At 64.5% G+C, this 57,671-nt stretch carries 51 protein-coding genes, 1 tRNA gene and 1 other RNA gene (2 of these 53 cut by a window edge); 21 read left to right on the top strand and 32 right to left on the bottom strand.

Annotation, left to right across the window (positions count from 1 at the left end):
- Positions 1-84, bottom strand: partial view of an oxygen-dependent tRNA uridine(34) hydroxylase TrhO gene (gene trhO, locus AC1D75_RS10310; RefSeq protein ID WP_495515134.1) — the start only. Its footprint begins 774 nt before the window's first position; only the first 84 of its 858 coding nucleotides appear in the window; it begins with the start codon at positions 82-84; the stop codon falls past the left edge of the window.
- A gap of 18 nt (positions 85-102) precedes the next feature.
- Here trhO and AC1D75_RS10305 point away from each other — a divergent pair, with 18 nt between their 5' ends.
- Positions 103-816 carry a hypothetical protein gene (locus tag AC1D75_RS10305; protein ID WP_495515133.1) on the top strand — a complete coding sequence of 238 codons (714 nt, stop codon included), beginning with the start codon at positions 103-105 and terminating at the stop codon, positions 814-816.
- A gap of 80 nt (positions 817-896) precedes the next feature.
- Positions 897-1,460, top strand: a complete 564-nt coding sequence (locus AC1D75_RS10300; protein ID WP_495515132.1) for a DUF4190 domain-containing protein — start codon at positions 897-899, stop codon at positions 1,458-1,460.
- A gap of 3 nt (positions 1,461-1,463) precedes the next feature.
- Here the strand turns inward: AC1D75_RS10300 and AC1D75_RS10295 are convergent, their stop codons facing one another.
- The 9 genes from AC1D75_RS10295 to AC1D75_RS10255 all read right to left on the bottom strand — a co-directional run bounded on the left by AC1D75_RS10295 (position 1,464) and on the right by AC1D75_RS10255 (position 11,849).
- Positions 1,464-1,838 (bottom strand): hypothetical protein, encoded by a 375-nt coding sequence (locus AC1D75_RS10295; RefSeq protein WP_495516039.1) that lies wholly within the window; start codon positions 1,836-1,838, stop codon positions 1,464-1,466.
- 68 nt (positions 1,839-1,906) lie between these two features.
- Positions 1,907-2,542 (bottom strand): LON peptidase substrate-binding domain-containing protein, encoded by a 636-nt coding sequence (locus AC1D75_RS10290; RefSeq protein ID WP_495515131.1) that lies wholly within the window; start codon positions 2,540-2,542, stop codon positions 1,907-1,909.
- A gap of 64 nt (positions 2,543-2,606) precedes the next feature.
- Positions 2,607-3,467 carry an SDR family NAD(P)-dependent oxidoreductase gene (locus AC1D75_RS10285; protein WP_495515130.1) on the bottom strand — a complete coding sequence of 287 codons (861 nt, stop codon included), beginning with the start codon at positions 3,465-3,467 and terminating at the stop codon, positions 2,607-2,609.
- Between the two features lie 55 nt (positions 3,468-3,522).
- Positions 3,523-4,086, bottom strand: a complete 564-nt coding sequence (locus tag AC1D75_RS10280) for a type 1 glutamine amidotransferase domain-containing protein (RefSeq protein WP_495515129.1) — start codon at positions 4,084-4,086, stop codon at positions 3,523-3,525.
- 53 nt (positions 4,087-4,139) lie between these two features.
- Positions 4,140-5,231: an NAD(P)H-dependent amine dehydrogenase family protein gene (locus AC1D75_RS10275; protein ID WP_495515128.1), complete on the bottom strand. Its 1,092-nt coding sequence runs from the start codon at positions 5,229-5,231 to the stop codon at positions 4,140-4,142.
- Positions 5,232-5,605: 374 nt separating this feature from the next.
- Positions 5,606-7,177, bottom strand: coding sequence for a GMC family oxidoreductase (locus AC1D75_RS10270; protein ID WP_495515127.1), 1,572 nt, complete (start codon positions 7,175-7,177; stop codon positions 5,606-5,608).
- Positions 7,174-8,682 (bottom strand): aldehyde dehydrogenase family protein, encoded by a 1,509-nt coding sequence (locus tag AC1D75_RS10265; RefSeq protein WP_495515126.1) that lies wholly within the window; start codon positions 8,680-8,682, stop codon positions 7,174-7,176. The genes AC1D75_RS10270 and AC1D75_RS10265 overlap by 4 nt, the downstream gene beginning before the upstream one ends.
- A complete protein-coding gene (betT, locus tag AC1D75_RS10260; RefSeq protein WP_495515125.1) occupies positions 8,679-10,856 on the bottom strand; it encodes a choline BCCT transporter BetT in 2,178 nt (725 codons plus the stop codon). Before betT ends, AC1D75_RS10265 begins: the two co-directional genes overlap by 4 nt.
- Positions 10,857-11,081: 225 nt before the next feature.
- Positions 11,082-11,849 carry an SDR family NAD(P)-dependent oxidoreductase gene (locus tag AC1D75_RS10255; protein ID WP_495516038.1) on the bottom strand — a complete coding sequence of 256 codons (768 nt, stop codon included), beginning with the start codon at positions 11,847-11,849 and terminating at the stop codon, positions 11,082-11,084.
- Between the two features lie 171 nt (positions 11,850-12,020).
- Between AC1D75_RS10255 and AC1D75_RS10250 the strand changes: the two genes are divergently transcribed.
- The 5 genes from AC1D75_RS10250 to AC1D75_RS10230 all read left to right on the top strand — a co-directional run bounded on the left by AC1D75_RS10250 (position 12,021) and on the right by AC1D75_RS10230 (position 19,919).
- Positions 12,021-12,560, top strand: coding sequence for a VOC family protein (locus AC1D75_RS10250; RefSeq protein WP_495515124.1), 540 nt, complete (start codon positions 12,021-12,023; stop codon positions 12,558-12,560).
- Between the two features lie 96 nt (positions 12,561-12,656).
- A complete protein-coding gene (gene benA / locus AC1D75_RS10245; protein WP_495515123.1) occupies positions 12,657-14,042 on the top strand; it encodes a benzoate 1,2-dioxygenase large subunit in 1,386 nt (461 codons plus the stop codon).
- A complete protein-coding gene (gene benB / locus AC1D75_RS10240; RefSeq protein WP_495515122.1) occupies positions 14,039-14,554 on the top strand; it encodes a benzoate 1,2-dioxygenase small subunit in 516 nt (171 codons plus the stop codon). The genes benA and benB overlap by 4 nt, the downstream gene beginning before the upstream one ends.
- A gap of 11 nt (positions 14,555-14,565) precedes the next feature.
- Positions 14,566-17,220: a benzoate 1,2-dioxygenase electron transfer component BenC gene (gene benC / locus AC1D75_RS10235; protein ID WP_495515121.1), complete on the top strand. Its 2,655-nt coding sequence runs from the start codon at positions 14,566-14,568 to the stop codon at positions 17,218-17,220.
- A 41-nt stretch (positions 17,221-17,261) separates the two neighbouring features.
- Complete coding sequence (locus AC1D75_RS10230; RefSeq protein ID WP_495515120.1) at positions 17,262-19,919, top strand: helix-turn-helix transcriptional regulator; 2,658 nt, start codon at positions 17,262-17,264, stop codon at positions 19,917-19,919.
- 3 nt (positions 19,920-19,922) lie between these two features.
- On the opposite strand, the gene AC1D75_RS10225 is transcribed toward AC1D75_RS10230, so the two are convergent.
- The 3 genes from AC1D75_RS10225 to pcaD all read right to left on the bottom strand — a co-directional run bounded on the left by AC1D75_RS10225 (position 19,923) and on the right by pcaD (position 22,325).
- A complete protein-coding gene (locus tag AC1D75_RS10225; RefSeq protein ID WP_495516037.1) occupies positions 19,923-20,702 on the bottom strand; it encodes an IclR family transcriptional regulator domain-containing protein in 780 nt (259 codons plus the stop codon).
- A gap of 97 nt (positions 20,703-20,799) precedes the next feature.
- Positions 20,800-21,579, bottom strand: a complete 780-nt coding sequence (locus AC1D75_RS10220) for an IclR family transcriptional regulator domain-containing protein (RefSeq protein WP_495515119.1) — start codon at positions 21,577-21,579, stop codon at positions 20,800-20,802.
- Positions 21,576-22,325, bottom strand: a complete 750-nt coding sequence (gene pcaD, locus AC1D75_RS10215) for a 3-oxoadipate enol-lactonase (protein ID WP_495515118.1) — start codon at positions 22,323-22,325, stop codon at positions 21,576-21,578. Before pcaD ends, AC1D75_RS10220 begins: the two co-directional genes overlap by 4 nt.
- 91 nt (positions 22,326-22,416) lie before the next feature.
- Between pcaD and AC1D75_RS10210 the strand changes: the two genes are divergently transcribed.
- The 3 genes from AC1D75_RS10210 (at position 22,417) to AC1D75_RS10200 (ending at position 24,920) form a co-directional block, all read left to right on the top strand.
- On the top strand, positions 22,417-23,166 hold the full coding sequence (locus AC1D75_RS10210) for a CoA transferase subunit A (RefSeq protein ID WP_482135271.1): 750 nt from the start codon (positions 22,417-22,419) through the stop codon (positions 23,164-23,166).
- Entirely contained in the window at positions 23,163-23,810 is a 648-nt protein-coding gene (locus AC1D75_RS10205; RefSeq protein WP_495515117.1) for a CoA transferase subunit B, read from the top strand. The genes AC1D75_RS10210 and AC1D75_RS10205 overlap by 4 nt, the downstream gene beginning before the upstream one ends.
- A 138-nt stretch (positions 23,811-23,948) precedes the next feature.
- Positions 23,949-24,920, top strand: a complete 972-nt coding sequence (locus AC1D75_RS10200; protein WP_495515116.1) for a hypothetical protein — start codon at positions 23,949-23,951, stop codon at positions 24,918-24,920.
- 81 nt (positions 24,921-25,001) lie between these two features.
- Here AC1D75_RS10200 and catC read toward each other — a convergent pair whose 3' ends face one another.
- The 5 genes from catC to AC1D75_RS10175 form a co-directional block, all read right to left on the bottom strand.
- On the bottom strand, positions 25,002-25,283 hold the full coding sequence (catC, locus tag AC1D75_RS10195; RefSeq protein WP_495515115.1) for a muconolactone Delta-isomerase: 282 nt from the start codon (positions 25,281-25,283) through the stop codon (positions 25,002-25,004).
- Positions 25,284-25,311: 28 nt separating this feature from the next.
- Positions 25,312-26,433, bottom strand: coding sequence for a muconate/chloromuconate family cycloisomerase (locus AC1D75_RS10190; RefSeq protein ID WP_495515114.1), 1,122 nt, complete (start codon positions 26,431-26,433; stop codon positions 25,312-25,314).
- A gap of 6 nt (positions 26,434-26,439) precedes the next feature.
- Positions 26,440-27,294 (bottom strand): catechol 1,2-dioxygenase, encoded by an 855-nt coding sequence (gene catA, locus AC1D75_RS10185; RefSeq protein ID WP_495515113.1) that lies wholly within the window; start codon positions 27,292-27,294, stop codon positions 26,440-26,442.
- Positions 27,295-27,517: 223 nt separating this feature from the next.
- On the bottom strand, positions 27,518-29,077 hold the full coding sequence (locus tag AC1D75_RS10180; protein ID WP_495515112.1) for an adenylate/guanylate cyclase domain-containing protein: 1,560 nt from the start codon (positions 29,075-29,077) through the stop codon (positions 27,518-27,520).
- A 164-nt stretch (positions 29,078-29,241) separates the two neighbouring features.
- Complete coding sequence (locus AC1D75_RS10175) at positions 29,242-29,826, bottom strand: TetR/AcrR family transcriptional regulator (RefSeq protein WP_495515111.1); 585 nt, start codon at positions 29,824-29,826, stop codon at positions 29,242-29,244.
- 108 nt (positions 29,827-29,934) lie between these two features.
- Here AC1D75_RS10175 and AC1D75_RS10170 point away from each other — a divergent pair, with 108 nt between their 5' ends.
- The 5 genes from AC1D75_RS10170 (at position 29,935) to AC1D75_RS10150 (ending at position 35,444) form a co-directional block, all read left to right on the top strand.
- Positions 29,935-31,710 carry an acyl-CoA dehydrogenase gene (locus tag AC1D75_RS10170; protein WP_495515110.1) on the top strand — a complete coding sequence of 592 codons (1,776 nt, stop codon included), beginning with the start codon at positions 29,935-29,937 and terminating at the stop codon, positions 31,708-31,710.
- Positions 31,711-31,775: 65 nt separating this feature from the next.
- Positions 31,776-32,561, top strand: a complete 786-nt coding sequence (locus AC1D75_RS10165; protein ID WP_495515109.1) for an SGNH/GDSL hydrolase family protein — start codon at positions 31,776-31,778, stop codon at positions 32,559-32,561.
- Positions 32,562-32,905: 344 nt separating this feature from the next.
- Positions 32,906-33,754 (top strand): SGNH/GDSL hydrolase family protein, encoded by an 849-nt coding sequence (locus AC1D75_RS10160; RefSeq protein WP_495515108.1) that lies wholly within the window; start codon positions 32,906-32,908, stop codon positions 33,752-33,754.
- A 131-nt stretch (positions 33,755-33,885) separates the two neighbouring features.
- Entirely contained in the window at positions 33,886-34,941 is a 1,056-nt protein-coding gene (locus tag AC1D75_RS10155; protein ID WP_495515107.1) for a zinc-dependent alcohol dehydrogenase family protein, read from the top strand.
- A 110-nt stretch (positions 34,942-35,051) separates the two neighbouring features.
- The gene (locus AC1D75_RS10150) at positions 35,052-35,444 is read left to right on the top strand and encodes a cupin domain-containing protein (protein WP_495515106.1); all 393 of its coding nucleotides are present in this window, start codon (positions 35,052-35,054) and stop codon (positions 35,442-35,444) included.
- A gap of 12 nt (positions 35,445-35,456) precedes the next feature.
- Here AC1D75_RS10150 and AC1D75_RS10145 read toward each other — a convergent pair whose 3' ends face one another.
- The 3 genes from AC1D75_RS10145 to AC1D75_RS10135 form a co-directional block, all read right to left on the bottom strand.
- Complete coding sequence (locus AC1D75_RS10145; protein WP_495515105.1) at positions 35,457-37,451, bottom strand: hypothetical protein; 1,995 nt, start codon at positions 37,449-37,451, stop codon at positions 35,457-35,459.
- A 201-nt stretch (positions 37,452-37,652) separates the two neighbouring features.
- Positions 37,653-37,725, bottom strand: a tRNA-Ala gene (locus AC1D75_RS10140).
- Between the two features lie 123 nt (positions 37,726-37,848).
- The gene (locus AC1D75_RS10135; protein WP_495515104.1) at positions 37,849-38,634 is read right to left on the bottom strand and encodes a DsbA family protein; all 786 of its coding nucleotides are present in this window, start codon (positions 38,632-38,634) and stop codon (positions 37,849-37,851) included.
- Positions 38,635-38,673: 39 nt separating this feature from the next.
- Here AC1D75_RS10135 and AC1D75_RS10130 point away from each other — a divergent pair, with 39 nt between their 5' ends.
- Complete coding sequence (locus AC1D75_RS10130) at positions 38,674-39,477, top strand: VIT1/CCC1 transporter family protein (RefSeq protein WP_495515103.1); 804 nt, start codon at positions 38,674-38,676, stop codon at positions 39,475-39,477.
- Positions 39,478-39,492: 15 nt separating this feature from the next.
- Here the strand turns inward: AC1D75_RS10130 and pgm are convergent, their stop codons facing one another.
- Entirely contained in the window at positions 39,493-41,133 is a 1,641-nt protein-coding gene (pgm, locus tag AC1D75_RS10125) for a phosphoglucomutase (alpha-D-glucose-1,6-bisphosphate-dependent) (protein ID WP_495515102.1), read from the bottom strand.
- Between the two features lie 214 nt (positions 41,134-41,347).
- Between pgm and AC1D75_RS10120 the strand changes: the two genes are divergently transcribed.
- Complete coding sequence (locus AC1D75_RS10120; RefSeq protein WP_495515101.1) at positions 41,348-42,535, top strand: lipase family protein; 1,188 nt, start codon at positions 41,348-41,350, stop codon at positions 42,533-42,535.
- Positions 42,535-43,113, top strand: a complete 579-nt coding sequence (locus tag AC1D75_RS10115) for an alpha/beta hydrolase (protein WP_495516036.1) — start codon at positions 42,535-42,537, stop codon at positions 43,111-43,113. The genes AC1D75_RS10120 and AC1D75_RS10115 overlap by 1 nt, the downstream gene beginning before the upstream one ends.
- A gap of 101 nt (positions 43,114-43,214) precedes the next feature.
- Here the strand turns inward: AC1D75_RS10115 and AC1D75_RS10110 are convergent, their stop codons facing one another.
- The 3 genes from AC1D75_RS10110 to AC1D75_RS10100 all read right to left on the bottom strand — a co-directional run bounded on the left by AC1D75_RS10110 (position 43,215) and on the right by AC1D75_RS10100 (position 46,419).
- Entirely contained in the window at positions 43,215-44,060 is an 846-nt protein-coding gene (locus AC1D75_RS10110) for an aldo/keto reductase (RefSeq protein ID WP_495515100.1), read from the bottom strand.
- 85 nt (positions 44,061-44,145) lie between these two features.
- Positions 44,146-44,513, bottom strand: a transfer-messenger RNA (tmRNA) gene (ssrA, locus tag AC1D75_RS10105).
- A gap of 208 nt (positions 44,514-44,721) precedes the next feature.
- A complete protein-coding gene (locus AC1D75_RS10100) occupies positions 44,722-46,419 on the bottom strand; it encodes a cutinase family protein (RefSeq protein ID WP_495515099.1) in 1,698 nt (565 codons plus the stop codon).
- Positions 46,420-46,853: 434 nt separating this feature from the next.
- Here AC1D75_RS10100 and AC1D75_RS10095 point away from each other — a divergent pair, with 434 nt between their 5' ends.
- Positions 46,854-50,756 carry a WD40 repeat domain-containing protein gene (locus AC1D75_RS10095; RefSeq protein ID WP_495515098.1) on the top strand — a complete coding sequence of 1,301 codons (3,903 nt, stop codon included), beginning with the start codon at positions 46,854-46,856 and terminating at the stop codon, positions 50,754-50,756.
- Positions 50,757-50,789: 33 nt separating this feature from the next.
- Here AC1D75_RS10095 and smpB read toward each other — a convergent pair whose 3' ends face one another.
- From smpB to AC1D75_RS10060, 7 genes are all read right to left on the bottom strand, one after another.
- On the bottom strand, positions 50,790-51,263 hold the full coding sequence (gene smpB / locus AC1D75_RS10090; RefSeq protein ID WP_495515097.1) for an SsrA-binding protein SmpB: 474 nt from the start codon (positions 51,261-51,263) through the stop codon (positions 50,790-50,792).
- A gap of 99 nt (positions 51,264-51,362) precedes the next feature.
- The gene (gene ftsX, locus AC1D75_RS10085) at positions 51,363-52,268 is read right to left on the bottom strand and encodes a permease-like cell division protein FtsX (RefSeq protein ID WP_495515096.1); all 906 of its coding nucleotides are present in this window, start codon (positions 52,266-52,268) and stop codon (positions 51,363-51,365) included.
- A 106-nt stretch (positions 52,269-52,374) separates the two neighbouring features.
- Positions 52,375-53,064 carry a cell division ATP-binding protein FtsE gene (gene ftsE / locus AC1D75_RS10080; RefSeq protein WP_495515095.1) on the bottom strand — a complete coding sequence of 230 codons (690 nt, stop codon included), beginning with the start codon at positions 53,062-53,064 and terminating at the stop codon, positions 52,375-52,377.
- An 82-nt stretch (positions 53,065-53,146) separates the two neighbouring features.
- Positions 53,147-53,644: an Rv3103c transmembrane domain-containing protein gene (locus AC1D75_RS10075; RefSeq protein WP_495515094.1), complete on the bottom strand. Its 498-nt coding sequence runs from the start codon at positions 53,642-53,644 to the stop codon at positions 53,147-53,149.
- Positions 53,641-54,579, bottom strand: a complete 939-nt coding sequence (locus AC1D75_RS10070) for a mechanosensitive ion channel family protein (RefSeq protein ID WP_495515093.1) — start codon at positions 54,577-54,579, stop codon at positions 53,641-53,643. The genes AC1D75_RS10075 and AC1D75_RS10070 overlap by 4 nt, the downstream gene beginning before the upstream one ends.
- 78 nt (positions 54,580-54,657) lie before the next feature.
- Positions 54,658-55,776: a peptide chain release factor 2 gene (gene prfB / locus AC1D75_RS10065; RefSeq protein WP_495515092.1), complete on the bottom strand. Its 1,119-nt coding sequence runs from the start codon at positions 55,774-55,776 to the stop codon at positions 54,658-54,660.
- A 49-nt stretch (positions 55,777-55,825) separates the two neighbouring features.
- Positions 55,826-56,233 (bottom strand): hypothetical protein, encoded by a 408-nt coding sequence (locus AC1D75_RS10060; RefSeq protein ID WP_495515091.1) that lies wholly within the window; start codon positions 56,231-56,233, stop codon positions 55,826-55,828.
- 64 nt (positions 56,234-56,297) lie between these two features.
- On the opposite strand from AC1D75_RS10060, the gene hisN reads away from it, so the two are divergent.
- Both hisN and AC1D75_RS10050 read left to right on the top strand, forming a co-directional pair.
- Entirely contained in the window at positions 56,298-57,107 is an 810-nt protein-coding gene (gene hisN, locus AC1D75_RS10055; RefSeq protein WP_495516035.1) for a histidinol-phosphatase, read from the top strand.
- 26 nt (positions 57,108-57,133) lie between these two features.
- A protein-coding gene (locus tag AC1D75_RS10050; protein ID WP_495515090.1) for an MBL fold metallo-hydrolase crosses the window boundary here: on the top strand, positions 57,134-57,671 show its 5' portion. Its footprint extends 125 nt past the window's final position; only the first 538 of its 663 coding nucleotides appear in the window; it begins with the start codon at positions 57,134-57,136; the stop codon falls past the right edge of the window.

Below are 57,671 nucleotides of genomic sequence, written 5' to 3'. Positions count from 1 at the left end.
TAATGTGTGCTGCCAAAGCCGTATTGCCTCGGGGTCGGCGATCGGCGTGAAGACATAAAAAAGCACAATCTTGGGTGTCGACACACAGGTAAGGGTACTGACATGGGGAAATCAACGATCGGGATGGTGCTGGTGTGCGCCGCGGCGATCGTCACCCTCGGGGGATGTTTGGCCGAGGACGGGCCGAGTACCAAGGAGCTACCGCCCACCGACGAGTTGTCCACCGAGCGGCCGACGTCCACCAGCACCACGACCTCTCGCGGTACGTCGACCACCACCACCCGATCCGGCGCCCTGACGATCGGCGAGGTGATCAGCATCGCACCACGGGTCGACAACACCGATTTCCACGAGGCGGCCCCCGCCGCGGGTGAGGCGGTGCAGGACACCTCCGAGTTCCATTTCAGTACCACCGACGGCGAAGTCCACTGCTCGACCGTGGACCGCGACGCCGCCACCCTGGCGTGTGACGTGGCGGGCGAGGACGCGCGGCCCGAACCCAACTCGACTCCGGCGGCCTGCACCTGGGAAGGCGGCTACGTGGTCCTGACAGAGACGTCCACCCAGGGCACCTGCACCGACACACCGTGGGTATGGGTCCGCAGCGAACCGCTGCTGTCCGGTTCGACGATCTCGGTCGGGAACTTCCAATGTCTGGCAACCCCCACCGGGTTGTACTGCCTGAATACCAGGTCAGACAACGGTTTTGCCGTCCGGGACGGTGCATATCGGGCAATTTCCGGGGCCGATCCGGCACCTGCGGCGCTGACCGAGATCCCGGCGCCTGGCGAGCCGATCGCCACCCCGGCCGGTTGAGAAGAAACGGCTATAGACTTCAACGCATCACATGTGGCCTCGGCCGGAGGCGAAGTTGACGTCCGTGAAAGGTGAAGGTCATGACCTATCCCCCGCCGTACGACCCGAACAACGACCCGCTGCGCAAGCGCGACGACAGTTCCGATACCCAAGGCAGTACCCCGACCCCGGGTGACGAATACCAACAGCCCGGCTACCAGCAACCCGGGTATCAACAACCGGGATACCAGGCCCCCGGGTACCAGCGGCCGAACTACTCCCCTCCCAATTACGAGCAACCGGGCATCGGTTATCAACAGCCGGGTTATCAACAGCCGGGTTATCAACAGCCGGGGTACCAGCAGCCCGGCTACCCTGTCCCCGGTGGCTACGGGTATCCCGTCAATCGGGAGACCAACTCGAACGCCATAATCGCGCTTGTCTGCGGTATTGCCGCCTTCGTGATCTGCGGGCTCGGCGCCATCCCGGCGATCATTTTCGGCAACAAGGCAATTGACGAGATCAATGCATCGGGCGGCACCCAGGACGGCCTGGGGATGGCCCAGGCCGGACGCATCATCGGATGGGTCGCGGTCGCGCTGTGGACGATCGGCATCGCACTGTTCGTGATCCTGCTGATCGCGGCCGGGGCGTCGTCGAACTGATCGTCAGGACAGCAGCAGCACACCGCAGGCGATCAGTGCGGCGAACTTGACCACCTCGAAACCGATGTAGACCAGGTGCGCTCGCGAACCCGCACCGCTCTCGTCACCGGCCAGCACGCGATCCGAACGACGGGCCAGCGCCGGCCGCACACCCACGATCTGGACGACCAGCGCGCCGATGGCAACAGCGGCCGCCGCCACGGTGGCCGTTGTCGGTGATCCGATGATGAGCCCGGCCACCAGGGCGGCGGCAAGCACCGCCTCGGCAATGTTCAACGCGCGGAACACGAGTCGGCCGATGCCCAGTCCGATGCGCAGCGTCACCTCCGGCGCCCGGAACTTCAGGGGCGCCTCGATGAACGAGATCGCGAACACCATGCCGATCCACACGAATACCGCTGCTGTCGCCAAACCCACGTCGCAATCCCCCAACTCGTTTCCGCTGACTAATCCTCTGGCAGACCAGAGAATTCGATGACCGCTATCAGATCGTCGATGGCCTGACACAACTCGATGATCCGCTCCACCGTGCCCGGCGCCGACAGAACCTTCAACCGGTCCGCAGGCCCCAGACCCAGGCGGACCGCGGTGTCGTAGACCTTGGCATCGACCGGTCCATCGCCGCTCAGCGGCTCGACCAACCGATCTTCGACAACGATTCCGCGCACGCGGGACAGCACCGACGACAGTCCGTCGAGTCTCTCCCGAAGGGGCTCCAGATCTGCCGGATACGCGATGGGATCGGTGCTCGGCCACATCGTGATGTCTGCCATCGGATAAGGGTTGTCGGGCAGCCACGATCGGACCCGGAATCGGTCGGTACCGACGCACGTGAGGTGATAGCGCCCATCGGGTTGGGCGGTGCATTCTTCGATCTGTGCAAGTGTCCCGACGTCGACTCGTTCTTCACCGCCACCGACCTCACTGCCGCGCGAGATCAGCACGACACCAAAGCTGTTCGTTCCGTCGATCGCCGTGCAGTCGGCCACCATCTGCCGGTATCGGTGCTCGAATACCTGCAGACTCAGCGTTTCGCCGGGCAGCAACGCGATTCCCAGCGGGAACATCGGGTGTGCGGTCATCTCTCAAGCATGCCTGGCGAACTCGCCCCGGCACAGCCCGACCGGCCGATCTGGTCAGAAGTGCTCATGTCAGGCCACGGCCCAGCAGCCGGTCCGTTCCGGCGGCACGAATCGCCGATACCCGCTGCAACACCCGCGCATACCGCGGCATCACCTCGACGGGTTGATGACGGACGGCATGGGTGATCCACGATGCAGCCTCGTCCGCCGTCAGCGCGGGCAGCCCGTCGTATTCGGCGGTGGGTGCGATCATCGGGGTCCGGATGAGGGGGAAATAGACCGTGGTGACCGCGATTCCGTCACCGGCGAGTTCTGTTCCGATGCTCCTGCCGACGATGCTCAGAGCCGCTTTCGACCCTGCGTAGGCCGAGAACTTCGGCATCGATCCGGCGGGCACGCCCCACGTCGAGATGTTGATGATGTGCCCGCTCCCACGCACTTTCATGCCGGGCAGGAATCCCAGCATCAGGCCCACCGGACCGAAGTAGTTGACCGCCATGGTGCGGCGATAGTCGTGCAGCCGGTCCACCGAGTCGATGGCGGTACGCCGGATGGACCGTCCGGCGTTGTTGACCAACACATCTGGCGTCCCGTGTTCCTCGAGGATCTCATCGACGAGCCGCCGGACGTCCGCCTCGTCGGCCAGGTCCGCGGGATGGCAATGCGCAACACCGCCGTCGGCCACGATGCGGTCCCGAACGGCTTTCAATCCCTCCGCGCCGCGCGCAACCAGGATCAGTTCGGCGCCCTGTTTGCCCAGTGCCAGTGCGGCGGCCTCACCAACTCCTGACGACGCACCCGTGATCACGATCGCGGAATCACGGATCGGCGCGGATGTTCCGGCCATGAAGGTGGCGCCGAGCGAATGCGGACGGGCGAGGCCGAAGCGGGCCAGGTGCGCGCCGAGGCGCCGGGCTGTCGTCATGACTGCCCACCCTTACACACCCGCGGCGACGATCGGACAGAGGTCGAACCGAGGGTCAGGACTTGGCGGCCGCGAACTCCCGCACCAGGGCGTCATCGAATGCCGGTAGGTCGTCGGGATTGCGGCTCGTGATCAGCACGTTGGGCCCTGCGGTGCAGACCATGACCTCGCGGTCGACCCACTGGCCTCCGGCGTTGGTGATGTCGGTACGCACGCTCGGGTACGACGTCAGGGTGCGCCCACCGAGTACGCCGGCCTCCACCAGCGTCCACGGTGCGTGACAGATCGCGGCCACCGGTTTGCCCTCGGTGAAGAACGACGCGATGAACTGCACCGCGTCGGGGTCGGTTCGCAGGTTGTCCGGGTTGGCGACACCACCGGGCAACACCAGGGCATCGAAATCGGCCGATGGAACCTCCGAGACCACGGCGTCGACCGCAAACGTGTCGGCCTTGTCGAGGTGGTTGTAGGCCTGGATCTTGCCGGCCTCCGTTGACACCAGATGCGGCGTGCCACCGGCGCTGCGAACCGCTTCCCAGGGCTGTGTCAGCTCCACCTGTTCGGCACCTTCGGGTGCCACGAGAAACGCGATCTGCTGTCCGTCGAGTTCGTGTGCCATGTTCTTTCACCTACCCGCGCCGGTGACGCCGCAAACCATCCGACGCCCTGTGGTCAGCGCACGGCGGCCGGCGCCGAGGCGGGCCGCACCAGCCCGCGCGGACGGACGATGCCGAGTTCGAGATGCGTGATCACTCCGGGTTGCGCATCGCAGACATCGGGGATGGCGTTGGCGCCGATATAGCCCGTCCACGGCAGAGCACCGTTGCCGTCCTCATCGTTGACGCGGACGCCGCGGGACAGGCTCAGGTCCAGGCCGGGTTCGCCCTCGATGACCACCCGGTAGTTGGTGTCGTCCCCGCAATCGAAACGAGGTTCGATGTCGTCGCCCATGACCCAGAATCCGTGGAACGTGATCAGCGGCGCGCCGTCGGCCCACGCTGTCCATTCGTAGTGCTGGCCGGCAACTGTTCCGGCCTCGACAACGCCACCGGGATACGCGATGTCCTTGGTGGCGGTGGCCAACTCCAGCGTCGTGGTGATGTCGGTGATCGTCGCGCCCAGGGTCTGGGCGATCATCTCCATCGACTGCGCATAGATGTGATGGGTGTCGGGAGAGCGGCTCGGGTTGGCGAGCACCTCGTCGGGAGCGCGCCCGAAGCCAAGGGCCGGAATGTAGTTGGAGGGATGTGCGAGGAAGTCCGCGGTCTCGTACACGTGGATTCGGTCGATCCGGCTCATCAGGCGTAGCAAGGTCAGTGGCAGAAGATCGCTCGCGAATCCCGGATGCAGGCCGGACCCATGGAATGAGGTGCCGCCGGCTCGGCAGGCGGCCTCGACCGTGTCGAGGAACTCACTCGTGCGCTCTGTGCGGAAGAACGGGCCCATCGGGGTGACGACGTTCTTGCCGGATCGCAGCAGCCGACAGACCATGTCGAGGTCCGGCAGCGTTCCGCGGGGTGCAAAGTGCACACAATCGGCGTCCAACGCGACGATGGCATCGACGTCGTCCGTGGCGATCACACCGGTAGCCGGCAGATCCGCGAGTTCACCGGCATCCTTCCCGACCTTGTCGGGGTCGGTGACAACGACTCCGACCAGTTCGAACGCAGGATTTTCCACGAAATGTCGTATCGCCTGGCGGCCGACCTTTCCGGTGGCCCACTGGATCACGCGGTAGACGGGCTCTGCATGCGACGTCGTCATGGGACTCCTGAGTGTGTGTCGGGTCACTCAACGTAACACGACCAAGAGTGCACTTCTCGTAATCGAGAACGGAGTTCCGCACCGCAAGATCCCGATGATCAGCACGTTTCGGCACCGGTTCGGCAGCGGCGCCCCGAACCACTGGACGTGACAGGAGTCACAGTTTTACGGTGGGGTATGGCTACCAAGACATACAGAAAGCAGGTCGTCCACCACTGCCCCACCTGCGGCCGGCACATGGAGGTCGAGGTGCACGAGTTCCGCACGTTCGGGGGCGATATCCACAAAACGAAATCAGACCCGGCATGCACCAACACGGAGTGCCCCGAGCACAAGCCTCCGGGCTGAGCTGAGATCACCCCGGCCCACCGGGACTAGGTCCGGACGGCGCGAATCAGGTCCGCGCAACGCTCACCGACCATCATCACGGTGATGTTGGGGTTCACGGTGGTGTGTTCGGGGAAGACCGAGGCGTCAGCCACCCGCAGACCCTGGACGCCTTTGACGCGGAGTTCGGGATCGAGGGGCGAGTCGATGTCGTCGATGGCGCCCATCCGGACACTGCCCGCCAGGTGATAGACGGTGTTGTGCGTACGGCGGATGTAGTCGGCGAGATCCTCGTCTGACTGGACGTCGATGCCCGGGAACAGCTCGGTCCCCGCCCACGGCTCCATCGCCGGTTGCGCAACGATCTCGCGGGCGCGTCGGATCCCGGCGATCATGATTCGCATGTCGTAGCCGTCGGGGTCGGTGAAGTAGCGCGGATCGACCAGCGGCTTGTCCCGAAAATCGCGGGTCCGTAGCCGGATCGATCCACGCGAGTGGGCATGTGTCACATTCGGGGTGAGTACGAAGACGTTTTCCGACGTCGGATACCCCTGCCGAACGGTGTGCATGTCGAAGGGCACAGATCCGTAATGCATCATCAGGTCCGGACGATCGAGACCATCGTCGATGGTGTCGAAGATGCCGATTTCCCACCACTGCGTCGACTCGGTTGGCATGGGCTGCTTCGCCTCCCAAGAGATCACACCTTCGGGGTGATCCTGCAGATGCGATCCGACACCTGGTGAGTCGACCAGCACATCGATGTCGAACTCCCGCAGGTGATCTGCCGGACCGATTCCCGACAGCATCAACAACTTCGGTGAATCCACGGCACCGGCCGACAACACCACTTCGGAGTTCGCCCGGATCGTCCGGGTGTGGCCGAACTGGTTGTCGACCACATCGACACCCACGCAACGGGTCCCGTCGAAGACGAGCTTCTTGGCCCGCAGCCCGGTCAGCAGGGTGAAGTTGGAGCGATCACCGATCGGATGGATGTACGACACCGACGACGACGAGCGGGTCCCGTCGGCGCGGCGATTGATCTGAAAGAAGTTGGCGCCGTGGACAACCGTGGGTCCGGTGTTGAACTTCTCGGTCGGGATACCGGCTTCGGCGCAGGCTTCGAGCAGTGCCACACCGCAGGGATCGGCGGGCGGGACATTCATCAGGTGGACCGGGCCGTCCGCACCGTGGTGCGGATACTCCGGGCCGGCATCTTCGTTGGTCTCGAGCCGCTTGATCAACGGCCACACCGACTCCTTGTTCCACCCCGTGGCGCCGTATTTCGATTCCCATTCGTCGATGTCCTCGGCGGGTGGCCAGAATGCGATACACGAGTTGTGTGACGAGCATCCGCCCATCACCCGCGCCCGGGCGTGACGCAGGAACGAGTTGCCGTTCTCCTGCGGCTCCACCACATAGTCCCAGTCGTAACCGGACTCGAGCAGCTCCATCCAGCGATCCAGTTGCAGCACTTCAGGAATGCCGTGATCGTCCGGGCCGGCCTCGATCAGCGCAACACTGATCGACGGATCCTCCGACAGTCGTGCCGCCACCGCACAACCGGCCGATCCCCCACCGACGACCACATAGTCGAAAACCCGCTCTGTGCTCATTTGCTGTTCTCCGAACTCGTATCCTCGAACCAGCCGGTCACTGCCGGCGCGATGTTCTGGTAGACGTGCTTGGCCTCGCGGTACTCACCGAGACCCATGGGCCCCAACTCGCGTCCGACGCCTGATTGACCGAAGCCGCCCCACTCCGCCTGCGGGAGATACGGATGATAATCGTTGATCCAGATCGTTCCGTGCCGCAACCGATTTGCCACCCGCTGCGCTTTGCCCGCGTCCTGAGTCCAGACCGCGCCCGCCAGGCCGTAGACGGTGTCGTTGGCGATCGCCACGGCGTCGTCTTCGTCGGTGAAGGTCTCGATGGTGACCACCGGGCCGAAGGCCTCGTCGACCACAACGGACATGCCCCGGCGTACCTGATCCAGGACCGTCGGCAGGTAGTAATAGCCGGCATCGAGATCAGATTCGCCCGATGTGCCGGTGCCGTATTCACCACCACAACGCAACCGCGCACCTTCCGCGACACCCTTGCGTATGTACGCGTCGACCTTGTCCCGGTGCGCCGCCGAGATCAGCGGACCGGTCTCGGCCGCATCGTCGAATGGACCGCCGAGCCGGATCTGCTTCGCCCGGGCGACCAGCGCATCGGTGAACTTCTCGGCAATGCTGTCCTGCACCACGATTCGCGCACCCGCCGAGCAGACCTGCCCCGAGTGCACAAACGCCCCGTTGAGCGCGTTGTCGACGGCGGCGTCAAAATCGGCATCGGCGAAGATCACATTCGGATTCTTGCCACCCAACTCGAGCGCGACCTTCTTCACCGTTGCCGCAGCGGCGGCGGCGATGACCCGACCGGTGACCAGGCCACCGGTGAACGAGACCATATCGATGTCGGGATGCTCCGACAGGGCTGCGCCTGCCTGGGGTCCGGTGCCGGTGACCAGGTTGGCCACACCCGGAGGTAGACCCAGATCGTCGAAGACCCGCATCATCAAGATCGCGGTATGTGGCGTCAGTTCAGCAGGTTTGAGGATGAACGTGCAGCCGGCCGCCAGGGCAGGCGCCATCTTCCATGCCGCTTGCAACAGTGGATAGTTCCACGGCGTGATCATCCCGCAGACCCCCACCGGTTCGTACTGGACCCGGCTGACGACCTCGTTGCTGCCTGCATCCACCAGGCGACCGGCATCCTGCGCCGCAGCACGCCCGAAGTATTCGAAACAGGCTGTGATGTCGTCCATGTCGATCTCGGACTCGACGAGGCGCTTGCCGGTGTCGAGGGTTTCCGCCCGGGCGAACTCCGATTTTCGTTCCCGCAGCGTCGCGGCCACCCGGAGCAGGAAGGCACCACGATCGGCTGCGGGCACCGACGACCACCGGGCGTCATCGAATGCCTGGCGGGCTGCTGCGATGGCCCGCTCGGTGTCGGCCGGGCCGGCCTCGCTGACCGTGCCGACCAGCTCGCGCGTTGCGGGACACTCGATGTCGCGGGTGCCCCCGTCAACCGCGGATTCCCACGTGCCGTTGATGAACAGGGTTTGTGCGGTCATGGCTCCTCTTTGGTGGTGGGTGTCGCGCCTTCCGTTCCGTCGGCGTCATCTGCGTCTTCGCGCGTCGACTCGAAGTCGGTGGACCAGTCGATGACCGGTGCGGCGTCGACGGTGGTCGAATCGCCACCGACCGAGCGGCGCAAGAACTCGAGGTGGCGTTCATAGTGATCGAGCACATTGCTGATTAGCTGGTCCTTGGAGAATCCGAATACGTCGAACCCGCTGCTACCGGAGGCGGTGAAGACCTCGAGCCGGAAGAACTTGCCCGGACTCTTCGGCAGCCTTCCGTATTGCGGGATCAGATGTTCGGTCGGATAGACCTGGTAGTGGAAACCCCGCTCCCCCGCGTACAGGACGTCGATGTGATAGGCGTGGATGCCATACGATTCGACCAATTGTTCACCAACCGTCGCTTCCCTTCCGGCAGAGGTCAATTCGTCAGCGACCTCGCGCAGTGCCGGACCGACAACGGTCTTGGCGTAACGCTCGGCCGCGGCGGCATCGGGGTATCGCACCGAACGCGCGATGCGCTGACGCCAGTGCAGCTCTGTCCCGCCTGCCGTCCGGCTCGAGAGCACCTTCGGAATCGACAGACGCGCCGATTCGACCCAGTGTTGCTCCACCTGAAGCGCTTTGAACAAGCCCAGCATGATGAAGACGATCACGATGGCGAACGGAACACCCATGATGATCGTTGCATTCTGCAACGTGGCGATGCCGCCGATCAACAACATCGAAAAGGTCAGCACGCCGGTGGCCACGGCCCAGAAGATGCGCACCCAGGCCGGGCCGTCGGAGTCGTTGTCCGGCATCCGTGAACTGAAATGCGACATCACCAGTGCCCCAGAATCTGCGCTGGTCACGTAGAACAGCAACCCGGTGAAGGTGGCGACGACAATCAGGAATGGTGCGGCCGGGTACTCCTTGAGCAGGCCGTAGAAGCCCTCCTCCGGCACATTCACCGCGGTGTCGCCGAACTCTGTGTTACCGCCTCGGACCAGCTCGATCGCACTGTTTCCGAAGATCGAGATCCACAGCAGGATGAACATGAACGGAACCGTCAAGGTGCCGAGCACGAATTGGCGGATCGTTCGTCCACGGGAGATCCGGGCCAGGAACAAGCCGACAAACGGCGCCCAGGCGATCCACCAGGCCCAGAAGAACAGCGTCCACGACGACAGCCATTCATCGGGTCGATCGTAGGCAAACGTATCGAGAGTCATCCCGGGGAACCGGCTGATGAAGTCGCCGGTGTTCTGCACGATGCCGTCGAACAGGTACGCGGTGGATCCCGCGATGAGGATGAAGAGCATCAGGCACACGGCAACGATCACGTTGAGTTCGGACAGTCGGCGCACACCCTTGTCGAGGCCGGACACCGCCGACACGGTGGCGATCAGAACCGCGATCGCGATGAGCCCGGCCTGCGCCCAGGTGCCTCGTTCGATGCCGAAGAGTTCGTCGAGGCCCACATTGAGTTGCGCCACACCGATTCCCAGGCTGGTCGCCAAACCGAAGATCGCGCCGAGCAGGGCCGCTATGTCGACAAAATTGCCGAGGCCACCCTCGACCCGCTTCCCGAAGATCGGATACAGGGCCGATCGGATACTCAACGGAAGATTGTGCCGGTAGGCGAAGTAGCCCAGCGCCATACCGATCAGCGCGTACAGGGCCCAGCCGATGATCCCGTAGTGAAACAGCGTCCACGTCAACGCCTGTCGAGCTGCTTCGGTTGTCTGACCCTCGCCCTCCGGTGGCGCGAGGTACTGCGTGACGGGTTCGGCGACCGAGAAGAACATGAGGTCGATACCGATTCCGGCGGCAAACAACATGGCCGTCCAGGAGAACAGGTTGTAGACCGGTTTCGAGTGGTCGGGCCCGAGTTTGACCCGGCCCACCGCTGACAGCGCGGCCCACACCACGAACGCGAGGACGACCGTGACCAGCAGGATGTAGAACCAGCCGAGATTGGTGGCGACCCAGCTCACCGCCGTGCCGATAACGTCGTCGGCGCCCTCCTGATCGATCAGCGCCCAGACGATGATCCCGATGATCCCGACACTGGAACCGATGAAAACCGGCCAGTTCACGGAGACCTTTTGCGGCGATTTGGTCGATGCGTCAGAGCCTTCAGATGGGGCGGAACTCTGTGGGTTATCGGTAGAAATGGCCATATCGCGTCCTCAAGTGGTTGTCCGAAACTGCGTCGGGGTCAAACCAAAATCAGTCAATGTTTTCTCTGGCAAATCATCGCTTAACAACGTATCAGCGTTCGGAGTCCGACTTCCCCGGGATGCGGCAAGCAATAGGTCAGACCCAGCTCCATGGACAACGATCGCCTCAAGACGATGGTCTGATTGAGCGCCTCGCTGTGATCAGGAGTGTCGCACCATGAGGTTTCAGCGTGGAGCCATCCGAATCGCACCGTCGAGGCGGACGGTCTCGCCGTTGACATATCCGTTCTGTAGCAACGTAAGTGCCATCCCCGCGTAGTCTTCGGGGTCGCCGAGCCGCTTGGGGAACGGAACGTCGGCGGCGAGCCCTTCCCGGATGTCCTCGCGGAGGCGAGCAAGCATCGGTGTGTCGAATACACCCGGGGCGATGGTGTTCACCCGAATACCCACACTGGCGAGGTCTCGGGCCGATACGAGGGTGATGCCGTGGACCGCGGCCTTGGATGCGGTATATGACGTTTGCCCGATCTGCCCATCGAATGCCGCTACCGAGGCAGTCAGCACAATTGCGCCCCGTTCACCGTCGATCGGTTCATTGCGCGCGATGCGGGACGCCGCCAACCTCAGCACGTTGTACGTACCGACGAGGTTGACCTCGATGACATTCCTGAAACTGTCGAGCGGAGCCGGGTTCTTGTCCCGGTCCAGGATCCGCATCCGGTCTCCGCCGCGACCGGCGCAGTGCACGGCTCCGCGTAGGGGCCCGTGGACTTCGGCTGCATCGAGCGCTTCGGTGAGCGACACCTCGTCGGTGATGTCTGCGGGCACGAACAGCGCCGCGTCGCCGAGGCTCTTGGCGGTTGTCGTGCCGTCTGATGTTGCCAAGTCTGTGATCACCACTCGCCCACCTCCTTCGACGATGGCGGCAGCGGTCGCGGCACCTAGACCGGAGGCTCCGCCCGTGACGAGGAAGGTGTTGTCTTTCAGTTGCATGAAGTAGCCAGACTCTCTCGGGTTCATCAGCGCACGCGGTCGCGTAGGTCACATCAAACAATATGTACCGGATCACAGTGGCGCTTCGCCCGCGCACCGAACATAGGCTGAAGCCCAATCACTTCGTGCGCGTCGAGCCCGCCCCCACCCGAGCCAACCGAAGGAATTCAGATGTCGATCCGCAGCTTGAATCACGCTGTCCTGTTCGTCTCGGACGTCACGCGCAGCGCGGTGTTCTATTGCGACGTATTGGGATTTGAACGACTCCCGATCGATTTCCCCGGCGGCGCATTCCTCCGCGGCGCCGGTTCGGCCAACGACCACGATCTCGGCCTGTTTCAGGCCACCGGCCCTCGTGCCGCCGACGGTTCGGTCGGTCTTTACCACCTCGCCTGGGAAGTGGAGACCCTTGGTGAACTCGCGCAGACCCGCGATCGACTCCAGGCTGCCGGCGCACTGAATGGAGCGTCGAACCATGCCGGAACCAAGGCCCTGTACGGCCGGGACCCCGACGGCCTCGAATTCGAGGTCACCTGGCTGGTACCCGATTCCCGACTCGACGAAGAGATCGTGCCCGGCGTGGCGCCGACCCGCGCCCTCGACCTCGACGCCGAGATCGAGCGATACGGCGCCGAGACTCCCGGCGGTCCGCGTGCTGATCGGGAGTTGATGTCACGGATCATGGCTCGTCTCGCCGACCACGCTCGCTGATCACCCCCCCGCCTTGGTAATCACTAGGCATTTGCCTAGTGTGATGTAGGCCACTTCGTGTGACGGTGTCAGGAGAACTCACACCTGGAGGCACTGATGAGCGCACCGACAACCAACGAACACGGCCACGTGGCGGATGTCCTCGCCAATGCGGTGATCGACGATCCCGACGCCGGGATATTCCGTACCAATCGACGCATCTTCACCGACGAGGACATCTTCGAACTCGAGATGAAGCACATCTTCGAGGGCAACTGGATCTATCTGGCCCACGAGAGTCAGGTCGCGAATCCCGGTGACTATTTCACGACGAACATCGGTCGACAACCGGTGGTCATCACCCGGGACAAGCAGGGTGAGTTGCACTGCCTGGTGAACGCCTGCGCCCACCGCGGTGCCATGATCTGTCGGCGCAAGACCGACAACCGAACCACCTTGACCTGCCCGTTCCACGGTTGGACGTTCCGCAACGACGGAACACTGCTCAAGGTCAAGGATCCCGAAGGAGCCGGATATCCGGAGTCGTTCAACGTCAACGGTTCTCACAACATGACCCGGGTCGCCCGGTTCGACAGCTACCGGGGATTCCTGTTCGGCAGTCTGAGCGCCGACGTGCTGCCGCTCCGTGAGCATCTCGGTGACACCACGACCGTCATCGACATGCTCGTCGACCAGTCCCCACAGGGTCTCGAGGTATTGAGGGGTAGCTCGACGTACACCTACGACGGCAACTGGAAGGTGCAGGCGGAGAACGGCGCCGACGGTTATCACGTGACCGCGACCCACTGGAATTACGCCGCGACCACATCGCGCCGCGGAACCGGCGAGTCGAAGAACGACACCAAGGCACTGGACGCCGGCAGTTGGGGTAAGACCGGCGGCGGATACTGGTCGTATCCGAACGGCCATCTGTGCCTGTGGACCTGGGCAGGCAATCCGCAGGACCGACCGCTCTGGGACAAGCTCGATGAGCTCAAGGAAGAGTTCGGAGATGCCAAGGGCGAGTTCATGGTCAAGGGTTCACGCAACCTGTGCCTCTATCCGAACGTGTATCTGATGGACCAGTTCTCCACGCAGATCCGCCACTTCCGGCCGATCGCTCCGGACAAGACCGAGGTCACGATCTACTGCATCGCGCCCAAGGGCGAAAGCGATGAGGCCCGTGCACACCGGATCCGGCAATACGAAGACTTCTTCAACGCCTCTGGCATGGCAACCCCAGACGACCTCGAAGAGTTCCGGTCCTGCCAGCTCACGTTCCGGGCACAGGCCGCTCCCTGGAACGACATGAGCCGCGGTGCACAGCATTGGCGTACCGGTCCCGACGACGTCGCCATCTCCCTCGGGATGGAGAACATCATCTCGGCGGGTGTCAAGAACGAGGACGAAGGCCTCTACCCGGTCCAGCACGGGTACTGGCTCGACACCATGCGCACGGCATTGACCGCAGAAGAGCAGACCGAGACCGGAGCGAACCGATGACCACAACCGAAACCGGCACTGCCCTGATCACGCAGAACATCATCGAGCAGTTCCTCTATCGAGAAGCGCGATACCTCGACGACCGCGAGTTCGAGAAGTGGCTGGACTGCTATGCCGACGACGTCGTCTACTGGATGCCCGCCTGGGACGACAACGATCGTCTGGTGGAGGATCCACAGCGCGACATCTCGCTGATCTACTACGGCAACAAGGGCGGTCTCGAGGATCGGGTGTTCCGCATCAGAACCGAACGTTCCTCTGCCACATCGCTTCCCGAACCCCGAACCAGCCACAACATCAGCAACGTCGAGGTCATCGAACGGCGCGGGGATCTGGTTGATGTTCGATTCAATTGGCACACCATGTATTTCCGGTACAAGACCGTCGATCCGTACTACGGCACCTCGTTCTACACGATCGACTTCTCCCGAGAGCAACCCCTGATCCGGCGCAAGACCGTGGTGCTGAAGAACGACTACATCCACCACGTCGTCGACGTCTACCACTTCTAGAGGATCCGGATATGACAACCACCGAACAGGCGCCCACTTCGGCGGCCGCCCCTGAGCTCGACCACCAGATCGCGCTGTCGTTCGAGGACGGCGTCACCCGTTTCATCACCTGCCGGGAAGACCAGACGGTGGCCGACGCCTCGTACCGTCAGCGCATCAACATTCCGCTGGACTGCCGCGACGGGGCCTGCGGCACGTGCAAGGCGCTCTGCGAGTCCGGCGACTACGACGGTGGAACCTACATCGACGACGCCCTGTCGCAAGACGAAGCCGCAGCCGGGTACGCACTGCCGTGCAGCATGAAACCACGGTCGAACCTGGTGCTCCAGATCGCCGCCACCTCCGCGATCGCCAAGACCGAGGCGGCGACCTACACCGGCACACTCGTCGAACTCGAACACCTCTCACCGACCACGGTGCGGTTCGCGGTGGAGATCGCCAATCGGCCCGCACTGGCCTTCCTGCCCGGGCAGTACGTCAACATCTCGGTGCCCGGCACCGACGTCACTCGCAGTTACTCATTCAGCAACGACCCTGGCGATGAGCGGCTGAGCTTCCTGGTCAAACTCAACCCTGGCGGCGCGATGTCGGACTACCTCGCCGACCGGGCGGCAATCGGCGACACCCTCACCTTCACCGGGCCTCACGGTTCGTTCTTCCTCCGCGAAAGCGACCGTCCCGTACTACTTCTGGCCGGCGGTACCGGACTGGCACCGATCCTGTCCATGCTGCGCAAGCTCGACACCGAGGGCAGCACCCGCAAGATTCACCTGATCTACGGTGTCGGCACCGACAACGACCTGGTGGAGACCGCGTCACTCGACGCACTGGCCACCCGGCTCGATGGATTCACCTGGGACCACTGCGTGACCGATCCGACCAGCGCCGCGCCCAACAAGGGGTACGTCACGAGTCTCATTGCACCGCAACATCTCTACGACGGAGATGTCGCGCTCTACCTCTGCGGTCCACCGCCGATGGTCGAGTCGGTGCGAGTCCACGTCAAGGACGCCGGGATCGAACCGACCGGCTTCTACTACGAGAAGTTCGCACTCGCGGTACCGGCCGCCACCACACCCGCGGCCACTGAATCACCGGCCGAGGAACCGAACTCCGATGAGGAACTGATCCCGGCACCGGAGGCACGTGCCATCGCCGCACAGACGATGTTGCCTGCCGCGCAGATCGAACCCTGGCCGACGCCGGTCGAGGTGATCGACGAGGGCACCGCGCCGCGGCAGATCGCCGCGCAGATCATGTTCCCCGCCGAACCCGTGACCGAACCCCACACCCCGGTCTTCGGTACGGACGCGGCCGAGCCCGAATCCGTCCGGGCGGCGGTCACGACGGCCCCGCGTGTGCCGGTGACGAGCCCGGTCACCGTGGGCACCGGCGGGTACCAGATCGGCGAGGATCATCCGGCCGTATACGAGTCCGATGCGATCTTCGAGGCGCGTTCGGCTCTGGAACTCGGCGCGCTCGAGGTCACCTTGGGCCGCTTGAGCACCAGGCAGCTGGCCGGGTACCGGTTGCTCGCCGAGTCCACACTGCTGCACGTGGCAGATGATCACTTCGTCGACGCGGCCGAATACACCGAGACCAACGCCGCGTTTCACGACTATCTGTTCACCCTGACAGGTAACGAACACCTGCTGCAGGCCTACACGGCGCTGGGGGTCAAAGGCCGGATGAGCGAGGTCTTGCGCAACGCAACCTGGTGCCATCCACTGTGCGCTCAGGACCACATGGACATCGTTGCCGCCTTCGAGACCGGCGACCGCGACACCGCACGATCGCTGATCATCGCCCATGCCGACAGATCCAAGCAGACGATGCGCAGAGCCATGGCCGATACCCGAGCGGCCCGCGCGCCACGCTTCGTCACGCCCGGCAGATTCACCGGGAAGGTTGTGGTCGTCACCGGCGCCGCGCAGGGTATCGGCGAGCACACCGCACGCCGCATCAGTGCCGAGGGCGGTGAACTCGTCCTCGTCGACCGGTCCGAACTCGTCAAAGACCTCGCCGACGAGTTGACCGCGGGCGGGACCACCGCCATCGCGGTCACCGCGGATCTGGAGCACTGGGAAGGTGCGGACAGCGTTGTCCACCAGGCCCTGTCGGCGTTCGGCCAGGTCGACGTCCTGATCAACAATGTCGGCGGCGCCATCAACTTCAAACCGTTCATCGAGTTCACCGACGCCGAGATCCGCGCCGAGATCGACCGCTCGCTGCTCACCACCCTGTACACATGCCGCGCAGCCCTGCCGACGATGGTCGACCGCGGCAGTGGCGTCATCGTCAACGTCTCCTCCGCCGCCACGCGCGGTATCAACCGCATCCCGTATTCGGCGGCCAAAGGCGGGATCAATGCCATCACCGCCTCCCTGGCGATGGAGTACGCCGACGCCGGTATCCGCGTGGTGGCGACCGCACCCGGTGGCACCGAGGCTCCCCCGCGGCGCATCTCGCGGGGCACACCGCTGCCGGTGGATGAGACCCAACGCGCATGGCAACAAGCTCATGTTGATCAGACGATCGGATCATCGCTCATGAAGCGGTACGGCACCCTCGAGGAACAGTCCGCGGCCATCTGCTTCCTGGCCTCCGACGAGGCGTCGTACATCACCGGGACGATCCTCCCGGTCGCGGGCGGAGACCGTGGGTGAATCTCCCCGGACATAGGTCGACCCGGTCCTAGAATGGATCGATGAGGTCTACGACGGTCTGTGTCGGGCGGGACCGTGAACTCGGGGCGATCGCTGCACGACTCGCAGCGACCGCCACCGACGGCGCGTGGATCGTCGCAGTGTGTGGAGAAGAAGGCATCGGGAAGACCACATTCGTGCAAGCCCTTGCCGACGCACACGACGGATCGGTGTGGTCGGCCGCCACCGCGCCGTGGGAGTCCGCAAGCGCCGGCGCAGTTCTCCACCAACTCTTCCGGCAAGACCTGCCAGGCAACGCTCTCGACGCCGCCGCGCGGATCGCCGAGTACGCCTCGGCTGCAACTGATTCCACCGGACCACGCCTGGTGATCATCGATGACGCCGAGCAATCCGATGCACTGTCTTTGCAGGCCTTGGCAACTGCGGTTCGCCATCATCGCAGCATCCCGCTGCTGGTGGTCCTGACCATCACCGACCCGGCATCGCAGGCGGCCGCGCTCGCCTCCGACATCGTGGTGCTCGACGGCCTCGACGCCGCCGCCGTCGATGAGCTCGCGCGTCGCCGGGCCACAGAGATCCATCCGGCGATGCTCACGGAGCTGACCGAGCACACCGGTGGCAACCCACGGCATGTCTCGGAGCTGCTCGATGAACTCCCGGCGGGGGTCTGGACCCATCCGGGCACAGCGCTACCCGCACCGGCGCGCGTGGTGTCGCGTGTGCGTGCACAGCTCGGCCGGTGCGGGCCGGAGGGGCGGTCGCTGATCGAGGCATTGGCCATCCTCGGGGATTCCGGTTCGTTCACCGAGGCTGTGACACGTGCCGATTCGCCCTCACCGTTGACCGCCATCGACGAGGGCAAAGCCGCGGGACTGCTCGTCGACGCACCCGAAATCCGGCATTCCTATGGCGCCGTGCTCCGAGATCGGCTCACCCGGGTCGCGGTCCTCGACATCATGGGTGCCGCCTCGGGGGGACGCACCCACCTGCGGGCCGCCGACATCATCGACGATCCGGTCCGCAGCCTGATCCACCGCGTCACCGCCACCGCCACCACCGATCAGGAGCTGGCCGCGGAGGCCGAGGTCTTGGCTCGCCAACGCGGCACGGCGGGCGCCTGGTCGGAAGCTGCCGAGCTCTTCCGGGCGGCCAGTCGCCTCTCGACCGACAAGTCGTCGCGCGAAGACCGTCTGACCCGCACCGCGGATTCGCTGGTGGCAGCGGGCCATACCGCGGCAGCACTCTCGCTGGTCCCCGAGATCGAGGCAATGCCCGAGACAGCACTGGGCAATGCGGTGCTCGCCTATCTCGCGATCGTTCGCGGCCGCGCCGCCGAAGCCGAAATCCGGATGCAGCGGGCGTGGGACATCGTCGACAGCAGCACCGACCCCGAGGCGGCAGCACTCATCGCCCAGCGCCACGTCCTGCATTCGTTGAGTCGCTGCCGTGGTCATGACGTGGTCGAATGGGTCGACCGGGCACTGGCTTTGGCGCAGCCCGACTCCCCCGCCGCCATCGAGGCGGAAGCGATCCGCGGCCTGGGTCTCGCGTCGGCAGGCCGGCCTGATCTGGCCAACGATGCCTATCGCGGCCTGGCACGGCGCGTGCACCCCGGCGTCCAGGCGCAGCGTGTCAGTCTCGGCCGAGGCTGGCTCCAACTTGCCAACGACGACATCGACGGCGCCCGTACCAATCTCGAAACCGCCGTTGCCACCGCCCATATGGGCGGTTCCGCGCGAATCTCGATGTGGGCCTACGGCTGGTTGGCCCGGTTGCAGTTCCTCACCGGCGATTGGGACCAGGCGCTGAGCACCGTTGCCGATGGTCGCCGGTTGGCTGATACGAGCGGAATCGTTCTGGCCACACCGCTTCTGGAATGGACCGCGGTCCAGGTCCATGTGTTGCGAGGATCCTGGGACCACGCGCACGATGCCCTGCACGCCGCCGAGTCCGTCACGCGGGATTACGAGATCATGCGGGCACCGGCCCTGATCGCCCGGGCCCAGATCGCCGAGGCGACCGCCGACTACGTAGCCGTGATCCGCGCACTGGATCCGGTCCGTGCCATGGCGCCGGGAACCGCGCTCGAACAGCCCGGCTTCTGGCCGTGGGCCGATGTTCTGGCCAACGCCCTGGTGATAGACGGACAACTCGCCGCCGCCCAATTCCTGTTGGACACACAGGAAGAACTCGCAGGCAAGACCGGTCACCGGTCGACACTGGCCCGACTCGGATACGCACGCGGGCGACTTCTCGGAGCGTCGGGCGATCTGCCAGGGGCCCGGCGGTCGTTCGAGAAGGCATTGTCGTTGCTGGACGGCCTACCGCTGCGCTATGACTTGGCGCGCGTCAATTTTGCCTACGGCCAGACCTTGCGCCGGGCAGGTAAGCGACGGTCAGCCGACCCACTCCTGTCCGCAGCGCGCGACATCTACGCCTCATTGGGTGCAACAACATACTCCGAACGCTGCGACCGGGAACTGCGGGCCGGGGGCGTGAACGCCACCCTCTCGCGCGCGGACGCCGACCTGACACCCCAGGAAGACGCGGTCATAAAGCTTGTTTCCCAAGGGCTTACGAACAAAGAAGTGGCTGCAGAGCTCTACGTCTCACCCAAGACGGTGCAATACCATCTCACCCGCATCTACTCGAAGCTCGGCCTGCGGTCGCGCGTCGAGCTCGCCAATCGGTACCACTAACCCTCAGCGCTGCCTGCTGCCCAGATCCGCACTCAGATCGGCCGCGACCTCGACGAGGAAGTCAGCAGTCTGTGCCGCAAAGGATTCGGCAGTCGATCGCGCCGATGACGTCGAACAGGCCAGCGCACCGACCACCGTTCCGCCGGCATCTCGCACCGGTGCCGCGAGCGAGATCAACCCCACTTCGAGTTCCTGCTCGGTCAGCGCGTATCCGCGCGTCCGGACGTTGTCGAGCTCGCGTTCGAGGTCGGCGCCGGAAGCGATCGTCGACTCCGTCAACCGTTGCCCGAAATCGATCTGTTCGATGAGGGCCTCCACAGCGGCAGGCGATGCCCAGGCCAGCAGAACCCGGCCCATGGACGTGGCGTACGCCGGGATTCGCGTCCCGACCGACACATTGATGCTCATGATCCGACGGACCGGGACACGCGCCGCGTAAACCACGTCGAGACCGTCGAGCACACCCAACGATGCCGACTCATGGGTTGTCTCCGCGATTCGCAGCAGGTGGGGCATCGCGGTGTCCGCGAGCGAGTGCGATGCGGTGTAATGCTGCCCGATGCTCAGCACGCGGGGGGTCAGGGACCACCGCCCGCCGCTTCCGGCGACGTAACCCAGGCGCTGCAGGGTCAGCAGGATTCTGCGCACCGCAGGCCGGGAAAGCTCGGTGGCAGTGGCCAATTCGGCCAGGGTCGGGTTCGGCCGATCGGCATCGAAAGCCAGGAGCACGGCAAAGCCGCGCTCGATGCTCTGGATGTAGTCCCGATCTCTGTCCACACCGATCTCGGTCACAGGTGTCCCTCCTGGTTGTCCGCGGGATCCACCGTACGCATTGCGGGCAGACTGTGGGCCGTCAGGTGGCGGATTCGCCTGTTGTCGATCAGCGTGCGGATGCTGCACGGGCCACGTCGGCCGTGATGGCCGCCGCGGTCTTCAGCAGTTCGGGAAGCAGGTCGTCGCGCACAGCGTCGAGGCTGTACCGCGCGGACTGGGTGGACATGTTCACCGCAGCGATCACCGAGCCGTCACGCCCATGAATCGGTGCCGCCAGCGAACGCAGACCCAATTCGAGTTCCTCGTCGACGATGCAGAACCCGTCGTGCCGGACCCGCTCGATCTCGTCCCGCAGTTCGGTGGTCGTGAGCTTGGTGCGTTCGGTCAGGGCGACCGGCGACACCCGCTCGAGGTAATCGTCGAGGTCCGACGGTTCCAGACCCGCGAGCAGAACCCGCCCCATCGACGTCGCGTATGCCGGGAATCGGGTACCGATCGTGATGGACACCGCCATGATCCGGCTCACCGGCACACGCGCGACGTAGACGATGTCGTCGCCGTCGAGTATCGACACCGATGCCGATTCGTGCACCGCGGCGGTCAGCGCTTCGAGATGGGGTCCGGCGACCTCCGGCAGCGACAGGCTGGACAAATAGCTGTAACCGAGGTCCAGTACGCGCGGGGTGAGCCAGAAAGCAGTGCCGTCAGACCGCACGTACCCGAGATCGGCAAGGGTCAGAAGGAACCGTCGGGCAGCTGGCCGCGACAGCCCGGTGGACGCCGCGACCTCGCTGACGCTTTGCCGGGGATGCTCGGCATCGAACGCACGGATCACCGCCAGCCCGCGGGCAAGTGACTGGACATGATCACCGGAGCCGGCAGTCATGATCGCAAAATGTGGTCGCGAAGAAGCGCCGATACCGCGGCGGGCTGCTCTCGATTCACCAGATGCGCTCCGGGATCGAGGATTTCGAGCCGGGATCCTTCGATCCCGTCGACCAGAATCTGAAGTGTCGCCGGTGGTGTCGAGGGATCCTGGGCTCCGGCGATCGCCAGCGTCGGCGCGGTGATCTCTGTGAGTTCATCGCGAGAATCCCAGTGCGCCAACGCCTCGCAGCAGGCCGCATAGCCCTCACTGTCGGTGCCCTGCACCATCTTCAGTGCCATCTGTACCAGCGCGGGATCAGCGGCTGCCAGATCACTCGTGAACCAACGCCCGACAACGGCCTCGGCGATGGATGCGGCGCCCTGTGCACGGACGGTCGCCGCGCGCTCGAACCAGGCGTCGGACTCACCGAACTTGGCCGCGGTGCAGAGCAACGCCAAAGTCTTCACGCGGGCCCGATAGGAAATGGCGAGTTGTTGCGCAACGGCACCGCCTAGCGAGAGTCCCACGGCGTGAAAGTCGTTGACACCCAGTTCGTCCAGGGTGGCGATCACGTCATCGGCCAGGTCGGAGACGCGGTACGGTCCCGTCGGCGTCGGCGAGGTTCCGTGTCCACGGTGATCGAGGGCGATGGCCCGACACCCGGCACCCGCCAAGGCCTCTCGCTGCGGATCCCACATCGACCTGTTCGAACCGAGGGAACCCAGTAATACAACCGTCTGCTCTGCGTCGCCGGTACCGCTCACGACATGACCTAACCGAACAGGCATCATCATCCTTTCGTTGTACGCTATTCGTACACTTGTACTATATGCGTACAAGCGCTACGGTGTCCATATGCTCGACAAAGTCATCAGCACCCCAGCCCAAGCAGTCAGCGACATCCCCGACGGCGCATCACTCGCCGTCGGCGGCTTCGGCCTGGTAGGTGTGCCCGAGGTCCTCATCAAAGCCCTGCTCGAACAGGGCGCAACCAACCTCGAAACGGTGAGCAACAACTGCGGCACCAACGGATTCGGACTCGGCCTACTCCTCAATGACCACCGCATCCGGCGAACGATCTCGTCCTACGTCGGGTCCAACGAGGAGTTCGCCCGGCAATATCTGTCCGGCGAACTCGAGGTCGAACTGACCCCGCAGGGCACGCTTGCCGAGCGCCTGCGCGCCGGCGGTGCGGGCATCTCCGCGTTCTTCACCCCGGCCGGTGTCGGCACTGCGGTCGCCGAAGGCGGACTGCCATTGCGGTACGACGGATCGGGGGGCGTCCTCCTGGCCAGTCCACCCAAGGAAACCCGCGTCTTCGACGGTGAAACCTACGTCCTCGAGCGGGGCATCGTCACCGACTACGCACTTGTGCACGCATGGAAGGGCGATCGCCACGGCAATCTCGTCTTCCGTCGCAGCGCACGCAACTTCAATCCGCCTGCCGCGACCGCCGGGCGAATCACCATCGCCCAGGTCGAAGAGCTTGTCGAGCCCGGGGACATCGACCCAGATCAGGTACATGTCCCGGGTATCCACGTCCAACGCGTGGTGCACGTCGGCAAGGTCGAGGTGGGCATAGAGAACAGGACGGTACGAGCATGAGCTGGACACGCCCACAGATGGCCGCCCGCGTGGCCGCTGAACTCGAAGACGGTCAATACGTCAATCTCGGCATCGGTATGCCCACCCTCGTCCCGAGCTATCTCCCGCCGGACATCTCCGTCGAATTGCATTCAGAAAACGGGGTTCTCGGCGTCGGACCGTATCCCACCGAAGAAGAGGTCGACCCCGAACTGATCAACGCAGGCAAAGAGACCATCACCGTGAACCCCGGCGCCTCCTACTTCGACTCGGCCGATTCGTTCGCGATGATCCGCGGCGGACACGTCGATGTCGCGGTCCTCGGCGCCATGCAGGTCAGCGCCGGTGGCGATCTGGCGAACTGGATGGTCCCCGGACAAATGGTCAAAGGGATGGGCGGCGCGATGGATCTGGTCCATGGAGCCCGCAAGGTCATCGTGATGATGGACCACCTCACGCGCAAAGGTGCCCCGAAGATCCTCGACACCTGCGACCTACCCCTGACCGGAAAAGCCTGCGTCCAAAGGATCATCACCGATCTCGCGGTCCTGGACGTCACCAATGCCGGTTTGCGCCTGGTCGAACTCGCCCCCGACGTGACCTACGACGAACTCCAGGCAAAAACCGGCACGACCATCCTCGTCGACGCCGACGTCCCCGCCTGACCTATGCACCCACAAACCCACCCGCTCCAGTCATTTCCACACGTTGCAACGTGTGGAAATGACTGGAGCGGGTGGGTTTGTGGGTGGTCCACAGTTGGCTCATCCATCCACAGACGCTGCGCTAAGACGATTCTCGGCGTGCGTCGCACTGTCGCCGTTGCCGAAGATCCACACATGGACTTCACACCCAGCCCGGACGGCTTGATCCGACGCAGCGATCAGGTCCGTACCGGAGATCGTGGCGATCCCGAACTTCGGCGCGCACACCGGCATGGCTCACTGGAGCGCATCACCCGCGGTGTCTACCGCCCGACAACCATCGCTACCGACGCGGCGAACTCGTCGTATGACGAGAAGTATCGCCAACTCGTCATCGCAATTGCCGGACGGTCGAAGGAGCGCGTGGTGAGCCACACCTCCGCGGCGGCGATTCACAGGTTGAACGTGCTTGCACCTGAACAAGATCGTGTTCACTTCTATGTGAAGGCGGGTGGACGCCGCACGCGGCAACTGCACCTCCACGAAGGACCGCTGACACTCTCGGACGTCACAGTGGTCGACGGCGTGCTCCTGACCAAGCTTGCACTGACTGCCTGCGACATAGCTCGCCAGGGCACCTTTGCCCAGGCGGTAGTCGTCCTTGATCACGCATTACGCCTTGGTGTCTCCCATGCCGAGTTGCGGTCGATCGCCGACCGAGCGGGGAAGACGACAGGGATCGCGACACTTCGGCGCTCGCTCGAGGTTGCGGATGGGGATGCCGAGTCGGTGGGCGAATCCCTGAGTCGGGCACTGATGATCGAGTGGTGTGAGATACCGGTTCCAGCTCTGCAGACCGAGTATCGAGACGCCGAGGGACGGTTGGTCGCCCGCGTCGACTTCGACTGGGACGGAAAGGTGGTCGGAGAGTTCGACGGGCGTGTCAAGTACGAGAAACACAGACGCCCCGGCGAATCGGTGGCGGATGCGGTGATCAGGGAGAAGCGCCGCGAGGACCGGCTACGGGAGGAAGGCCTGCTGGTCATCCGGTGGGTGTGGGATGACTTCCGGAACCCTGAGCAGCTGCGGGCCCGGATCCGCAAGATACTCACCATCGCCGACGTCATCTGACGAACAAATCCACCCATTCCAGCCATTTCCACACGTTGCAACGTGTGGAAATGGCTGGAATGGGTGGGTTTGTGGCGCAGTTTATTTGATCGACGACGGATGTTTGGCGAGTGCCGTGACGTCGACGGTCATGTATGGGAACAGCGGAAGGTTCCACAGCAGGTCGTGGAGTTCGTCCGGGGTCTCGACGTCAAAGATGCTGACGTTGCTGTACTTTCCGGCGATCCGCCAGATGTGTACCCACTTGCCCTGACGCTGCAGATCCTGCGAGTACGCCTTCTCTTTGGCGAGTGTCTGCGCCCGGACCTCGGGATCGAGGTCGCGGGGGATGTCGACGTCCATGCGTACATGGAAAAGTGCCATTGCTGTGTACCTTTCGGATTTTTGCTGATCAGTCCCTGGTCAGTTTGTCGACCATGTCCATATCGAGTTCCACACCGAGCCCCGGGCCTTCCGGCAACCGGACCTGGCCGTCGCCGTATCGCAACGGTTCCTGCAGGATGTCAACGGCGAAGAGCAACGGCCCGAAAAGTTCGGTCCCGAAGTTGATGCCTGGCTCACTGCAGGCGAAGTGGATCGATGCCGCGGTTCCGATCGGTCCTTCGATTGACGTCGCCCCGTGGCAGGCGATGCCGGCAGCCTTGGCGATGGCAGCGATTTCGCGGCTGCGCGCCAGGCCTCCACACTTGGTGGTCTTGATGGCGATGACGTCGGCGGCACCGAGCCGGACCACTTCGAGTGCGTCATGCGGCGTACTGACGCTCTCGTCGGCCATGATCGGTATCGGCAGAAGATGATTCAGTTCGGCGAGCACGTCGATCTGCTCCCCCGGCGTCGGCTGCTCGATGAGTTCGACACCGCCGTCGGCCAGGCGCGGCAGATACTTCAAGGCGGTGAACCGATCCCAGCGAGCGTTCACGTCGACGCGCACGCCGGCTCGTCCGCCGAGCCCGTCGACGATGTCGAGGATCCGCCGGGTGTCGACCTCTGGTTCGAGTGCGCCCATTTTCAACTTGAAGCTGAAATGCATTCGGGTGTCGAGCTTTTCCGTGGCCTCCTCGACGATCTCGGCGACGGGCGCGGCACCGAGCGCCCAGGTCACGTCGACACTGTTGCGGAAGGCACCGCCGAGCAGTGTGTGGACCGGAACCCCGAGACACCGCGCCCATGCATCGTGCAACGCGATCTCGACCGAGGCTTTGGCGAACCGTGCATTCGCCACCACCCGCTCGATGTCGAGCATGATCTTGGTCAGGTCATCGACGGTGCGGCCCAACAGAATCGGGGTGATGTACTTCTCGACGATGACCTGCATGGTCTCGACCGATTCACCGCCCCACCACGGACCGCCCGGGACAACACCTTCGCCGTGGCCGACCACACCGCCGTCGGTCTTGATCGACACCAGCAGGATCGGCTGGGCGTCCATCGAGGTGGTCGCGAATTTGTGACTGCGGACCAGGGGGACGTCGATGATCCGGGTTGCGACCTCGACAATCTTCAGATCAGGCACTGGGCGCTACTTTCCCGCCGGATCGAGCGCAAAGTCGTAGTCGACGTGGTTCTTGCCGTCGTCACCGAGGGTCGGCGACAGGATCAACTCGGGCTTGGTGGCCGATGCGACGTCGCTGTCGATCCATTCTCCGCCGTCGAAGTAGAGCTGGGTGGTGACGGACTCTTTGCCCGGGGCCGAGACGATCAGGTGCAGGTGCGCCGGACGCCACGGGTGACCATTCTGGGCCAGGACGAATGCACCGGTCGGCCCATCGGTCGGAATCTGGTACGGCGCAGGCTGAATCGTGGTGATCTCGTAGCGTCCTTCGGCGTCGGTGATGATCTTGCCGCGCAGATTCCACTGCGGCAGGTGATCGGCGAACTGCGAATAGTAGCCGTCTGCGTCGGCGTGCCAGAGTTCGATGATCGCGCCGTCGATGCCCTTGCCATCGAGATCAGTGACCTGACCGCCGAACACCAGGAGCGTCTGCTCGCGGTCCACATCACGCATCGGCAGGGTGCAGACCGAGGGCAGTTCCGGAGCATCCGCGACGTAGTAGGGACCCTCGATGCTGCCCTTGGTGCCCTTGCGGCTGCGGGCCAGCACCTCCTCGACGGCGTGCTCGATGAAGACGTCGAGGAACAGGGGCCATTCGCCGCCCTCACCGACATCGATCAGCCATTGCTTGAGCACGCGGTACTCGGGATAGGTGACGTTGTGGTCGAGGATGACTTTGTGCAGGGCCGACAGCGCATCCTTGGCGATCGCGGCAACCCGCTCGGGTGAGGTGTCGGCACTGACCCGCTCGTTCTTGAACTTGTCGGTGGCGGCGGTGCCGGAACCGACCGCGGACGGGCTGTTGAAATCGGTGGTTGTCATGAGGGTCTCCCAGGTCGCAGACTTTGTGTGTACGCATTGCGTACGTCTGGATCGCATTGCGTACTCACACTGTGCGACCAATCACACCGGCTTGTCAAGTACCTCCCCGACCACACCGCCCACCGGATGTCGAAATGCCGCCCCGCCGGCCGCAACAACGGCCGCGCCGTTGCGCTACTTCTCGGTGTGCGAATCCCTGCGACCGCGCTGACTTCGGAAGCGTTCAGCTGCGACGGGTGGTCGGGGCGAGGCGGGCCATCCCACGAAGGATCCACGGTGTCCGCCTCGCCATCATCCCCACGGCCAGGTCCGTTCGGCGCATCGCGAGACGAGGGCCGGGGGTCGAGGCGGACGCGAGTGCGGCCTCGGCCGATCTCTTCCGCGCATCATGCCGATCGACCGCCAGGAGTTGCCACATGCCGGGCACGCCACGCAACTCGACGCTGCCGCGGTCCTCGAAGCCTGTGCCCGAGCCGACGACCAGGTCGCGGACGGTGCCCGAGACGAGGATGTCCCCGGCACCGGCCTGGCCGAGGATCCGCGCCGCGATGTGTACGGCGAGTCCCCCGATGTCGTTGTCGAGCAGTTCGCACTCGCCGGTGTGGATTCCCGCGCGGATCTCGATGCCCAGCGTCTCGGCGTCAGAACGCAATGCCTCGGCACACCGAATTGCCTGCGTTGGACCGTCGAACGTGGCGAGGTGCCCGTCGCCGGTGTTCTTGACCAGCGTGCCGCCGAAACGTTGGGTGACCGCGGCGGTGATCTCACCAAAGCGCGCCAGCACCGCCCGCCACCGCTCGTCACCCGCTGCCGCTGCGTGTCGGGTCGAGGCAACCATGTCGGTGAACAACACGGTGCGCAGCGCGCGATGGGATTGAGCAGGCGCGGCATGGCTACCGGTGAGGAACTCCTCGATCGCGGCCAAGATCCTGTCGGGACCGGTGATCCAGGGCGCGTGGTCCATGCCGTCGACTTCGAGCCACCGCGCCTGCGGGATGTGGTCGGCGAGATAGCGGCCGCATTGCACCGGCATACAGTCCTCGCGCGCATGAATGACCAAGGAAGGCACGGTGATCGTCGGCAGGATGGTGCGGATATCGATCCGGAAAGCCGCTTCGGCCGTTGCCCGCACCATCCCGGGGCTTGCGCTCATCCGCTCGAACATTGCGAGCTGGCGTATCGACCGGACTGACGGGAACATGCACTTGGCTGCCGCACCGGTGCCCCACTCCGAGCGGGTCGCGCGTCCCATTTTTTGAAGGCGGACGATCTGCTCGGTCGACGGAAGGTAGTCCGCACCGGTCCCGGATAAATCCTCACCGGCGTCGACAACGAAGCGCTTCCGCACCTCCGCCGGATCTCGATCGAGGTCGTCCCAACCGGTTGCCATGAACGGGTAAGCGCCGTAGAGGATCAACGCCCGTGTTCGCTCTGGCCGTTTTGCCGCGAACAGGATGGAGGCCGTGCCTCCCTCGCTCATACCGAATACGGCGGCCTTTCCGAAGCCGGCGGCGTCCATGACGGCCTCGATCTCCGTCACCCGATCATCCAATGTACGAACTTTCGCCACCGGATCCGACAGCCCAACCCCTGCCTTGTCAAACAGTAGGACGCGACAGAACGTGGCGAGTTGGTCGAAGAAGGCCTTGAATTCGGGCAGAGTCCAGAACAGCTCGATATGGCTGACGAAAGGCCCGACAAAGACGAGGTCGACGGGTCCATCGCCGAACACCTGGTAAGCCAGACTCAGATCGCCGCAGGGCGCGTACGAGGTTTCTGGCACGGCCTTGATCCTACGGTCTCCACACGCTACAGACAACGATACGAAACCGGTTCGGCACCAGTATCGAACGAGTATCGACAACCTTCGCGATTCCTATCGAAGCACTCAAAAGCGTTGCGAAGCACCAATATTGGAGGTAGATAAACCATGAACGACCACAGCGCCTAACGCACCATCCGCACAGCCAGATCGCCGTACGCCTCACCCAGCGCCACCGGATCGCGATGACTCCGGGTCGGGAACCATCGGCACACATCGACACACAACGACGACAACGCCAGGACCGCATCGCCGGCAGCAGCGACGGTGAACTCCCCCGAGTCGACACCACGGCGCACGATCGCCGCGAGTACCTCCGAGGTGTCGCGGCGGATGGCAGTGATCGTCAGATAGTGCTCGCGAGTGAGTTCGTGCAGTTCGTACTGCACCACCTTCGCCAGTTCGTGGTGCTCGGCCTGCCATCGCGCGAACTCGCCCACCACAGCCCGGAGCCGATCACTGTCAGACAAAACAGGCTCGTCAACCGCGCGCAACGCGGCCAGCACACCGCGGTGCCCCTCCAGCGAGATCGCGTACAGCAGTTCTTCTTTCGACCCGAAGTGCGGGTACATCGCCGCCGGACTCATGCCGAGGCGCTTGGCGATCTCACGGGTCGACGTGCCGGCGTAGCCCAGCTCGGCGAACGAGGCGATGGCCGCCTGACGGATCCGTTCCGCCGCAGCCGAGCCGCGTGTGTTCGTCACAGCCATCTGGCGACCTCGCTCCCCCGATCGTGCCCGGTTGACCCGATCGCACCGTCGAGGGCATCATAAGCGAACGCTTAGTAAATAAGCGATCGCTTGGTTTGAAGGAGTCCCATGGCCGCCCCACTGTCCCGTCGCGACGTCGAGTTCATGCTCTACGAATGGCTCGATGTCGAGAAGCTGACAAACCGTGACCGGTTCGCAGAGCATTCCCGGGAGACCTTCGACGCAATCCTCGAACTCAGCGAAAACCTCGCCACCAAGCGCTTTGCCCCGGTCAACAAACTCGGTGACCAGAACGAACCGTTCATCGGGGACGACGGCAAGGTCGTGCTCCCCGACGGGATCGGGGCCGGCATCGACGAGTTCGTCAAGGCCGGACTGCTGACGGGCTCGTTCGATGAATCACTGGGCGGCATGCAGCTGCCCACTGTTGTCAACAGGGCGGCGATGGCGTGGTTCCAGGCCGCCAACGCAGCGATGTCGTCGTACACGTTCCTCACCGTCGGCAACGCGAACCTCATCGCCGAATACGGCTCCCCCGACCAGATCGACACCTGGGTGCGACCCATGGTCGAAGGCCGATTCTTCGGCACGATGTGCCTGTCCGAACCGCAGGCCGGATCGTCGCTCGCCGACATCACGACCAGGGCCGAACCGATGTCCGACGGCTCCTACCGGATCACCGGGACCAAGATGTGGATCTCGGCAGGCGATCACGAATTGTCCGAGAACATCGTCCACCTGGTTCTTGCCAAAGCGCCCGGCGGTGGCCAAGGGGTCAAGGGGATCTCCCTGTTCATCGTGCCCAAATACTTGGCCGATGGCAGCCGCAACGACGTTGCGCTCGTCGGCCTCAACCACAAGATGGGCAACCGCGCGACCACGAACGCCCTGCTGAACTTCGGCGACGGAACACACTCTCCCACACCGGAATCGGGCGCAGTGGGCTATCTCGTCGGCGCGGAGCACCGCGGCCTGTCGTATATGTTCAAAATGATGAACGAGGCCCGGATCGGGGTCGGCTTCCTCGCCACCTCACTGGGTTACGCCGGCTATCTCGCCTCGCTCGAATACGCCAAGGTGCGCGCACAGGGCCGACCGGTCGACCAGAAGGATCCGGCGTCGCGGCCCGTCCCGATCATCGAGCACGCCGACGTCAAGCGGATGTTGCTGGCCCAAAAGTCTTATGTCGAAGGCGCTCTCGCGCTTGGCCTGTACTGCAGCAAACTGGTCGACGAGCAGACCACCAGCACCGGCGACGACCGGGATCGCGCCGGCCTTCTTCTCGACGTCCTGACCCCGATCGCGAAGAGCTGGCCGTCCCAGTGGTGCCTGGAGGCGAACAGCCTGGCAATCCAGGTCCTCGGCGGCTACGGCTACACCAAAGAATTCGACGTCGAGCAGTACTACCGCGACAACCGGCTGAACCCGATCCACGAAGGTGCGCACGGCATCCACGGGCTCGACCTCCTCGGCCGCAAGGTCGTCATGCAGGGTGGCGCCGGACTCACCCAGCTCGCCGAGACCATCGGCGAGACCATCAGCCGTGCCACCGACAACGATGCCGCCGCCGTGTACGCGGCAGACCTTCGAACCGCCCTTGACCAGCTGGTCACCACAACCACAACCGTCTGGTCGTCGGGCGATCCGGCACTCGCGCTGGCCAACGCAACCGCCTACCTCGAGGCCGCCGGTCACATCGTCATCGCCTGGATGTGGCTCGAACAGCTACTCGCGGTCGATACCAAGGCCGGCGACTTCTACGATGGCAAACGCGCTGCGGCGCAATACTTCTTCCGCTACGAGCTGCCCAAGACCGCCGCGCAGCTGTCGCTGGTCGCCGCGCTCGACCGCACCGCCCTCGATGCCCGGCCGGACTGGTTCTGACGGGCGATCGGGCACAGATGTCAATCCGGTGATGCCACCGGGAAGTCGAGAGTTACAGGAGCACAATGCGTTACGTTGCAGTCGGAGACAGTTTCACCGAGGGAGTCGGCGACGAACCCGACGGCGTCAACCCGCGCGGGTGGGCAGATCTCGTCGCAGCGGGTCTTGCCGCGGAACACGGCAGCGTCGACTACGCGAATCTCGCTATCAGAGGTCGCCTGCTCGCGCCCATTGCCACCGACCAGATCGACGCGGCGCTGTCGATGGACCCGCTGCCGACGCTGCTCACGTTCAACGGCGGCGGCAACGACATGCTGCGCCGCGGCAGCGACCTCCCCGGCCTCATCGAACTGACCCGCACCGCAGTGCGGCGGTGCCGCGATGCCGGGATCGAGGTCGTCCTGCTCGCCGGCGCCGACCCGTCCGATGGGCTGCCGATGCGCGAGAAGATCCGCGGACGCGGCGAGTACCTCACCACCGAGGTCGCCGCCCTTGCCCACGCAGAAGGCATCACGTTTGTGGACATGTTCCACGACAGCGAGATCCGCCGCGCGGTCTATTGGTCCGACGATCGTCTGCACCTGAACCCGATCGGACATCAACGGGTCGCCGCCCACATCCTTCGCTCGCTCGGTGTCCACACGATCCCGATCCCCGACCGACCCACCGACGCCGACAAGCGACGGGTCATCGAGAACATGCGCTTCGTCCGTTCCCACCTGGCGCCGTGGGCGATCAGACGGCTGCGCGGCCGGTCCTCTGGCGACAATCGCGCCGCCAAACACCCCACCTGGGTGAGGGTGAACGCGTCCGACGTCCACTCGTCCGGCGAAGGTGCCAACACACCCTGATTCACCAAACCCGAGGTTGCCCTGCCGGCCAGATCAGACTCAGCGCCCACCCGGTAGCTCTCGGCGATGGCGTGGGTGACACCGCCTTCGAACCGGTAGCGACCACATGATCGACCATCGAACGGATCTTCTCGACGTCGGTACGGCGCCCACTCTCGACGTCGGTACGGTTGGCCACTCTCATCGAACTGAACTCAACTCCAGCGCCTGAATTGAGCGCGAGTGTCCGAAATGCACCCGGGGTGACGGCGCCGAGACACGGGCCCGAAATCAACACTCACGCGTTCATATGAGCGCTGCTGATTTGCGCTCTCACCGAGATCGGCTACCCATACGCTCCGCCGGTGAAGATCCTGGTCGTAGTACTCGCAACGTTGCTCATGATCGCCGGCACGGGGGTGGCAACCGCCGATGCCCGAGGGCCCGACTACGTGGCGCTCGGCGACTCGCGCGCCGCCGCGCCGACGTGGATGTCGGTTCTGATCGGCGACCATTGCGGCCGGACCGCAGATGCATATCCGGTGAAAGTGGCCGCCGTGATGGGCCTCACTTACCGCTCGGTGGCCTGCATCGGCGCCACCTCGGCCAACGTCCTCGAAGGGCAGCAGATGCTCGCGGTTCGGCCGCTGCCGCCGCAAGTCGATGCGCTGTCGAAGACCACGAAAGTCATCACGCTGTCGATCGGGGGCAACGACATCGACTGGTGGGGGTTGATCTCATCCTGTTTCCCGTCGTTGCCCATTGCAGACGCACGCTGCCGCACGAGCGCCGCTGTCGGCGCGGCGATCGACACGAAACTTGCGGCGCTGCCGGCCAAGCTCGATGCAGTACTGACCGAGATCAGCCGCCGGTCGCCGAAGGCGCGCGTTGTCGTCGTTGGCCATGGCGGCTATTTCGGATACTTCGGACCGCGGGGGTGCGTGCCGCAGGCGAACATCTCGGCCGCCGATTCGACGTTCGTCGGCAGGTTCTTCGAGCGATTCGACGGTGTGTTGTCGTCGGCCGCGCAGAGGGCCGCCGCGACCCATGTCGACATCGTGGCGGCAGCGGTCGGTCATGACGTGTGCACCGGGGCGAAGAGATGGTTCGAAGGGAACGCACCCCGATCAGCGACCCAGGTCCGGCACCCGACACCGTTGGGATCGTCGAACATGGCCCGGCTGATCGTCGCCCAACTCGATTCGACGATGTGAGTACGCCCGAGTTTCCCTGACCGGTCGGGTTGCCAGAGTTCCCAAGGCCCTGCGAACGACACCTTTGCCGACGAACAATGAAGGGTGTCCAGCCCTCAACGGGAGGACCGGATACCGCATAGGAGGCACTGATGAAGGCGCTTGTGTATCACGGACCCGGCAAGAAATCGTGGGACGACGTCCCGAACCCGACAATCAAACACCCGACCGATGTCATCGTGAAAATCGATACGACCACGATTTGCGGCACGGACCTCCACATTCTCAAGGGCGACGTGCCGGCGGTCGTCGAGGGACGCATTCTCGGCCATGAAGGCGTGGGCACCATCACCGAGATCGGCGACGCGGTGACCACACTGAACGTGGGCGACCGCGTCATCCTGTCGTGCGTGAGCGCCTGCGGACGGTGCAGCTTCTGCAAGAACGGTGTGTACTCCCACTGCCAGGCCGACGAGGGGGCGCCGGGGATCGGCTGGATCTTCGGGCATCTCATCGACGGAACGCAGGCCGAATACGTCCGGGTGCCGTTCGCCGAGACCTCGGTGTACAAGCTGCCGGACGGCGTCAGCGCCGCCGAAGGCGTGCTGTTGTCGGACATCTTGCCCACCGGCCACGAGATCGGCGTGCAGTACGGCCGGGTGAAGCCCGGCGACGTGGTGGCCGTGGTCGGCGCCGGCCCGGTCGGCCTGGCTGCAATGCTCACCGCAGGCCTCTACGGTCCCTCCCGGATCATCGCAATCGACCTCGATGCCAATCGCGTTGCCGAGGCGAAGAAGTTCGGGGCAACCGACGGGGTGGTGTCGTCGGACGGGGACTGGAAAGAACAGGTCGTCGCGCTCACAGACGGACTCGGGGTCGACGTCGCGATCGAAGCCGTCGGTATCCCTGCCACCTTCACGATGTGCCTCGACATCGTGCGCCCGGCGGGCACCGTCGCCAACGTCGGCGTGCACGGCACCGGGGTGAACCTCCCGCTCGACACCCTGTGGATTTCGAATATCGCCATCTCGATGGGGTTGGTCAACACCAACACCACCGACACACTGTTGAAGATGGTCGCCTCGAAGAAGCTCGATGCGACACCGTTTGTCTCCCACACGTTCGCACTGAACGACATCCTCGAGGCTTACGACATCTTCGGCCGGGCCGCGGAGACGAAAGCACTGAAAGTGGTACTGACCGCCTGAGCCCACCACCCAGCCCACAACAAAAAATGCGATCGGACTGTCGCATTGTGACAACGCCTTGTCACGCCTTCTGAGTGAAAGGGATCAACCACACGGTCAGGAGCATCGCCATGCACATCGCCAAAAACGACATCCCGGTCAAGATCGACGTCCCCGGAGCCAGGGCCCGCCAGTTGCCCGACTTCGGTACAGCGACGTCCGGCGCAATCGGCGCGGAGTACTTCAGCCTCGGCGCCGGGACCGACATCGCGCCACTGTTGCACGGTCTGGACAACGACGCCTGCCATGCCCCGCACTGGGGCTACATCATCTCGGGCGAGCTGGTCGTCAGCTTCACCGACAACACCAGCGAGACCTGTGTCGGCGGTGATCTCTACCACTGGCCGGCCGGGCACTCCGTTCGGGTCGTCACGGACACCGAGCTGGTGATGTTCAGTCCCCAGGTCGAGCACGGTGCGGTGATGGACCACATGCTCACCAAGCTCACGGGTGCAACGCCGTAGCCCGCAACCCGTTCAGCGAGTCACGGTCCAGGTGATCGGGACCACCGGGTCGGGAGCGTAACTGCAGCAGCTCCCCGTCCGGACGGTTCGCTTGAGATGCTCCCCGAGCACCTGATCGTGCTCGGCGAGTCGGTCGAGCGCATAGCGCAGCGATCGGGTGACGCTGGTCCGCGCACGCTCGGCGGCACCTCCGGTGCCGCGTAGTCGGCCACCGAGACCAACGGCACCTCTGAGTTCGGAGAGCAGGAACTCGCGATCACGGCTCGCGAGATCGGCACGGGCGATGTCGTTGTTGCCCTGCGCTTCCGCTATGTCCTCATCCACTTCGTGGAGTCTGCGTCGATACGCCGCGCGCGACTGCTCATCAATGGTCGGGATCGGGTCGGCGACCTCATGTCCGCCGCACAGGTCGAGTGCCTTCACCTCGTGTCCCGGCCGGGCGAGCAGCACTGCGAGGTACTGCAGACCTTTGAGGTCGGCCAGCACGATCTCGATCGCGCGAAAGGTGAAGTGCCACTGGTCGCCCGTCCGCGCCATCGAAGCGACAAGCGACGTCGGCTGCAGCGGGGATGCAGTTGTGTCGGCGAGGAGCGCGGCGACCTCCGCGGCGCGGCGTACTGCGCCGAACGAGATGAACTCGTCATGTGCGGCCTGCCAGTCCAGACGACTCCGCGCAGAGTTGTCGGCCGCGGCGTACGCAGAGCCCAGCACCACCCGGGCAGAGGCCGCCTCATACGACGCATCCAACTCACACCATTGCACCACCGCCGCAGTCGCCTCAGTGCTGGCCGACGCCGGGTCGCCGGCCAGCAGATGTGCCCGCGCAGTGGCCACAGCAGCGACTGCCGCGAGGCCAGGACTGGCGAATCGCGCTGCGATGCCGCGAAGATCCGCCGCGGCGTCACGGGCGGCCGCGGCGTCACCACATCTGGCAGCGATCTCTGACTGAGCGTCGAGTAGTGGCACCAGGCGCAGGTCGCCGAACGGTGGACGTTCCTTCCACGGCAGGTCGGGCGGATTGCTGACCGCGTCGGCGATCAGCCTCGCCGCGGTGGCCAGGTCACCCTGTTCCATCCGCAACAGAGCGATGCCTGGAAGTGACGGCCAAGCCCGCCGGTGCGCTTGCATGAACGCGTCCTCCGCACCGTCGAGATCGCCCAGTCGGAGCCGAATATTGCCGAGTTCCACCAGGGGCCAGCCGAACTCACGGCGCATCCATGGCCGCAACTCGTCACAGGCGGTCATGGCCTCGAGCTCTGCCGCAGGCCCCGGCCCACTGACGCGCAGGAGTTCGGCGCGGTGCACACGACACCGGCCATGGAGCCCGCCGTAGGCATGCCCGTGACGCCAGTGCTCCATGACATCGGTCCATTCGCGTGCCCGATCGTAGGCAAACAACCCCTGCGCGGCGCACACCAACTCGCAGTAGAGCATCCCAGTGGTGAAGTGATCGACGGCACCGGACATGAGCCGTAGCGCCACATCGTCAAGCGCCGCGAGACCCTCATCGACTCTGCCGTCGCTGATGATCAAGCGTGCAGTCGCGACCTGACCCAGAACAGTTGCCGACGGAACACCCAGTTGCGCACCGAGTTCCATCGCACGACCCGCTTGCAGCCGGGCCCCTTCGGGGTCACCGCACATGAACCGCTCGTAGGTTCGGACCATCGCGAGCAACGCGTGCGCCGGCAACTCGGCCGCATCGCCGAGTTCGTGGTCGGCACGTGCCACCCATCCGCGGACCGGGGCCATCAGCCCGGTGTCGACCAAGAGGTGGAGCGCGACATTCGCTGCGGCCCAGGCAGCGGACTCGTGGTCGTCCGCCGCCCGCTGCCGGTCGTACAGCGATTCCCACACGGCCACAGCGACTTCGAACTCACCATTGCCATAATGCGCCACCGCTAGGAGCTCAGCGGCTTCCGGCGAGTCGTCCCCCTCGACCAGAGCCAGGGCACCGACCCAGTCTTCGCACGCCAACGCCGCCCGGGCGTCGGCGAGACGAGTCATCGTCTCAGTATTGCAAGAATGCGATATCCGATTGAGTGAACGCACAAATGTTCGCTCGAACCCCGCGCGACGAGGTGACCGGTGTTATCACCCGGTCCCAGACTGCCGGCAATGTTCTCGCCGAGAACCTGCCCATACACAACGATCCACCTACAGACGAATCGTCTTTGAGTAGGTGGATCGTAGGTCTTGCCTCAACGGTGGAGCTAAGGGGATTCGAACCCCTGACCCCCACACTGCCAGTGTGGTGCGCTACCAGCTGCGCCATAGCCCCGTATTCGGTTTTCGCAAGCTTTGCGGTTAATTTCTCCGCTCTGCTTGCTCGACCGAAATTACACCATCAGCGTGAGCCCGACCAAATCCGCTCGTCGGCGGGACCCGGTCGGGCCTCACCCGCTCAGCCGTTGTCGGAGCTGATCAGCTGTTCGACCCATTCCGGTCCACTGGTGACCGTGACCTGCTTGCCGTCACGGAGCACGCTGGGTGTGCCCACCTGGCCGCCGAGTGCGTCGGACAGCTCTTCCTGCGACTGCTTGGCAGAAGCCTGCGCAGCGGCCACCTCAGCGCCGTCTGCGATGCACTGCTGCGTTGCCTCACTGGCGCCGACGTCCTTTGCGTAAGCGGCCAACGCCTGATTGTCGTGGTCGACGTCACCTTCGACAGGCTGCTCCTGGAAGAGCTTCGAATGGAAGGCCAACTGGACGTTCTGGTCCTCACCGTCCGCCACACACTTCATCGCACCCGCGGCGCGCGAGCTGTAGTCACCCGATCCGGATCGCTTGTCCAGGAAATTCAGCATGTGATAGCGGACCTGCAGCTGGCCGCTGTTGATCGCATCGGTCAGCGCCGGACCCGACGACTCCTCCAGATTGCGGCAGGCGGGGCACTGGAAGTCCTCGAACAAATCGATGCTTGTCGGCGCCGTCGCCTCGCCCGCGGTGAAGGTGGCACTGGTGGCCAGGGCATTGACGTCCGCAGTTCCGCTGTCGCGATTGCTGTTCCAGATGATCCCGCCGATCACCACGGCGGCGATGACCACCACGGCCAGTCCGGCCAAGATGTACGTCGTGGTGCTCGACTGTGCACGGGGCTGGTATTTACCGCTCGACACCTTGGGCACCGACTGCTTCTTCTTGTTGCTCACTTTGTCCTCACCGAACCGATTCACACCGACTGAAGTCATCGCGCGACACACGCGCATCGCCTACCAGGGTATCGAGCGATGCCTGAGAACAATCTGAGCAGATCCGCCGATGGCCCGGCGTACGATCGCGAGGTGTCGCCGCGTATACCTCCGCATGAGCCACCCCATCCGCCCCAATCCGGGCGCAGCGAGGCCACTCACACCCATGCCAACGTCGCAGGCGGACGCCTGCGCGCCGCCACGTTCGGTGCGATGGACGGCCTGGTCACCAACATCAGCCTGGTCGCGGGCGTCGGTGCGGCCGGAGCCTCGGGCCACACGATCATCCTCAGCGGTGTGTCCGGCCTTGCGGCAGGCGCCTTCTCGATGGCGCTGGGTGAATACACCTCGGTGACCACCCAGAACGAACAGATCGACGCCGAAGTCGCGGTCGAACGCCGCGAGCTCGCCAAACACCCCGAAGCCGAACTGAACGAACTGATCGAGACGTTTGTCGACATGGGGATGAGCGAGCACACCGCACAAGCCGCCGCAACCGAGGTCCACGAAGACACCGAGCGGGCCGTGTATCTGCACTTGACCCACGAGCTCGGCGTCGACCCTGAGGAAAAGCCGTCGCCGATTGTCGCGGCCGTCTCGTCGTTCGCGATGTTCTCGGTCGGTGCGGTAGTCCCGCTGATCACCTACCTGCTGGGGTTCGAGTCACTGACCGCCGCCCTCGTGGTCGGCGCGATCGGACTGCTCCTGGCGGGTGGAATTGCCGCACAGTTCACCAATCAGCCGATCTGGAAAGGTGCGCTGCGACAACTGGCCTTCGGCGTGATCGCCGCCGCTGCAACCTATCTCGTCGGCTATCTGATCGGAGTCCCGGCATCCGGCTGATCCGGAGGCACCGGCTCAGCCAAGGACACCATCGACAAGTTCCTGCGCCTGCGCCTGCACTTGCGCCAAATGCTCTGGCCCGTTGAATGATTCGGCATAGATCTTGTAGACGTCCTCGGTACCCGAGGGCCGCGCGGCGAACCAGGCATTCTCGGTGGTCACTTTCAACCCACCGATCTTTGCCCCGTTACCCGGCGCCTCGGTGAGGATCGCGGTGATCGGCTCCCCGGCGAGTTCGGTCGCGGTGACCTGATCCGCCGACAGCTTCGCCAGCGTGGCCTTCTGCTGCCGGTCGGCCGGAGCATCGATGCGCGCATAGGACGGCGAACCACCATGCTGCTGCGCCAATTCCGCGTAACGCTGCGAGGGCGTCTTACCGGTCACCGCAAGGATCTCCGAGGCCAGCAGGGCCAAGATGATGCCGTCTTTGTCGGTGGTCCAGACGGTGCCGTCGGTGCGCAGGAACGATGCCCCGGCACTCTCCTCACCACCGAAACCGACCGAGCCGTCGAGGAGTCCGGGCACAAACCACTTGAATCCGACCGGCACCTCGATCAGGTTCCGTCCGATACCGGCAACGACGCGGTCGATCATCGATGATGACACCAGCGTCTTGCCAACCGCCGCACTCGGCGACCACCCACCGCGGTGGGTGAACAGGTAGTCGATGGCAACGGCCAGGAAGTGATTCGGATTCATCAGCCCACCGTCCGGGGTCACGATGCCGTGCCGGTCGGAGTCGGCATCGTTACCGGTGGCGATGTCGTACTGATCGCGCGCACCGATCAGCGAGGCCATCGCGTTCGGTGAGCTGCAATCCATCCGGATCTTGCCGTCGGTATCGAGGGTCATGAATGAAAATGCCGGATCCACAGAGGGATTGACCACGGTCAGGTTCGTCAGCGAGTAGCGTTGGCCGATCTCCCCCCAGTACCCGACCGAGGCGCCGCCGAGTGGGTCGGCACCGATCCGGACACCTGCGCTCCGGATGGCCGCCATGTCGATCACCGACGCGAGGTCGTCGACGTACGCGGCCAGGAAGTCATAGGTCCCGAAGAACTCCGATTTCTGGGCGGCCTCGAAGGGGATCCGTTTCACACCGGACAATCCGCTGCGGAGCAGCTCGTTGGCGCGGGCAGCGACCACGCTGGTGATGTCGGTGTCCGCCGGGCCACCGTTGGGTGGGTTGTATTTGAAGCCGCCGTCACGGGGCGGATTGTGCGACGGGGTGACGACGATGCCGTCGGCCTGCGGGCCACTGCCCCGATTGTGGGTCAGGATCGCGTGGCTCACCGCGGGCGTCGGAGTGAAGCCGTCTCGGCTGTCGACCAGGACCCGGACACCGGCGGCAACCAGGACCTCGATCGCGCTCTGCCAGGCAGGGAGTGAGAGGGCGTGGGTGTCGCGGCCGATGAACAGTGGCCCGGTGATGCCGGCGCCGGCCCGGTACTCGACGATGGCCTGCGTGGTCGCCACGATGTGATCTTCGTTGAACGCGTTGTCCAAACTCGATCCTCGATGGCCGGAGGTGCCGAAAACCACTTGCTGCAAAGGGTTTTCAGGATCTGGTTTGCCGGAATAGTAGGCATCGATCACAGCCGACACATCGATCAGATCTTCCGGCAACGCCACGGTTCCCGCGCGCGGATGAGCCATTGGTCTTCCTTCCGGTTGTGCTGCAGCGGGCCGGCGAACCGTCTGCTGCGTCCTGGCGACTTCGACTGGACGTCCTGAATTCTGCCACCGATCGTCCTTCGGGGCCCGACGAGCGGGCTACACTCCACCGTAGAAATGTCGCGCTCCGTAGAACCTGGAACCGACGAAACCTCGGTTGGGGGACGGAGGGAGCATCGTGCGTGTTCGGAAACCGGTGAGACGGCGAATCCTGCGGAGCTTTGCCGCCGTTGCACTCACCACCACGGCAGTCGTCGGCTTCTCCGTGGCTCCGGCCGGCGCGGCACCCTTCATGCCCGCCCCCAACAGCGACCCGTTCTATGCCGCGCCCGGCAATCTGAACTCGGCGGCCAACGGACAGGTACTCAAGGTGCAGAACCTGAGCAGTCCGTTCCCTGGGTCCACCGCCCAGAAGATCCAGTTCCGGACCACCAACTCCGCCGGTGACCCGATCGCCGCGGTGACGACGATCCTCGTCCCCGACGGCGGCAGTCGCCACGACCTGCTCTCCTACCAGCCGTTCACCAACTCCCTCGGCCTCCAATGCGCCCCGTCGCACCAGCTGTTCTCCGGCGGGCTGCAAGAACAACCGCTGATCGCTCTGGCCCTGGCCCGGGGTGTTGCGGTCAACGTGCCCGACCACCTGGGTCCCACCAGCGCGTACGGTGCGGCGAGGCTCGGCGGCACCATCACTCTCGATTCCATCCGCGCGGTGCAGTCCGACGCCCGAGTCCGCGTCGGCAGGACCCCGGCGGTGCTCGCCGGATATTCCGGTGGCGCGATGGCCAGCGGGTTCGCCGCGGCCCTGGCGCCGACCTACGCCCCCGAACTGAACCTCGTCGGACTCTCCGCCGGCGGGACCCCGGTCAACCTCGACTCCATCGCCCGAACCCTCGGCATCACCGCCAACCCCCTGTTCGGGCTGGGTTTTGCCGCATCGGTCGGCCTGGAACGCGAATACCCGGCAGAACTCCCCCTGTCCCGACAACTGAACGGACGGGGTGTGGCATTGGCCGACCAGATCCGCAATGCCTGCACGCAGCAGATCATCGACGCCGGCGCCAACCTCAGGATCTCCGACGTCGTGACCGGCGGTCGCCTGTCCGATGACCCGGCAGGCACCGCCGCCCTGAACCAGAACAGCTTGCAGGTGTCGCCCGAGGCGCCGCGGATCCCCGTGCTGCTGTATCAAGGCGCCGACGACCAACTCACCCCCACCTCACAGGTTCTCGCCACCGCCGCGAAGTGGTGTGGCCAGGGCACCCGGGTGCAGACGCTCATCCTGCCCGGCGACCACGGGTCGACCATCGCAACGGGTGTGCCGTTTGCGTTGGCGTTCATCAACGATCGACTGACGGGCGCGCCCGCACCGAGCACGTGCTGATCCCCGGCCGAAAACCGAAGGCGTCGGTCCTGGTGCTGCCGGGCGGCACCGACTCGTCCCACGAGCCGTACAGCCGCAAACAACCTGCGGCGTTGCGCATGTACCCGTTCACGTTGTCGCTCACCGCGCTGCCGGATGTGGCCGTCCGCCAAGCCGTGTACGAGGTGTACGGCTGGAACGGCGACGAGAACAGCCCCATGGCCAGGGCCCAGCAGGCACTCGACCGTCTGCTGCAGGCCGCACCCGACGCCCCGGTGATCGTCGTCGGGCATTCGATGGGTGGCCGGGTGGCCGCTCGACTGGCCGCCGACAAACGGGTGGCCGGAGTACTCGCGCTGGCACCGTGGTGGCAGCACGCCGATTGGCGCTACATCAACATCGACGCGAAAGTGCTTGCGCTACACGGAACCGCGGACATCCGAACGTATCCGAGCCGCACCGCCAAGGGTATCGCCGAACTGCAGGAACGCGGCGTGGATGCGACCTATGTGCCGATCGAGGGCGGCGGCCATGCCCTCCTCGACCATGTCTGGACCTGGCAGTCCACGGCCGTCCGATTCGTCCGCAGCTTCCTCTAGCCGCGAATTCGCGCCACCCACAGCGAAACGCGCCGGTTGCAACCGGCGCGTTTCGAGGTAAGCGGCGCGAATTTCCGCAGCGAGCGGGGTCAGCCGATGGGTCAGCCGATGTAATCGAACGTGTCGGGGTTGGGGCCGTTTCGGCCATCCTCACCCTTGTCGAGTGCGGTGATTGCGCTGATGGCGTCGTTGTCGAGTTCGAAATCGAAGATCGCGAAGTTCTCTTCGACGCGCTTTGCCGTGACCGACTTCGGGAAGATGATGTCGCCGCGCTGGATGTGCCATCGCAGGACCACCTGTGCGGTCGACTTCCCGATCTTGTTCGCGATCTCGGTGATCACCGGATCGTCGAGAACCTTGCCCTGGGCGATGGGTGACCAGGCCTCGGTCGCGATGCCGTGATCTTTGCCGTACTGCCGGGCGACCTCGTTGGTGAAGTACGGATGCACCTCGATCTGGTTGACCGCGGGCACCAGCGACGTCTCGGCGGCCAACCGGTCGAGATGATCCGGTTGGAAGTTCGAGACACCAACAGACTTCGAGCGGCCGTCCTTGGCGAACTCGATGAGGGTCTTCCAGGTCGACACGTAGTCGCCGCCGTACTGGGTCGGCAGCGGCCAGTGGATCAGGAACAGGTCGATCTGCTCGAGTCCGAGGTCTTTGAGCGTGGTGTCGAAGGCCTTACGGGCCGCATGGGGCTCGTGGAACGTGTTGTTGAGCTTGCTGGTCACGAAGATCTCGTCACGGGCGATGCCGGACGCGCGGATCCCTTCGCCGACCTCTTTCTCGTTGCCGTACATCTCCGCGGTGTCGATGTGGCGGTAGCCGACCTCGAGTGCAGTCCGCACCGCGTCTGCGGTGTCTTCCGGCTTGATCTGGAACACGCCGAACCCGAGCTGCGGGATGGTGTTTCCGTTGTTGAGTGTGATGTTCGGAACCTGGGTCATCGTCGTCCAATCCACTGTTGATCGGAGCCCTGAACACAAAAGCGGGGAGAGAACCTTTTCTGGTCCTCTCCCCGCTTCTGCGAGACGGTGGAGCTGCCGGGAATCGAACCCGGGTCCTTCGCCGTGTCAGTAGGGCTTCTCCGTGTGCAGTTCGCTAAGCCTCTACTCGGATCTCTCGGTCACGCGAACAAGCCGAGATGACGATCCCAGTCGCTGTTGGTTGTCCTGCCGTGGTCCGCGACCGGCCACAGCAGTGAGTTCCCTAAATGATGCCGGTACCCGGGGCGGGAACACACCCGGGCCGACAGACACGCAATCGCTTAGGCAGCGAGGGCGTAGTCGCGCTGATTTTTGTCGGCGCTTAATTGGTTGCTACGACGCTTACGGTGGTCTCTAGCCTGCACCGACACGCTTCCCCTACCTCAACAAACCAAGTCGAAACCGTTCAGCCCCTAGAGGTGCATCTTCAGTAGGATCCAGCCGCTGGCAGCGACCGGACAAACCATTGTAACAAGCCTGTCGCCCTTGTCATTCCTTTTGTCGGCCGACAACGTCGGGCGTGGCAGGCCGACCACACGAAAAGGGCCTCACCTCCACCTGCCGGCGGGGATGAGGCCCTCTCAAGAGTTCATCGAGCGACTACCTCGATCAATCTCTGCTTTCAGTTGTCGACCACAACCGTCCCGGTCTGCGACACCGCGTCAGCGGTATCGCTGTGCGACGTCGCATCGGCGAGCTGCAGAAGCCCAGCGGGTCCCTGCTGCGCCGCGTCCACGACCTCGGTGACCTTGTCAACGGTGTCGACGACCTTCTCGACGGTGTCGATGACAGGTTGGACCTTCTCGATGATCGGCGCGACGGTATCGGTCACCGTCTGCTTGATCGTGTCGAGGCGTTGCTCGGCCCGAGCAACGGTCCGGTCAATACCGTCGAACACCTGGTCCACCACGGCAGCACTCTGATCGACTGCCCCGGTCACATCGGTGACCTGGGTCTCGACCGCGGTGCCCCGAGCAAGGTTGTCGACCTCGTCGGTGAGCGCGTCGGCAACCTTGGGCAGTTGCCGAACAACTGCCGCGTTCACCTGTGCAACCGCAACTCCGGTGGTCACACCGTTGGCGACCGGATCGATCGTCGACGATGTTGCCTCCGCCGGAGCCGAAACAGCTTCGACACTTCCCGACGGTGCGCTGCTGACCGCAGACTCCCGAAGCCACGAACTCACGTAGTTCGTGCCGGTGAGACCTGTCTGGTCAGGATCGTTGAAGTAGCTGGTGTGCGAGATTCCCGGGTACCAGTACTCCGGGTGCGCCGCCATGAGCAGCACCCCGACGTTGTTGTGGACACCAAGGACCAACTCTTGCGCCACTTTCGCTTCCCAGGCGTCCGACACCTCTGTTGCAAATGTCGCCACACCGTAAACGGACCGCAAGACAACCAACGGGTCCTTGTAGTCCGGCACGGTGTAGTACGGATCGGTCGTCGCGGCGACCACATCGCCCAACGTCTCCGACGACAACATCCAATGCGGCGTTGTCACCACGTGGAGTCCGGTCAGCAACGCCGACCGCAGTGCAACTGACCCCAGATCCATCGTGATCTGTCCTGGATCGGTCGGGTCGATGTGGATCTGTTCGGCCACATTGGCACCGATCCGGACCACCTGAGCATTCTCGGGGATCGCACAGGCGAAATCGCCGGTCATACACAGGGACACAACGCGCCCGGTCAGCTCACCGAACCCGGAACCACGTCCCGATCCCATCCCGGCGCCGAGTGCGGCGTCCGAACTCGACGCAGCGGTCCGCGCACCGTTCAACGGCGCCGACAATCCTGGCGCACCCGGAACCAGATCTGCACCCGCACCCCGGTTGGGGTCGGAGATCAGGTAGACACCACGCACCTGCGATGCGGGTACGGGTCCGTTGCCTGCACCGATATCGGCCGCTACCCGATCGGCGATTTCCGCACCCTGGCTGTATCCGACAATCGCAATCTCGGTGTCGGATCCACATTGCTTTTCGATCTGGGCGATCTGCGCTTCCGTCGCCGCCACACCGGCATCCACTGATTGTGCATAGGGAGTGCCGTCCGACGTGTAGCCGAAGTCTGCGGGATACGGCACGTAGGTCGTCTGCATCGACCCTTCGGGCGCACCCCGCTCGGCATCCGCGATCACCGGGGCGAGAACGCCACTTTGATCATGCGGATCCCGACTCTTACTCGAATCCAGTGTTCCCGGGACCGCCACCACATGGAGGTCCGGGCAGTCGCTGATCGGTCGTGCCGACACGTTCGACTGAACCAGCGCCGGCACCACACCCATTGTCATGGTCGCCGCGAGAGAGGCGAACATCATCGCCACCACCGGGCGCCATCGACGATGCCGACGATCCGTCTGGATCGTGGCACCACCCCCGGCCCTAGATCGTTTTCGGGTCATTGTTCGAATGCTCCTGTTGAGGCTCACGTCCATATGGACTGTGCGCGTGGGACTTGTGCATTGCCCCCAACTCAGAGTCGGACCGGACCCACGGCCAGTTCTTCGTTAGTTAGGCAGCCCTAATCCTTCATGTGAATCGCCTGTATGACTCCTGTGGAAACTCTCCGGAGCTGAAAGGTACTGTTCACAGGGCATGAATCCCTATCCGGTCCGGATCCTGAACAAACCGGGCCGCCATCTGCACCGCCGGGGAACCATGTGACCTACGTCTCGTTTGATTGTGGAAACAATTGGCACAATCAACAATCATTTAGCTCTCCTACAGATCGGCAGAACCGAGGTTGGACGAAGTGACACCGAGCATCGCGACCCGCGACGCCCGCCTCGAGTTCGCCGCACGCTTTCGTTTGCTGCACGAGACCGCCGGATCTCCGGCCCTCAAAACCCTCGCCTCGCGCGCCTCCGCATCGCTGCTCACCGGAGATTCACCCCGTGCCGGTGCGGTCTCCCCACAACGGCTGTCGGATTGGCGAACCGGCCGCAATGTTCCCGCCAAGTTCGACGGGCTCGCGGCCACACTCCGCGTTCTGATCGCCGCCGCCCGGAAACGACGCCCGGAACCGCCGTCGCGCGGGCTCTACTCGATCGTCGAATGGCAGAACCTGTGGAACCAGGCATTGACCTCACCTGCCATCCCGGAAAAGGGCAAGGAAACCCGGTCGAAACCGATCGAGAAGCCTGCTTCCACGCGCCTGGACGTCTGTCCGTTCCCCGGGCTGACACCACTGTCGGATTCCGATACGGACTTCTACTTCGGCAGAGCCAAGGCGATCTCGATACTCGTCGAGCGATTCACCGCCAACCTCGGAACCCGACGACTGACATTTGTGGTCGGAGCGTCGGGTTCGGGTAAATCCTCGCTCCTGCAGGCCGGCTTTGCCGTGGCGATCGGCGCGGACTACACGGTCACCTCGATGACCCCGGGCTCACGACCCACACAGGCACTCACCGAAGCATTGGGTTCGGAGAGTGCCGCCACGCCGCGGGTACTGATCGTCGACCAGTTCGAAGAGGTCTTCACCAACTGCGACGATCTCGAGCGCTCGAAGTTCATCTCCATGCTGACCGAACTGCCCGACAGCGACCACTGCGAGCCGGGCAACTGCGCGGGTGTCGTCGTCGCGGTGCGTTCGGACTTCTACCAGCAGTGTGTCGAACTCCCGGCCCTCACCGACTCGCTGGTACACAACCAGATGGTGCTCGGCCGGATGTCGCGTGCAGATCTGACTTCCGCCATCGTCGGTCCGGCGGGCGCGGTGGGACTCTCGGTGGCGGACGGACTGGTCGACGTCATCCTGTCCGACCTCGGTGTCACCTCGCGGAGCGCAACCGCGGTCCCCTCCGATCCGGGCGTGCTCCCCCTGATGGCGCACGCTCTACACCGCACCTGGGAAGCCAGATCCGGCGACGTCCTCACCCTCGCCGGATACCGCGAGACCGGTGGCGTCCACGGCGCCATCAGGCTCAGCGCCGAAGAGCGCTGGTCGCAGTTCACCGACGTCCAGCGCGAAGTCGCCCGCGACCTGCTGCTGCACATGGCCCACATCGGAGAGGACGGGCGCGGCACCCGGCGCCACGTCCCGACCGCCGAGCTGCGCAACCGCCATCCGCAGGCCCCGGCGATCCTCGACGCGCTCGGTCAGGCCCGCATCGTCGTCCACGACGAACGCGGGACCACCCTGGCCCACGAGGCCGTCATCGAGGCGTGGCCGCGCCTGTCGCAATGGCTCGACGACGACCGCGAAGACGTCTTGCGCAGACAGCGTATTGATGCCGATGCCCGCGAATGGCGAGCGGGCGACAACGACCGGTCGCTGCTCTACAGCGGCACCCGCCTGGCATCGGCGACCGGGTGGCAGAAGGACTCCCGCGGTCCGATCTCACCGATCACCGTCGAATTCCTCGATGCGGCCCGGGAATCCTCACGCCGGGGTTCCCGGTTGCGCCGCGGCCTGGTCTTGCTGCTGGTGGTCTTGCTGCTGACGACGGCAATGGCAGCGCTGGTCGCGGTGCAACAGCAGCGCCAGGCCGACGCCGACCGCTCCGATGCCCAGTTCAACGCGTTGCTGGCGCAGGCCGCGCTGACACAATCGGTCGATCCCACGGTCTCGGCCCGCCTGTCCCTGGCCGCCGCCGAGCAACGTCCCGACGACCCGCGGCCCAGCGCCTTGCTGATGGGAACCCAGACGTCGGCGCTGGCAAGCGTGGTGGACGGACACGAAGGTGCCGTGTACGACGTCGCCATCAACAACCGGAATCTGGTCGCGACGGCAAGCTACGACCGCACCGTCCGGCTGTGGCAGGAGTCGGGAACCGGCCTGCCGACCCCGATGGGTCAGCCGCTGGCCGGACACCAGTCGTGGATCACCAGCGTCGAGTACTCCACCGACGGCGACACCCTGTTCTCCGGCGACGGCAACGGCGTCGTCCAGGTCTGGGACGTCACGGACCCGGCCAATGCTCATCTACGCGCGGGCACGCCCCTGACCGGACACACCGGGGCCGTCTATCAGATAGCCGTGCGCCCCGAAGCCGACGGCGTCACCCGCTGGATCGCCACCGCAGGCGACGACCACACCGCCCGCCTGTGGAATCTGGAGACCGGCCAGACGCAAGTCCTGGCCGGGCACAGCGATGCACTTCGCACCCTGGACTTCTCACCCGACGGCAAGACCCTCGTCACCGGCAGCGACGACCGGACCGCAATCGTGTGGGACACCAGCGATCCGGCCGCCCCCGAGCAGCTCGGTGCGCCTCTGACCGGGTACGACGCCACCGTGCATGCGGTCAGATTCAGCCCGGACGGGTCACTGCTGGCAACCGCGAGCGACGACCAGACCATCCGGATGTGGTCGATGTCCGACCGAACCGCACCCAGGGCCATGGGCGCACCCTCCGAAGCGCATACCGCAGCGATCTGGTCGCTCGAGTTCAATCACGACGGTTCACTGTTGGCAACGGCCAGCTGGGACGGCACGGCCAAGGTCTGGAGCCTGACCGACCCGGCCCGTCCGGTGCTGCTCGGTCAGCCGTTGACCGGTAGCAGTGGCGGTCTGACCACGGTCGCGTTCGGCGGTCCCGGCGGCCGCTTGATCACCGGGGGCCAGGACGGCGCCGTCCGGTTCTGGACGTTGCCTGCCGGAACCGTCCTCGGCCACACGGGCCGCGTCGCGCAACCGGCGTTCAACGCATCCGGGTCATTGATGGCAACGGGATCGCGCGATGGCACGGTGCGAATGTGGGACACCACCGAGGGCACCGCCCCGCGCCCGATAGCCCTGTTGGTCGACCCGGCCGGACCGCAGGAGGTCGAGACCATCGCATTGTCCGGGGACGGACGCACGTTGGCGTACACCGGCGTGGGAACCGGCCAGGTACGCCTGTGGGATGTCGCCGACCCGGCCTCCCCGCGACCGCTCGGTGCGCCGCTGAACTCCCGCGCGCGGTATACCCACGGGCTGGCCTTCTCCCCTGACTCGATGTCGTTGGCGACCGCCTCCGATGATCAGAGCGTGCAGATCTGGAACCTGACCGACCGACGCAAGCCGGTCGCCGCGGGAGCGCCGCTGACCGGGCCTCAGGGCTGGATCAATGATGTGGCGTTCTCACCGGATGGGCGCTATCTGGCCGCCGCCAGCAGCGACAAGAATCTGCACCTGTGGGACCTGCAGAGGGGCGCCCCGCTGTCGCAGGTCTACCCGGGGCACAGTGGGCCCATCAACGCGGTGGCGATCAGTCCGGACTCACAGTGGGTGGCGACCGGCAGCGACGATCAGACCGTTCGGCTCTGGAATCTCGACGCCCCTGATTCGAATCCGGTGAAGGTGACCGGACACGAGTCGACAGTGCGTTCGGTGACCTTCGACCCGAGTGGCTCCATGCTCGCCACGGGCAGCGACGACCAGACCGTGCGCATGTGGGACCTGCGCCAGATGACCCATCCCACCGCGATCGGCCGGACGGTGACGCCGCCGGGCACCGTGCGCTGGAAAGTCGCGTTCAGCCCGGACGGCAAACATCTGGCAGGCGCTGGTGAGAACGGCGCGCTGCGCTGGTGGACCCATCAGGTGACGGCCGACGCCGGGCTCTGTCAGGCCACGGCAGGCGGGATGACCGAGAGCAAGTGGAAAGACCTCTTGCCCGACATCCCCTACCGACAGACGTGCTCGGGGTTCGAATCGGTGCCGGACTGAGATCGGGCGAAGGGCCGAGGCCTCGACCGTAGGTCAGCGCATACCCTTCACGCGACGGCCCAACTCCCGGGTGACCTCGCGTTCGGCGTCGCGTTTGGCCAGATCGTGGCGCTTGTCGTGGGCCTGCTTGCCTCTCGCGAGCGCCAATTCGACCTTCACCTTGCCGTCGTTGAAGTACATCGACAGTGGCACCAGGGTCAGGTTTCCGTCCCGGATCTTGCCGACCAGACCGTCGATCTCTTTGCGATGCAACAACAATTTGCGACTGCGTCGCGGTGCATGGTTGGTCCAGGAACCGTTGCCGTATTCCGGGATGTGCAGTCCGCGGAGCCAGACCTCACCGTTGTCGACAGTCGCGAACGCGTCCACCAACGAGGCTTTTCCCTCGCGTAGGCTCTTCACCTCGGTGCCAAGCAGTGCAACACCGGCTTCATAGGTGTCGAGGATGGCGTAGTTGTGCCGCGCCTTACGGTTCGTGGCAATTGCCTTGCGGCCCTTTTCCTTCATCCTCGTCACCTACTCTCAGTTCGTCGATCACATCGGCGCCTGGCGGCGTCGTCGATGGCCCCGCAACAATACACAGCAGCAGGCGGGGGTGTCGCATCCTTATTCGCGGACGTAGAACCGCAACGTCGCGTAGGCGGTCAGACTCGACATCACCACACCGATGATGACCAGCCACGGCGCAACGAACAGCACGTCCGAGATCTCGATCTTGGCGAGAATGTTGACCCCGTACAGGTCCTCGAGCGCCTTGTCGAAGAACAGCACCTTCGCCCCGAAGAGTCCACCGATCGCCAGCAACGAACCCACCAGTGTCGCGATCACCGCCTCGAGCAGAAATGGCAGCTGGGTGTACCAGCGGGTGGCACCCACCAACCGCATGATTCCCACCTCGGTTCGGCGGGTGTAGGCGGCCACCTGCACGGTGTTCGCGATCAACAGGATCGCGGCGATCGCCTGGACGAGGGCGATCGTGAATGCGGCGTTGCGGGCACCGTCGAGCACGCTGAAGATCCGGCTCACCAGTTCTCGCTGGTCCAGGACGCTGTCCACGCCTTCGGCATCGCGGAACTCGTCGAGCACGGCTCCGAACTGGTCCGGATCTGCCATGCGGACCTTGAACGACGCGGGCAACGTGTCCTCGCGGACCAGCGCGGCGATGTCCGGGTTGTTGGCGAAGGTCTTGGTCGTGGCGTCACGGAATGCCGCGGCCCGGTCGATGTATTGCACCGAGTCGACCCCGTCGGCCGCCTCGATCTGTTCCCGCAGCGTCAGGCACGGCGCGCTCTGGCAGTTCGGATCGGCATCGGTCACCTGATCGGAGATGAAGATCTGCATCTCCACCCGATCGAGAAAGATGTCCTGGGTCTTGTCGGCCATCTGGACCACCATCAGACCGGCACCGAACATGCCCAGGGTGATGGCGGTGGTGATGATCATGGCCATGGTCATGGTGATATTGCGGCGCAGTCCGTTGAGGACCTCGCTCAATATGAAACTCGCACGCATGTGAGTTGGGGTGTCCTCCCGGTCGGGACTGCAAAAAGTGACGTCTTGACTGATTACACGGGTCGAGCACCGCTGCGCTTCATCTCCGCGGCGGGCTACGGGCTACTCAGCCGCCGAGGCCGTACACGCCGTGCTCGTCGTCGCGGGCAAGGCGGCCGTTGCTGAACTCGAGGACTCGGCGGCGCATCGAATCGACGATCGCCCGGTCGTGGGTTGCCATCACCACGGTGGTCCCACGGCGGTTCACCCGGTCGAGGACCTCGACGATCTCTCGACTGGTGTCGGGATCGAGGTTTCCGGTCGGCTCGTCGGCAAGCAGGAGCAGAGGCCGGTTCGCGATGGCGCGGGCGATCGCCACGCGCTGCATCTCACCGCCGGAGAGCTCGTATGGCATGCGGTCGGCCTTGCCGGACAGTCCGACGTAGTCGAGGACCTCGGGCACCACCTTGTCGACGGTGCTGCGCGGCTTTCCGATGACCTCGAGGGCAAACGCCACGTTCTCGGCCACCGACTTCTGCTGCAACAGCCGGAAGTCCTGGAACACACATCCCACGGACTGCCGGAGCTTCGGCACCTTGCGGCTGGGCAGCTTGTTGACGTGGAAGTCGCCGACGTAGACATCACCCGTGGTGGGCTTGTCTTCTTTCAGGAGCAAACGAAAGAACGTCGACTTGCCCGAGCCGGAGGGCCCGATGAGGAAAGTGAAATCGCCTTTGTCGACGTCGAGGGACAAATCCCGCAGTGCGGGCCTGGTCGATGCCTTGTACTGCATCGTCACATTCTTGACGCTGATCACGGTCTGCCAGTGTAACCACGGATGTGTCGCAACCCGCTCAGGCGGGCCCGGCCGGGCCGGGCGCAGTTCCCGACAACCCGATTCACGGGGCGATACTCATCGTCGGCAATTCCAGGCCGGGCAGCAGTCCACGCGTCGACTGTGATGTCGATGCCGGCGGTGGCAGCGTTTCGGTCTGCTGGCCGTTTCGCTCTTGCTCTGGCGTCTCGACGGTTTGATCGGTCTGACCGTTCTGCCCGGTCTGATCGGTCTCGGGGGTCGTGGTGGTCGACTGTTCTTGTGTGGACTCCGGAGTTTCGCTGTACTCCGATTCCGGCACGGGGGTCTCGGTCACCGGAGTGGTGGGTCGCGACTGTTGCAACTGCTCCGCCGTGGCCTGGCGTTTCTGCTCGTCCAGCTGTTGGTAATGCTCCACTCGCTCGCCGTAAAGGAACAGCGCTGCCAGGAACAGCAACCCCAGGGCAACAGTGGTGGTCCGGACCTTCCCGTGGAACAACCGTCGCGGAATGCGTTCCCACAACGACTTTTTCGGCGGGGCCTGCTGTGCGGCGGTGGGGTTGGTCGGTGTCTGGTCGCTCATCGGCTTGCCTCCTCGACAACGGCGGGATCCACCGCGCTGGTTTCGATGACCGATCCGGGTGCGAGCGCGATACCGGCCCGGCTGAGCGCCCGAACGAGCCGCGATCGCAGGTCACGACTGACCTCGAACTGGCGACCGGGCAATGTTCGCGCCACGATCCGCACGGTCACCGTGTCGACCTCGATGTCGATGACCCCCATCGCGGTGGGTTCGTCGAGCAGCAACTTGCCCATGCGGGTGTCGCTGAACGCCTGCTGCCCGATCTGGGCGATCAGATCGTTGACGCGGCCCATGTCGACCCCGATCGGTAGCGGGATGTCGACAACCGACCTGGCCCAGTCCTTCGACAGGTTGACGGCCTTGACGATCTGCCCGTTGGGAATCGTGATCATCTCACCGTCGGCCGAGCGCAGCTTGGTGATCCGCAGGGTGACATCTTCGACGGTGCCGTCTGCCGGTTCCGCGGAACCCACGATCGCCAGACTGACGACGTCACCGAATCCGTACTGCTTCTCGGTGATGATGAAGAATCCCGAGAGCAGGTCCTGCACGATGCGCTGCGCACCGAAACCGAGGGCCGCACCAAGCACTGTTGCCGGCGCCACGAACCCGGTGATGGGGACATTGAACTCGCGGATGATGTTGAATCCCGCCACGATATAGACGATCGCGATGGCACCCCACGCGATCACCTGCGCGACGGAATGGCGGTGTTTGATCGCCTCCGATCGCACCAGGGCGTCGGATTCGGTGAAACCCGCGTCGATCCGGCTGGTGACCTTGTCGACCATCCACTGGATGAACCGGGTCACCAACAGAGCCCCGATCACCCAGAGCAGGATCGATAGGCCCTGCAGGGACAGCACCTTGATCAATCGATCCGAGCCGGCCAAACCGTCCGGCGAAGCCGTGACAAGCGCGCTGAAGTCATGCATCACTCGGGTGGTCCTCCAGGTCGTGTGATGGCGGCGGCGGCGGCTGCGAGATCTCCGACGATCGGGTGGCCGTCAGATTCAGGCGCTCGCGTTCTGCGCCATCCTCCACCGGATACCCGACTCGATGAATCCGTCGATGTCACCATCGAGAACCGCGGTCGGGTTGTTGACCTCGTATTCGGTCCGCAGGTCTTTGACCATCTGGTACGGATGCAGCACATATGACCGCATCTGGTTGCCCCAGCTGGACCCGCCGTCGCCCTTGAGAGCGTCCATCTCGGCGCGCTCTTCTTTGCGTTTACGTTCGAGAAGCTTTGCCTGCAGCACGCGCATGGCGGCTGCCTTGTTCTGCAATTGGCTCTTCTCGTTCTGACAAGTCACCACGATACCGGTCGGAATGTGTGTGAGCCGTACAGCGGAGTCCGTAGTGTTCACAGACTGCCCACCGGGGCCGGACGATCGGTAAACATCAACGCGCAGTTCGGTTTCCGGGATGTCGATGTGATCTGTGGTTTCGACCACAGGGAGCACCTCAACCTCGGCGAACGACGTCTGGCGGCGTCCTTGGTTGTCGAACGGGCTGATCCGCACCAGCCGGTGGGTCCCCATTTCAATGGAGAGTGTGCCGTACATGTACGGCCCCTTCACGGCGAACGTCGCGGACTTGAGGCCGGCTTCTTCGGCGTAGGAGGTGTCGTAGACCTCCACCTTGTGGTCGTGCTTCTCGGCCCATCGGATGTACATGCGCATCAGCATCTCGGCCCAGTCGGCGGCGTCCACGCCACCGGCGCCGGACCGGATGTTGACGAGCGCATCACGGTGGTCGTACTCACCGGCGAGCATGGTCTTGACTTCCATCGCCTCGATATCGGCACGCAGTGAGGCACGCTCGGCATCGGCATCGGCGAGCGCCTCGACCCGGGAGTCGCCTTCTTCGGATTCGGCCAGCTCGTAGAGCAGCGGCATGTCCTCGACACGCTGGCGCAATTCGGAGACGCGCCGCAGTTCGGTCTGCGCGTGCGAGAGCTCGCTGGTCACCTTCTGGGCGTGATCCTGGTTGTTCCACAGCTCCGGATCGGCGGCCTGATGCTCGAGTTCGTCGATCCGTCGCCGGAGCTCCTCGAGATCGAGAACCTTCTCCACTGTGGTCAGGGTCGAATCGAGGGAGTCGAGGTCTGCTGAAACGTCTGGATGCACGATCACTCAGGCTACCGGTCCAACGGACAGAGTCCTATCTGCGCAGTTCTCAGTCTTTGCGCAGGTTGGGTCCGGCGCCGCCGGGTTCGTCGCCGATCGGGCCCGCGATCTCCCACGTCGTCTCGGCTTTGCCCGGCTTGTAGGTCACCGGGATCTCGTCGCCGATCGACGGCCAGCTCATCGCCATGGTGACCACAAATCGGCCGTAGACGTCGGTCGGAGGTGTGTCCGGGCCGGTGATCGTTCCCGAGACCGTGCAGAAGACCTGGTTGTTCTTGTCCCCTTCGACGGGTTTGTCGGACACACCCGTCACCTTCAGCGTGCCGGGCACACGGTTCACGAAACGCGGGTCCCCGGGGGCGCCGCCGGTCGGCTGACCCGGCCGCGAGCGACGCCACTGGATCAGGACGGCGCCGAGCATCGCCGCGAACATGAGGATGATGATGATCTCGAACATGGCCGGTTGGCTCCTGGAGTGGTGGGGTCGGTGGGTTCCAGGTTAGTGCCGGGTAGCGTGGCAAATCGTGACCGACTCAAGTGGATTGCCGAATGTTTCGAGCGACCTGGAGCTCGCGTTGTCGCTGGCCGAACTCGCCGACATCATCACCCTCGACCGGTTCGGCGCCATCGACCTGCAGGTTGATTCCAAGCCGGATCTGACGCCGGTTTCCGATGCCGATCTGGCGGTCGAGACCAGCCTGCGCGATGAACTCCGCCAGATTCGGCCGGATGACGCGGTCCTCGGTGAAGAGTTCGGTGGCGATGTGGCCCTGACCGGACGCCAATGGGTGATCGATCCGATCGACGGCACCAAGAACTTCGTCCGCGGTGTTCCGGTCTGGGCAACCCTGATCTCACTGCTCGTCGACGGGGTCCCACAGGTCGGCGTGGTCAGCGCACCCGCGCTCGGCCGTCGCTGGTGGGCCGCCGCCGGGGACGGTGCCTTCGCCCAGTCCCCCGACGGTTCGGTCCGGCGTATCCAGGTGTCGCAAGTGTCCGACCTCGCCTCGGCGAGCCTGGCCTTCTCGAGCCTGTCGGGCTGGCGCGACCGGGGTATCCGTGACGAGTTCATCGATCTCACCGACACCGTGTGGCGGGTTCGGGGTTATGGCGACTTCTACAACTACTGTCTGGTCGCCGAAGGCGCGGTGGACATCGCCGCCGAGCCGGAGGTGTCACTGTGGGACCTGGCCGCACTCGACATCCTGGTTCGTGAGGCCGGCGGCGCATTCACCGGCCTCGACGGCGTCAACGGCCCGCATCAGGGCAGCGCGCTGGCCTCCAACGGGATCCTGCAGTCGCAGGTTCTGGCCGCGCTGACTTCTGACTGACGTGTTTCCGGCGCATACTTGATCTCATGCAGATCACACATTTTGGGCATTCCTGCATCCTCGTCGATCTCGACGGCACGAAGGTTTTGTTCGATCCGGGCAACTTCTCGCACGGATTCACCGGTGTCACCGGCCTCGACGCCATCTTGATCACCCATCAGCATCCCGATCACGTCGACGTGGCGGCATTGCCGGATCTGGTGGCAGGCAACCCCGATGCGGTGCTGTACGCCGATCCCCAGACCACCGCACAGCTCAACGGCGACGACGTCGCAGGTACCTGGACCGCCGCCCACCCGGGTGACGAGTTCACGATCGGCAAGCTCACCGCACGCATCACAGGCGGCACCCACGCGGTGATCCACCCGGACATCCCCACCATCGACAACGTGGCATTCCTGCTGGGCGACAACAAGAATCCGGCACAGCTCATGCATCCGGGCGATTCGCTGTTCATCCCCGACGAAAAGGTCGATGTACTCGCGATGCCGGCGATGGCTCCGTGGATGAAGATCAGCGAGGCCATTGATTACCTCCGCGCAGTGAGCCCGCGCCTGAGTTTCC

It is taken from the genome of Williamsia sp. Y712 (assembly GCF_059445525.1).
Note: the sequence above shows the minus strand (reverse complement) of the source record. Positions and strands in the feature narration are given on the sequence as shown.

Bases quoted from the DNA above. Each gene is read 5' to 3' on its own strand.
- AC1D75_RS10305 (WP_495515133.1), top strand. From the start codon at position 103: ATGGGGAAATCAACGATCGGGATGGTGCTGGTGTGCGCCGCGGCGATC.
- AC1D75_RS10300 (WP_495515132.1), top strand. From the start codon at position 897: ATGACCTATCCCCCGCCGTACGACCCGAACAACGACCCGCTGCGCAAG.
- AC1D75_RS10295 (WP_495516039.1), bottom strand. From the start codon at position 1,838: ATGGTGTTCGCGATCTCGTTCATCGAGGCGCCCCTGAAGTTCCGGGCG.
- AC1D75_RS10290 (WP_495515131.1), bottom strand. From the start codon at position 2,542: ATGACCGCACACCCGATGTTCCCGCTGGGAATCGCGTTGCTGCCCGGC.
- AC1D75_RS10285 (WP_495515130.1), bottom strand. From the start codon at position 3,467: ATGACGACAGCCCGGCGCCTCGGCGCGCACCTGGCCCGCTTCGGCCTC.
- AC1D75_RS10280 (WP_495515129.1), bottom strand. From the start codon at position 4,086: ATGGCACACGAACTCGACGGACAGCAGATCGCGTTTCTCGTGGCACCC.
- AC1D75_RS10275 (WP_495515128.1), bottom strand. From the start codon at position 5,231: ATGACGACGTCGCATGCAGAGCCCGTCTACCGCGTGATCCAGTGGGCC.
- AC1D75_RS10270 (WP_495515127.1), bottom strand. From the start codon at position 7,177: ATGAGCACAGAGCGGGTTTTCGACTATGTGGTCGTCGGTGGGGGATCG.
- AC1D75_RS10265 (WP_495515126.1), bottom strand. From the start codon at position 8,682: ATGACCGCACAAACCCTGTTCATCAACGGCACGTGGGAATCCGCGGTT.
- betT (WP_495515125.1), bottom strand. From the start codon at position 10,856: ATGGCCATTTCTACCGATAACCCACAGAGTTCCGCCCCATCTGAAGGC.
- AC1D75_RS10255 (WP_495516038.1), bottom strand. From the start codon at position 11,849: ATGCAACTGAAAGACAACACCTTCCTCGTCACGGGCGGAGCCTCCGGT.
- AC1D75_RS10250 (WP_495515124.1), top strand. From the start codon at position 12,021: ATGTCGATCCGCAGCTTGAATCACGCTGTCCTGTTCGTCTCGGACGTC.
- benA (WP_495515123.1), top strand. From the start codon at position 12,657: ATGAGCGCACCGACAACCAACGAACACGGCCACGTGGCGGATGTCCTC.
- benB (WP_495515122.1), top strand. From the start codon at position 14,039: ATGACCACAACCGAAACCGGCACTGCCCTGATCACGCAGAACATCATC.
- benC (WP_495515121.1), top strand. From the start codon at position 14,566: ATGACAACCACCGAACAGGCGCCCACTTCGGCGGCCGCCCCTGAGCTC.
- AC1D75_RS10230 (WP_495515120.1), top strand. From the start codon at position 17,262: ATGAGGTCTACGACGGTCTGTGTCGGGCGGGACCGTGAACTCGGGGCG.
- AC1D75_RS10220 (WP_495515119.1), bottom strand. From the start codon at position 21,579: ATGACTGCCGGCTCCGGTGATCATGTCCAGTCACTTGCCCGCGGGCTG.
- AC1D75_RS10210 (WP_482135271.1), top strand. From the start codon at position 22,417: ATGCTCGACAAAGTCATCAGCACCCCAGCCCAAGCAGTCAGCGACATC.
- AC1D75_RS10205 (WP_495515117.1), top strand. From the start codon at position 23,163: ATGAGCTGGACACGCCCACAGATGGCCGCCCGCGTGGCCGCTGAACTC.
- catC (WP_495515115.1), bottom strand. From the start codon at position 25,283: ATGGCACTTTTCCATGTACGCATGGACGTCGACATCCCCCGCGACCTC.
- catA (WP_495515113.1), bottom strand. From the start codon at position 27,294: ATGACAACCACCGATTTCAACAGCCCGTCCGCGGTCGGTTCCGGCACC.
- AC1D75_RS10175 (WP_495515111.1), bottom strand. From the start codon at position 29,826: ATGGCTGTGACGAACACACGCGGCTCGGCTGCGGCGGAACGGATCCGT.
- AC1D75_RS10170 (WP_495515110.1), top strand. From the start codon at position 29,935: ATGGCCGCCCCACTGTCCCGTCGCGACGTCGAGTTCATGCTCTACGAA.
- AC1D75_RS10165 (WP_495515109.1), top strand. From the start codon at position 31,776: ATGCGTTACGTTGCAGTCGGAGACAGTTTCACCGAGGGAGTCGGCGAC.
- AC1D75_RS10155 (WP_495515107.1), top strand. From the start codon at position 33,886: ATGAAGGCGCTTGTGTATCACGGACCCGGCAAGAAATCGTGGGACGAC.
- AC1D75_RS10150 (WP_495515106.1), top strand. From the start codon at position 35,052: ATGCACATCGCCAAAAACGACATCCCGGTCAAGATCGACGTCCCCGGA.
- AC1D75_RS10145 (WP_495515105.1), bottom strand. From the start codon at position 37,451: ATGACTCGTCTCGCCGACGCCCGGGCGGCGTTGGCGTGCGAAGACTGG.
- AC1D75_RS10135 (WP_495515104.1), bottom strand. From the start codon at position 38,634: ATGACTTCAGTCGGTGTGAATCGGTTCGGTGAGGACAAAGTGAGCAAC.
- AC1D75_RS10130 (WP_495515103.1), top strand. From the start codon at position 38,674: ATGCCTGAGAACAATCTGAGCAGATCCGCCGATGGCCCGGCGTACGAT.
- pgm (WP_495515102.1), bottom strand. From the start codon at position 41,133: ATGGCTCATCCGCGCGCGGGAACCGTGGCGTTGCCGGAAGATCTGATC.
- AC1D75_RS10110 (WP_495515100.1), bottom strand. From the start codon at position 44,060: ATGACCCAGGTTCCGAACATCACACTCAACAACGGAAACACCATCCCG.
- AC1D75_RS10100 (WP_495515099.1), bottom strand. From the start codon at position 46,419: ATGATGTTCGCCTCTCTCGCGGCGACCATGACAATGGGTGTGGTGCCG.
- smpB (WP_495515097.1), bottom strand. From the start codon at position 51,263: ATGAAGGAAAAGGGCCGCAAGGCAATTGCCACGAACCGTAAGGCGCGG.
- ftsX (WP_495515096.1), bottom strand. From the start codon at position 52,268: ATGCGTGCGAGTTTCATATTGAGCGAGGTCCTCAACGGACTGCGCCGC.
- AC1D75_RS10075 (WP_495515094.1), bottom strand. From the start codon at position 53,644: ATGAGCGACCAGACACCGACCAACCCCACCGCCGCACAGCAGGCCCCG.
- AC1D75_RS10070 (WP_495515093.1), bottom strand. From the start codon at position 54,579: ATGCATGACTTCAGCGCGCTTGTCACGGCTTCGCCGGACGGTTTGGCC.
- AC1D75_RS10060 (WP_495515091.1), bottom strand. From the start codon at position 56,233: ATGTTCGAGATCATCATCATCCTCATGTTCGCGGCGATGCTCGGCGCC.